The organism is Pseudacidovorax sp. NFM-22, from assembly GCF_021401245.1.
Taxonomy (GTDB): domain Bacteria; phylum Pseudomonadota; class Gammaproteobacteria; order Burkholderiales; family Burkholderiaceae_C; genus Xenophilus.
This window is the reverse complement of sequence record NZ_JACBFY010000005.1, coordinates 337,989-393,374: the sequence shown is the minus strand read 5'-3', so window position 1 is coordinate 393,374 and position 55,386 is coordinate 337,989. Positions and strand designations below refer to the sequence as shown.

The 55,386-nt window shown below is 69.4% G+C and carries 53 protein-coding genes and 1 pseudogene (2 of these 54 running past the window's edge); 21 read left to right on the top strand and 33 right to left on the bottom strand.

The annotated features are described in order from the left end of the window. Together L0984_RS19420 and L0984_RS19415 are read right to left on the bottom strand one after the other, a co-directional pair. Positions 1-164 carry the 5' end (the start) of an NAD(P)H-dependent flavin oxidoreductase gene (locus L0984_RS19420; RefSeq protein WP_234195519.1) on the bottom strand. It extends 847 nt beyond the left edge of the window, so only the first 164 of its 1,011 coding nucleotides appear in the window; the start codon lies at positions 162-164; its stop codon lies off the left edge, out of view. A 16-nt stretch (positions 165-180) separates the two neighbouring features. Continuing rightward, positions 181-1,383 (bottom strand): CaiB/BaiF CoA transferase family protein, encoded by a 1,203-nt coding sequence (locus L0984_RS19415; protein ID WP_234195517.1) that lies wholly within the window; start codon positions 1,381-1,383, stop codon positions 181-183. 335 nt (positions 1,384-1,718) lie between these two features. On the opposite strand from L0984_RS19415, the pseudogene L0984_RS19410 reads away from it, so the two are divergent. Further along, positions 1,719-2,090 (top strand): annotated as a pseudogene (locus tag L0984_RS19410) (leucine zipper domain-containing protein); the annotation flags it as partial. Positions 2,091-2,146: 56 nt separating this feature from the next. On the opposite strand, the gene L0984_RS19405 reads toward L0984_RS19410, so the two are convergent. Continuing rightward, entirely contained in the window at positions 2,147-2,830 is a 684-nt protein-coding gene (locus tag L0984_RS19405) for an FMN-binding negative transcriptional regulator (RefSeq protein WP_234195515.1), read from the bottom strand. 21 nt (positions 2,831-2,851) lie between these two features. Between L0984_RS19405 and L0984_RS19400 the strand changes: the two genes are divergently transcribed. After that, positions 2,852-3,829, top strand: coding sequence for an alpha/beta hydrolase (locus L0984_RS19400; protein WP_234195513.1), 978 nt, complete (start codon positions 2,852-2,854; stop codon positions 3,827-3,829). A gap of 45 nt (positions 3,830-3,874) precedes the next feature. Here the strand turns inward: L0984_RS19400 and L0984_RS19395 are convergent, their stop codons facing one another. The 7 genes from L0984_RS19395 to L0984_RS19365 form a co-directional block, all read right to left on the bottom strand. Next, positions 3,875-5,332, bottom strand: a complete 1,458-nt coding sequence (locus L0984_RS19395) for an NAD-dependent succinate-semialdehyde dehydrogenase (protein WP_234195511.1) — start codon at positions 5,330-5,332, stop codon at positions 3,875-3,877. Between the two features lie 42 nt (positions 5,333-5,374). Beyond that, complete coding sequence (locus L0984_RS19390) at positions 5,375-7,066, bottom strand: ABC transporter ATP-binding protein (protein ID WP_234195509.1); 1,692 nt, start codon at positions 7,064-7,066, stop codon at positions 5,375-5,377. Further along, positions 7,063-7,884, bottom strand: coding sequence for an ABC transporter permease (locus tag L0984_RS19385; RefSeq protein WP_234195507.1), 822 nt, complete (start codon positions 7,882-7,884; stop codon positions 7,063-7,065). The genes L0984_RS19390 and L0984_RS19385 overlap by 4 nt, the downstream gene beginning before the upstream one ends. Positions 7,885-7,895: 11 nt before the next feature. Then, the gene (locus L0984_RS19380; protein WP_234195506.1) at positions 7,896-8,840 is read right to left on the bottom strand and encodes an ABC transporter permease; all 945 of its coding nucleotides are present in this window, start codon (positions 8,838-8,840) and stop codon (positions 7,896-7,898) included. 76 nt (positions 8,841-8,916) lie between these two features. After that, the gene (locus L0984_RS19375; protein ID WP_234195504.1) at positions 8,917-10,071 is read right to left on the bottom strand and encodes a C45 family autoproteolytic acyltransferase/hydolase; all 1,155 of its coding nucleotides are present in this window, start codon (positions 10,069-10,071) and stop codon (positions 8,917-8,919) included. An 88-nt stretch (positions 10,072-10,159) separates the two neighbouring features. After that, positions 10,160-11,515: an aspartate aminotransferase family protein gene (locus L0984_RS19370; RefSeq protein ID WP_370646086.1), complete on the bottom strand. Its 1,356-nt coding sequence runs from the start codon at positions 11,513-11,515 to the stop codon at positions 10,160-10,162. Positions 11,516-11,578: 63 nt separating this feature from the next. Continuing rightward, the gene (locus tag L0984_RS19365) at positions 11,579-12,496 is read right to left on the bottom strand and encodes a GntR family transcriptional regulator (RefSeq protein ID WP_234195502.1); all 918 of its coding nucleotides are present in this window, start codon (positions 12,494-12,496) and stop codon (positions 11,579-11,581) included. Between the two features lie 49 nt (positions 12,497-12,545). Here L0984_RS19365 and L0984_RS19360 point away from each other — a divergent pair, with 49 nt between their 5' ends. The 3 genes from L0984_RS19360 (at position 12,546) to L0984_RS19350 (ending at position 16,578) form a co-directional block, all read left to right on the top strand. Then, on the top strand, positions 12,546-14,033 hold the full coding sequence (locus L0984_RS19360) for an amidase (RefSeq protein WP_255697498.1): 1,488 nt from the start codon (positions 12,546-12,548) through the stop codon (positions 14,031-14,033). Between the two features lie 24 nt (positions 14,034-14,057). After that, positions 14,058-14,918, top strand: coding sequence for a PHB depolymerase family esterase (locus L0984_RS19355; RefSeq protein ID WP_234195498.1), 861 nt, complete (start codon positions 14,058-14,060; stop codon positions 14,916-14,918). Between the two features lie 85 nt (positions 14,919-15,003). Beyond that, positions 15,004-16,578 carry an ABC transporter substrate-binding protein gene (locus L0984_RS19350; protein WP_234195497.1) on the top strand — a complete coding sequence of 525 codons (1,575 nt, stop codon included), beginning with the start codon at positions 15,004-15,006 and terminating at the stop codon, positions 16,576-16,578. 125 nt (positions 16,579-16,703) lie between these two features. On the opposite strand, the gene L0984_RS19345 is transcribed toward L0984_RS19350, so the two are convergent. Further along, entirely contained in the window at positions 16,704-17,621 is a 918-nt protein-coding gene (locus L0984_RS19345) for a LysR family transcriptional regulator (RefSeq protein ID WP_234195495.1), read from the bottom strand. 138 nt (positions 17,622-17,759) lie between these two features. Between L0984_RS19345 and L0984_RS19340 the strand changes: the two genes are divergently transcribed. The 9 genes from L0984_RS19340 to L0984_RS19300 all read left to right on the top strand — a co-directional run bounded on the left by L0984_RS19340 (position 17,760) and on the right by L0984_RS19300 (position 28,210). After that, positions 17,760-19,481 carry a GMC family oxidoreductase gene (locus L0984_RS19340; protein WP_234195493.1) on the top strand — a complete coding sequence of 574 codons (1,722 nt, stop codon included), beginning with the start codon at positions 17,760-17,762 and terminating at the stop codon, positions 19,479-19,481. Positions 19,482-19,666: 185 nt separating this feature from the next. After that, complete coding sequence (locus tag L0984_RS19335) at positions 19,667-20,812, top strand: transporter substrate-binding domain-containing protein (protein WP_234195492.1); 1,146 nt, start codon at positions 19,667-19,669, stop codon at positions 20,810-20,812. Between the two features lie 13 nt (positions 20,813-20,825). Beyond that, the gene (locus tag L0984_RS19330) at positions 20,826-21,425 is read left to right on the top strand and encodes an ANTAR domain-containing response regulator (RefSeq protein WP_234195490.1); all 600 of its coding nucleotides are present in this window, start codon (positions 20,826-20,828) and stop codon (positions 21,423-21,425) included. 269 nt (positions 21,426-21,694) lie between these two features. Beyond that, entirely contained in the window at positions 21,695-22,948 is a 1,254-nt protein-coding gene (locus tag L0984_RS19325; RefSeq protein ID WP_234195488.1) for a transporter substrate-binding domain-containing protein, read from the top strand. Positions 22,949-23,015: 67 nt separating this feature from the next. Beyond that, entirely contained in the window at positions 23,016-23,909 is an 894-nt protein-coding gene (gene urtB, locus L0984_RS19320; protein ID WP_234195486.1) for an urea ABC transporter permease subunit UrtB, read from the top strand. 3 nt (positions 23,910-23,912) lie between these two features. Beyond that, positions 23,913-25,034: an urea ABC transporter permease subunit UrtC gene (gene urtC, locus L0984_RS19315; protein ID WP_234195485.1), complete on the top strand. Its 1,122-nt coding sequence runs from the start codon at positions 23,913-23,915 to the stop codon at positions 25,032-25,034. After that, complete coding sequence (gene urtD, locus L0984_RS19310; protein ID WP_234195484.1) at positions 25,031-25,792, top strand: urea ABC transporter ATP-binding protein UrtD; 762 nt, start codon at positions 25,031-25,033, stop codon at positions 25,790-25,792. Before urtC ends, urtD begins: the two co-directional genes overlap by 4 nt. Further along, on the top strand, positions 25,786-26,478 hold the full coding sequence (urtE, locus tag L0984_RS19305) for an urea ABC transporter ATP-binding subunit UrtE (protein WP_234195483.1): 693 nt from the start codon (positions 25,786-25,788) through the stop codon (positions 26,476-26,478). Before urtD ends, urtE begins: the two co-directional genes overlap by 7 nt. 148 nt (positions 26,479-26,626) lie before the next feature. Next, positions 26,627-28,210, top strand: coding sequence for an amidase (locus tag L0984_RS19300; RefSeq protein ID WP_234195482.1), 1,584 nt, complete (start codon positions 26,627-26,629; stop codon positions 28,208-28,210). Positions 28,211-28,445: 235 nt separating this feature from the next. Here the strand turns inward: L0984_RS19300 and cyoD are convergent, their stop codons facing one another. The 5 genes from cyoD to L0984_RS30015 form a co-directional block, all read right to left on the bottom strand. Further along, a complete protein-coding gene (gene cyoD, locus L0984_RS19295; RefSeq protein WP_234195481.1) occupies positions 28,446-28,829 on the bottom strand; it encodes a cytochrome o ubiquinol oxidase subunit IV in 384 nt (127 codons plus the stop codon). Further along, positions 28,826-29,452, bottom strand: a complete 627-nt coding sequence (locus L0984_RS19290; RefSeq protein WP_234195479.1) for a cytochrome c oxidase subunit 3 — start codon at positions 29,450-29,452, stop codon at positions 28,826-28,828. The genes cyoD and L0984_RS19290 overlap by 4 nt, the downstream gene beginning before the upstream one ends. Beyond that, positions 29,449-31,485, bottom strand: coding sequence for a cbb3-type cytochrome c oxidase subunit I (locus L0984_RS19285; RefSeq protein WP_234195834.1), 2,037 nt, complete (start codon positions 31,483-31,485; stop codon positions 29,449-29,451). The genes L0984_RS19290 and L0984_RS19285 overlap by 4 nt, the downstream gene beginning before the upstream one ends. A 16-nt stretch (positions 31,486-31,501) precedes the next feature. Beyond that, positions 31,502-32,410, bottom strand: a complete 909-nt coding sequence (locus tag L0984_RS19280) for a ubiquinol oxidase subunit II (protein ID WP_234195477.1) — start codon at positions 32,408-32,410, stop codon at positions 31,502-31,504. A gap of 83 nt (positions 32,411-32,493) precedes the next feature. Next, positions 32,494-32,679, bottom strand: coding sequence for a hypothetical protein (locus tag L0984_RS30015; RefSeq protein WP_370646085.1), 186 nt, complete (start codon positions 32,677-32,679; stop codon positions 32,494-32,496). Between the two features lie 252 nt (positions 32,680-32,931). On the opposite strand from L0984_RS30015, the gene L0984_RS19270 reads away from it, so the two are divergent. Next, positions 32,932-33,381, top strand: a complete 450-nt coding sequence (locus tag L0984_RS19270) for a DUF6157 family protein (protein WP_234195475.1) — start codon at positions 32,932-32,934, stop codon at positions 33,379-33,381. A 362-nt stretch (positions 33,382-33,743) separates the two neighbouring features. On the opposite strand, the gene L0984_RS19265 is transcribed toward L0984_RS19270, so the two are convergent. Beyond that, positions 33,744-33,995 carry an SWIB/MDM2 domain-containing protein gene (locus tag L0984_RS19265; RefSeq protein WP_017759560.1) on the bottom strand — a complete coding sequence of 84 codons (252 nt, stop codon included), beginning with the start codon at positions 33,993-33,995 and terminating at the stop codon, positions 33,744-33,746. A gap of 214 nt (positions 33,996-34,209) precedes the next feature. On the opposite strand from L0984_RS19265, the gene L0984_RS19260 reads away from it, so the two are divergent. Beyond that, positions 34,210-34,956: a TetR/AcrR family transcriptional regulator gene (locus L0984_RS19260; RefSeq protein WP_234195473.1), complete on the top strand. Its 747-nt coding sequence runs from the start codon at positions 34,210-34,212 to the stop codon at positions 34,954-34,956. Positions 34,957-34,972: 16 nt separating this feature from the next. On the opposite strand, the gene L0984_RS19255 is transcribed toward L0984_RS19260, so the two are convergent. From L0984_RS19255 to L0984_RS19240, 4 genes are all read right to left on the bottom strand, one after another. Next, on the bottom strand, positions 34,973-35,842 hold the full coding sequence (locus L0984_RS19255) for an SDR family oxidoreductase (RefSeq protein WP_234195471.1): 870 nt from the start codon (positions 35,840-35,842) through the stop codon (positions 34,973-34,975). A 70-nt stretch (positions 35,843-35,912) separates the two neighbouring features. Continuing rightward, complete coding sequence (locus tag L0984_RS19250; protein ID WP_234195469.1) at positions 35,913-36,701, bottom strand: enoyl-CoA hydratase/isomerase family protein; 789 nt, start codon at positions 36,699-36,701, stop codon at positions 35,913-35,915. 70 nt (positions 36,702-36,771) lie between these two features. After that, positions 36,772-37,863 (bottom strand): acyl-CoA dehydrogenase family protein, encoded by a 1,092-nt coding sequence (locus L0984_RS19245; protein WP_234195467.1) that lies wholly within the window; start codon positions 37,861-37,863, stop codon positions 36,772-36,774. Beyond that, a complete protein-coding gene (locus L0984_RS19240) occupies positions 37,860-38,999 on the bottom strand; it encodes an acyl-CoA dehydrogenase family protein (protein ID WP_234195465.1) in 1,140 nt (379 codons plus the stop codon). Before L0984_RS19240 ends, L0984_RS19245 begins: the two co-directional genes overlap by 4 nt. A 172-nt stretch (positions 39,000-39,171) precedes the next feature. On the opposite strand from L0984_RS19240, the gene L0984_RS19235 reads away from it, so the two are divergent. Together L0984_RS19235 and L0984_RS19230 are read left to right on the top strand one after the other, a co-directional pair. Beyond that, positions 39,172-40,161, top strand: a complete 990-nt coding sequence (locus tag L0984_RS19235) for a Bug family tripartite tricarboxylate transporter substrate binding protein (RefSeq protein WP_234195463.1) — start codon at positions 39,172-39,174, stop codon at positions 40,159-40,161. A 55-nt stretch (positions 40,162-40,216) separates the two neighbouring features. Then, positions 40,217-41,443, top strand: coding sequence for a CaiB/BaiF CoA transferase family protein (locus L0984_RS19230; protein ID WP_234195461.1), 1,227 nt, complete (start codon positions 40,217-40,219; stop codon positions 41,441-41,443). A 53-nt stretch (positions 41,444-41,496) separates the two neighbouring features. Here L0984_RS19230 and L0984_RS19225 read toward each other — a convergent pair whose 3' ends face one another. The 7 genes from L0984_RS19225 to L0984_RS19195 form a co-directional block, all read right to left on the bottom strand. After that, on the bottom strand, positions 41,497-42,036 hold the full coding sequence (locus L0984_RS19225; protein ID WP_234195460.1) for a DUF305 domain-containing protein: 540 nt from the start codon (positions 42,034-42,036) through the stop codon (positions 41,497-41,499). A 223-nt stretch (positions 42,037-42,259) separates the two neighbouring features. After that, positions 42,260-42,793, bottom strand: coding sequence for a carboxymuconolactone decarboxylase family protein (locus L0984_RS19220; RefSeq protein WP_234195458.1), 534 nt, complete (start codon positions 42,791-42,793; stop codon positions 42,260-42,262). A 65-nt stretch (positions 42,794-42,858) separates the two neighbouring features. After that, positions 42,859-43,875 carry a Bug family tripartite tricarboxylate transporter substrate binding protein gene (locus L0984_RS19215; RefSeq protein ID WP_234195457.1) on the bottom strand — a complete coding sequence of 339 codons (1,017 nt, stop codon included), beginning with the start codon at positions 43,873-43,875 and terminating at the stop codon, positions 42,859-42,861. A gap of 51 nt (positions 43,876-43,926) precedes the next feature. Then, positions 43,927-44,508, bottom strand: coding sequence for a carboxymuconolactone decarboxylase family protein (locus L0984_RS19210; protein WP_234195455.1), 582 nt, complete (start codon positions 44,506-44,508; stop codon positions 43,927-43,929). Between the two features lie 2 nt (positions 44,509-44,510). After that, a complete protein-coding gene (locus tag L0984_RS19205; protein WP_234195453.1) occupies positions 44,511-45,380 on the bottom strand; it encodes an SDR family NAD(P)-dependent oxidoreductase in 870 nt (289 codons plus the stop codon). A gap of 144 nt (positions 45,381-45,524) precedes the next feature. After that, entirely contained in the window at positions 45,525-46,583 is a 1,059-nt protein-coding gene (locus L0984_RS19200) for a LacI family DNA-binding transcriptional regulator (RefSeq protein ID WP_234195452.1), read from the bottom strand. Positions 46,584-46,649: 66 nt separating this feature from the next. Beyond that, positions 46,650-47,387 carry an IclR family transcriptional regulator gene (locus tag L0984_RS19195; protein ID WP_255697515.1) on the bottom strand — a complete coding sequence of 246 codons (738 nt, stop codon included), beginning with the start codon at positions 47,385-47,387 and terminating at the stop codon, positions 46,650-46,652. A 185-nt stretch (positions 47,388-47,572) separates the two neighbouring features. Between L0984_RS19195 and L0984_RS19190 the strand changes: the two genes are divergently transcribed. Then, positions 47,573-48,565, top strand: a complete 993-nt coding sequence (locus tag L0984_RS19190) for a Bug family tripartite tricarboxylate transporter substrate binding protein (protein WP_234195448.1) — start codon at positions 47,573-47,575, stop codon at positions 48,563-48,565. Between the two features lie 71 nt (positions 48,566-48,636). After that, complete coding sequence (locus L0984_RS19185; RefSeq protein ID WP_234195446.1) at positions 48,637-49,824, top strand: iron-containing alcohol dehydrogenase; 1,188 nt, start codon at positions 48,637-48,639, stop codon at positions 49,822-49,824. Between the two features lie 28 nt (positions 49,825-49,852). Here the strand turns inward: L0984_RS19185 and L0984_RS19180 are convergent, their stop codons facing one another. Together L0984_RS19180 and L0984_RS19175 are read right to left on the bottom strand one after the other, a co-directional pair. Then, positions 49,853-50,806, bottom strand: a complete 954-nt coding sequence (locus L0984_RS19180; protein ID WP_234195444.1) for a DMT family transporter — start codon at positions 50,804-50,806, stop codon at positions 49,853-49,855. Positions 50,807-50,843: 37 nt separating this feature from the next. Further along, entirely contained in the window at positions 50,844-51,383 is a 540-nt protein-coding gene (locus L0984_RS19175; protein WP_234195442.1) for a carboxymuconolactone decarboxylase family protein, read from the bottom strand. A gap of 132 nt (positions 51,384-51,515) precedes the next feature. Here L0984_RS19175 and L0984_RS19170 point away from each other — a divergent pair, with 132 nt between their 5' ends. After that, entirely contained in the window at positions 51,516-52,430 is a 915-nt protein-coding gene (locus L0984_RS19170; RefSeq protein ID WP_234195441.1) for a LysR family transcriptional regulator, read from the top strand. Between the two features lie 11 nt (positions 52,431-52,441). Here L0984_RS19170 and L0984_RS19165 read toward each other — a convergent pair whose 3' ends face one another. From L0984_RS19165 to L0984_RS19155, 3 genes are all read right to left on the bottom strand, one after another. Beyond that, positions 52,442-52,879 (bottom strand): hypothetical protein, encoded by a 438-nt coding sequence (locus tag L0984_RS19165; RefSeq protein WP_234195439.1) that lies wholly within the window; start codon positions 52,877-52,879, stop codon positions 52,442-52,444. Positions 52,880-53,044: 165 nt separating this feature from the next. Next, positions 53,045-54,661, bottom strand: coding sequence for a GGDEF domain-containing protein (locus L0984_RS19160; RefSeq protein WP_234195437.1), 1,617 nt, complete (start codon positions 54,659-54,661; stop codon positions 53,045-53,047). A gap of 292 nt (positions 54,662-54,953) precedes the next feature. Next, on the bottom strand, positions 54,954-55,386 hold the end of the coding sequence (locus L0984_RS19155; protein WP_234195435.1) for an MFS transporter. Its footprint extends 815 nt past the window's final position; only the last 433 of its 1,248 coding nucleotides appear in the window; the start codon falls outside the window, past its right edge; its stop codon occupies positions 54,954-54,956.

Below are 55,386 nucleotides of genomic sequence, written 5' to 3'. Positions count from 1 at the left end.
ACGAGCCAATCGTCGAGCGCGTCCCGTGCGTTGGCGGTGGGGAAGGCGCCGATGACCCCGCTGAGGCAGGCGGCGATCACCAGTTCCGGGCCCGAAACCTTGAGCATAGGCGCGGCGATCAGCGGCAGGCGAAGGCGCCGCGCGATGTGCGAGGGGAGCGACATGGCCGGTTGCCGCGGGTTATCCCAGCGCGGCCTGGTGCCGCAGACGCTGGATCGCGTCGTCGTCCCAGCCGTACTCGCGCAGCACCTCGTCGCTATGCTGGCCCAGTTCAGGTGCGCAGGCGGGGCGCTGCTTGTGCTCGCCCGCCATGTGGAAGGGACTGTCGACCGTGAAGCGTGTTCCGCCGATGCCGTCGGCCTCGACCAGTGCGCCACATGCATAGGCCTGGGGGTCGCCGATGACGTCGGTGGTGCGGGCCACGACGCCGACGGTGTGGGCGCTGCCCTCGAAGCGGCGCAGCCAGTTCGCGCTGTCATCCCCTGCGAAGACCCGGTCCAGCTCAGCCACCAATGCGGCGGCGTTGGCGCGGCGCTGTGGCAGCTCGGCGAAACGCGCGTCGGTCAGCAGGTGTTCGATGCCGAGGATGCGGGTGAGCCCGGGCCACAGCTTTTCCTCCTCGACCATCGCCAGGGAGAACCAGCGGCCATCGCGGCAAAGATAGAAGTTGCTCAGCGCGCTGCGCGGCGCAGTGCGCGGTTCGCGGTAGCGCAGCTCGCCGCCGCACAGCGCGGCCTGCACCATCGGGCCGTTGGCCCAGATGCCGCTGGCCATCAGCGAAGTGGACACCTCACCCCCCAGGCCGGTGCGCTCGCGGCGGAACAGCGCCGTGACGATGGCCGCGTACAGCACGACGGATGTGGGTTGGTCGCCCATGCCCAGCGTGGGAGCGGCCGGAGGCGCATGGGCATCGGTGCGCACCATGTCGCACAGACCGGAGCGGGCCCAGAACGCGGTCGCGTCGAAGCCGCGGCGCCCGGCGTCGGGTCCTGTCTCGCCATAGCCCGAGAGCGACGCATAGATGAGGCGAGGATTCATCGCCATCAGCACGGGCGCGGTCAGGCCCAGCTGCGCCCTCACCTCGGCCGGGTAGTTGATGACCAGGACGTCCGCCTCGCGAACCAGGCGGTGGAGCACGGCGCGGGCCGCGTCTTTCTTCAGGTCCAGGACCAGCGATCGCTTGTTGCGCGACGCCAGCGCCCAGGCGTAGTTGTGGTCGCATCGGGGCAGGTTGGGCAGGCGGTGCATCCGGCGGTAGCCGTCCCCCTCGGGCGGCTCGATCTTGACCACGTCTGCCCCAAAGTCGGACAGGATGGTGGCGGCCATCGGCCCGGCCACGAAGCTGCCGATGTCGAGCACCTTGATGCCACTGAAAACACTCATGCGACGCCTTTTCCTCGGTGAAGTGACCCGACCTGCTCGGCACCGCTGACGCGCCGTTGCGCGTCCCATGAACGGCACCTCGGCTGCGCAGCCGCGTCCGTATGGCGAGGATGCTGGTCGTATCCCGCATCATATTAGTTATGGTTGAACCAATACGATGAGGGGAAGCCCCGATGCCGCCAGCTTCCTGGGGGCTACGAACTGCTGCATTTCCATTTCCATACCCCGAGCGAAGAAATGCTCCGGGGTCGCCGCGCCGCGATGGTGGCCCACTTCGTGCACAAGAGCGCCGCGGGCGAGCTGGGCGGGGTCGGGGTGCTGAGCTTGTCCAGCGCATTGCCACCCTGGGGCTGATACCCGAAGGCGAGGCTGCGGGCATCAGCGCGCGCACCGCACGCAAGTGGCTCCGGCGCTTCGAGCAACACGACGAGCACGGCCTGCTGGACCGCAGCTCACGCCCCCTGCGCACGCGCTCCTGCCTGGATGCCCGGCTGTGCGAGCGCATCGAACAGCTTCGCCGCTCGCGCATGCCCATGCAGCATATCGCTCGCATCGTCGGGCGCAGCGTGCCCACGGTGTGCCGGCTGATCGCCCGCCTGGGTCTTTCCAGCCTGAAGGCGCTCGAGCCCGTCAGCGCGTCGCTGCGCTACGAGCGCGAGGCACCGGGCGAGCTTCTGCACATCGACACCAAGAAGCTCGGGCGCATCGCCCTCGATTTCAGACGTCCCAATGATCTTTGAATGGTTCTATGAAGTCACAAAATTCATTTGGCGACTTCTTCCATCAGCTGGGCCACCAGCGGACCGAACCCAGGCGTGCCGGCCTGCAGTCGGCTTTGGATGACGGCGCGGTCCGTGGGTTTGTTCTGGCTCAGCTTCTCCATGCAATGCGCCACCTCGACGGTGAGCTCGAAGCCGACGACGCCCTCGATCAGCCGGTCCACATGGTCGGCGGGCGCCTTGCCCATGTGCCATCCGTCTTCGCCGTCGGGCTCGAAGGCGCGAACGGACCGCTGCATCAGATCGAGCAGGCCTTGCCTGTCGGCGATCACCCTCAGGACGCCTTCCCACTGCAGGCCGACGTAGTTCCAGGTGGGCACATTGGCCGCGCTTTCGTACCAGTGGGGCGAGATGTAGGCGCTGGGGCCGTTGACCACCACCAGTCCCCGCATGCCGCTCGCCAGCGAGGCGGCATGGGGATTGCGGCGGGCAAGATGGGAGACCAATCGGAGGGTTCCGGTCGCATCGGATTGCGCGAAGAACGGTAGCGAGGTGGCGACCGGTTCCCCCTCGGGCCCGCGGGTGATCAGCGTGCCGAAGGGATACCGCCTCAGCCAGGCGAGGGCGGCCGCGGGGTCGGCGTTGCGGTAATGGTCAGGCACATACATGGTGGGTCCGATCAGCCAGTCTGAAATGCATTGTATGATAATAAAATACATTTTATTCATCGACATTTGGAGAATGGCCGAATGAAAGACGACGCCCTCGACGCGGACCTCAAGGCGATGCTGCAAGCTGCCGCGGCAGCCACCGGCGGTCCCAGCATCCGCGAACTGCCCATTCCCATGGCGCGGGCCGCCTACCGGGAGCGCTACCTCGCCCGCGGCCTGCGGCCGCCGGAGCGTGAGGTGACCATGACAGAGCAGGTGCTGGCGCTGCCCGACCGCGAACTCCCGGCACGGCTCTACCGACCGGCGTCAATGCCCGAGGGCAAGCCGGCGCCCCTGGTGATCTATTTCCATGGGGGAGGCTTCGTCGTGGGAGACCCGGCGGCCTATGACCGTCAGTCCCGCTGGATCGCCGACCGGCTGGGCGTGGCCGTGCTGGTGCCGGACTATCGGCTGGCGCCGGAGCATCCGTTTCCTGCGGCCGTGGATGACGCCTGGGACGTCTTCCAGGCCGTGGCCGACGCGCCGGACAGGTGGGGCGCCGATCCCACGCGGATCGCGCTGGCGGGTGACAGTGCGGGTGGCTGCCTGACGCTCGTGACCGCACTGCGCGCGGCCGGGGAGCGCGCGGGCCCGCAGCCAGCCGCCTGCCTGTCGCTCTACCCCGTCACCGATTACACCGATCGCTGCGGCGAGGTCTGGCCATCGATCACCGCCTTCGGCAAGGGCTACTTCCTGGATCAGGTCATGCTGGACTGGTTCGCCGACCTCTACTTCCTGCGCAATGAGGATGCCTTGTCTCCGCAGGCCTCGCCCCTGCGCTGGCCGAGCGTGGCGGATCTGCCTCCGGTGGTCATCGTGACGGCGGGCTACGACCCGCTGCGCGACCAGGGCGATGCCATGGCGCAGCGGATGGCCGGCGCCGGCGGCGTGGTGGAGCATGTGCAGCTGCCGGACATGATCCACAACTTCCCGGGGTACGCCGGCCTTTCGGCGGGTGCGGCGACCGCTTTCGCGCAGGTGGTGGATCGCCTGGGCGTCCATCTGCAACGCCGCTGAATCCCGGCGGCCGGCGGGCTGCGCGAGCAGCCGGCCGTGCCTGTCTCAGAACGCGGTGTTGTGCGACGTCAGCTTGGTGACCAGCCAGGCTTCCATGGCTTCGGTGCCGCCTTCCGATCCGTGTCCCGAGTCCTTGATGCCACCGAAGGGCACTTCGGGCAGGCCCAGCGGCGCCTGGTTGATCGAGACCATGCCGGACTCGATATCGGCGGAGACGGCCGCCGCCGTGCCGGCCGAGGACGTATAGGCATAGGCGGCCAGGCCCCAGGGGAGGCGATTGGCCTCGGCGATCAGCGCGTCATAGTCGCGGAAGGTGCTGATCGGCACCACGGGGCCGAAGGGCTCTTCGTTCATCAGGCGGGCGGACAGCGGCACGTCGGTCAGCACGGTCGGTGCAAAGAAGAAGCCCGACGTGCCGATGCGGCTGCCGCCGGTCCGCACGCGTGCGCCCCGATCGACGGCGTCCGCCACCAGCGCCTGCATCGCCTCCACGCGGCGCGCGTGGGCCAACGGGCCCATCTGGACGCCGGCTTCCAGGCCATTGCCGACGCGGATGGCGGCCGCGGCGGCGACGAAGTGCTCGACGAAGGCGTCGGCCAGATCCTCATGCACGAGCAGGCGTGTGGGGGAGATGCAGACCTGGCCCGCATTGCGGAACTTCTGCGCCGCCAGCGCCCGGGCAGCCCGCGCAGGATCGGCGTCGCTGAAGACGATGGCGGGGGCGTGCCCGCCCAGTTCCATCGTGGCGCGCTTCATGTGCAGCCCAGCCAGCGCCGCCAGCTGCTTGCCGACGGCGGTCGAACCCGTGAACGAGATCTTGCGGATCAGCGGATGCGGCACCAGGTGCGCCGAGATGTCGGCAGGTCTCCCGTACACGAGCTGGATCACACCGGGCAGGATGCCTGCATCGGCAAAGGCCTTCACCAGGGCAGCGCAGCTCGCCGGCGTTTCCTCGGGACCCTTGACGATGATGGTGCAGCCTGCCGCCAGCGCCGGTGCGATCTTGCGGACCACCTGGTTGATCGGGAAATTCCACGGGCCGAACGCCGCGACCGGCCCGACCGGTTCGCGCGTCACCAGCTGCATGTGGCCAGGCGCCCGCGCAGGAACGATCCGGCCATAGGTGCGGCGCGCCTCCTCGGCGAACCAGTCGATGACGTCTGCCGAACCCAGGGCTTCTGCGCGCGCCTCTGCCAGCGGCTTGCCCTGTTCCTGGGTCAGCAGGCGGGCGGTGGCGTCGGCGCGCTCGCGCAGGAGCTGGGCGGCCTGCCGCATGAGCTTGGAGCGCTCGAAGGCCGCGACGCGGCGCCAGTGCTGGAAGGCGCGGTGGCTGACCTCCACGGCGCGGTCGAGATCGGCCGTCGTCGCGTGCGCAACCCGCCCGATCTCCGCCCCGGTGGCGGGGTTCAGGACCGGCGCGTCAAGACCGGCCGCGCCGGCGCTCCAGGCGCCATCGATGTGGAGGAGGGTGTCGGGATAGTCCGTCATGGGGGAAGAGGTCATGGCAGGTTCGTCGGTGCGCGAGGCGGCAAGAACGGGAGCGGGTCAGTCCGCAGGGCGGCACGCGCCGCCGGATGCGGCCGGCGCGGGCGTGTCATCGGCGTGCCGCCAGCGCAGGCGCACGCCTCCGTCGGGCGTGGGCTCCAGGGCCGGAATGGCCTGCAGCAGACGGCGGGTGTAGGGGTGGGCGGGCCGGTCGAAGATCTGATCGCGCGGTCCCTCTTCCACGATCCGGCCCTGGTTCATCACCACCACCCGGTTGGCCAGTTGCTCGACCACGGCCAGGTCGTGGCTGATGAACAGGCAGGCGAAACCGTGGCGGTGCTGCAGCTCGGCGAACAGGTCCAGGATCTGCGCACGCACCGTCGTGTCGAGGGCCGAGACCGGTTCGTCGGCGACCACCAGCCGCGGCCGCCGCACGACCGCGCGGGCGATGGCGACGCGCTGCCGCTGTCCGCCCGACAGTTCATGGGGATAGCGCGAGGCGTGGCCTGCGTCCAGTCCCACTTCCTCGATCGCCTCGCGCACGCGTGCGGCAGCCGTCTCGTGGTCCAGGCCGGTGCCGCGCAGCGCTTCGCCGATGCTCTGCGCGACGGTCATCCGCGGGTCCAGCGAGGCATAGGGATCCTGGAACACCATCTGGCAATCGCGGCGGTAGGCGGCCCAGGTGGCGCCAGAGCTGCCGCGCACGGCTTGGCCATCGAACAGCAGCTCGCCGCTGCTGGGCTTCTGCAGATGGGCGATGACGCGTCCGAGCGTGGTCTTGCCGGAGCCCGAGCCGCCCACCACCGCCACCACCTCGCGCGGGCGCAGAGCCAGGTCGATGCCGTGGAGCGCCCGCTGCGGCTGGCCCCTTCGCAGCAGTCCACCCCGCGCCGGGAAATCGACCACCAGCTGGCGGACTTCGACCAGCGGCGCATCCTGGGGATCGACGGCGGGCACGTCGCGGCGCCGTGGCATCGCGCCGAGCAGCTGACGTGTGTAGGGATGCGCCGGCGCCCGCAGGATCTGCTCGGTCGGCCCCTGTTCGACGATCTCGCCCCGACACATCACGATGACACGGTGCGAGTAGCGCGCCACCATCGCCAGGTCATGGCTGATCATGAGCACGGCCGTGCCACTCTCTGCGGTCAGCGAGACCATCAGCTCCAGAACGTCCCGCTGCACCACCGCATCGAGCGCCGTGGTGGGCTCGTCCGCCACCAGCAGGGCTGGGCGCGGCAGCATCACCGAGGCCAGCATGATGCGTTGGCGCATGCCGCCGGAGAACTCGTGCGGCCAGGCGCGCAGTACCCGGTCCGGGTCGGCCAGGCCCACCCGCTGCAGCATCGCGATGATGGCGGCCCGGCGCTCCTGGGCGTCGAGCGGCGTGTGCAGGGCCAGCGCCTCCTCCAGTTGGCGGCCGACGCTGAGCGCCGGGTTCAGCGACGTCATGGGCTCCTGGAACACCATGCCGATGCGGCGGCCTCGAAGGGCCCGCAGCTCTGCCGGCTTGAGCGCGGCCAGATCGCGGCCCTCGATGTGGATGGCGCCGCCGCGCACGCGGATGGCGGGCGGCGTGAGTCCGAGAACGGCGCGCGCCGCGAGCGTCTTGCCGCTGCCGCTCTCGCCGACCACGGCCACGATCTCGCCGGTGCGGACCTGGAAGCTCGCGCGATCGACCACCAGCCGGCCGGCGTCGCCGACGCCCAGGCAGAGTCCGCGCACGTCGAGCAGAGGAGGGGGGACGGTCGTCATGCCATGTTCCTCATGCGCGGATCGAGCCGATCGCGCAAGGCGTCGCCCAGGAGGTTGATGCCCAGCAAGGTGAGCGAGATGCACAGTCCAGGCAGGATGCCGAGCCAGGGGGCCTGTGCCATGAACGCGCGGCCGCCGGCCAGCATGTTGCCCCAGCTGGGCGCCGGGGGCGGCGGGCCCAGCCCCAGGAAGGAGAGGGCGCTTTCGGACAGCAGCACCCAGCCGAACATCGAGGTCGCAAGCACGGTCAGTGGTGCGACGCAGTTGGGCAGCACGTGGCGTCCCATGATGTAGAGCTCGCTGTGGCCCATGACGCGCGAGGCTTCGATGAACGCGTTCTCACGCAGCGACAGGGTGGCGCCGCGCACCACGCGCACCACCGACGGCACATAGGCCAGGCCCAGCGCCAGCACGATGCCGCTGCGGCCGCTGCCCAGCACCACCAGCAGTCCCAGCGCTAGCAGAATGCCCGGGAACGCCAGCAGCGCATCATTGAAGGTCATCACGACACGGTCGATCCAGCCGCGGAAGTAGCCGGACACGATGCCGACCCCACCGCCGATGAGCACGGCGAACACCACCGTCATCAGTGCGATGCCCATGCTGGAGGCCGCCCCTGCCATCAGGCGGCTGAGCACATCGCGTCCGAATTCGTCGGTGCCGAGCGGAAAGGCGGGGCTTCCCGGGGCGGTGAATCGGTGCAGCAGGTCGAGCGCGAGCGGGCTGCGCGGTGTCCACACCTGGGCCACGACGGCGATCAGCGCCATGGCGCCGGTGAGCAGCAGGCCGATCAGCCCGCGCGTTGAACGGAAGGTCATCGGCGAGCTCCTCAGTCCAGCGTGACGCGCGGGTCGAACGCGGGGTAGCACAGGTCGATGACCATGTTGACCAGCACATAGACCGCCGCGATGAACAGCATGCAGCCCTGCACCACGGGATAGTCGCGGGCAAAGATGGCGTCCACCAGCAGGCGGCCCAGGCCGGGAATGGTGAACACGGTCTCGACCACGGCGATGCCGCCCAGCAGATTGCCCAGGATCAGGCCGATCAGTGTCCAGGTGGGAGCGAACGCGTTCTTGAAGGCATGGCGCCACAGCACGGCGCTTTCCGACAGGCCCTTGGCACGCGCGTGGACGATGTAGTCCAGGCGCTGCACCTCCAGCATGCTCGAACGCGCCATCCGGATGATGACCCCGATCTCGTGCAGGACCAGGGTCATGACGGGCAGCGCCAGGTAGAGCAGGCCCGCGCGCAGGTTTTCGGACAGGCCCACATAGCCGACCACTGGCAGCCATCCCAGGTGCAGGCCGAACAGCATCAGCAGCAGCAGGCCCAGCCAGAAGGTGGGGACCGACAGCAGCAAGGTGGCGACGGCGACGAGTCCCAGGTCCAGCGCGCTGTTCTGGTGCCAGGCCGCCACCATGCCGGCCGGAACGGCGATCAGCGTCGCAAGCGCCACCGCCACCGCGACGATGGTGCCGCTGACGGCAAAGCGCTCGATCACCAGTGGTGCCACGGCCTGGCCGGTCGAGATCGAGCGGCCCAGATCGCCGCTGAGCACTTGGCCCAGCCACCGCACGAACTGCACGGGCAGGGGGCGATCCAGCCCCAGGTCGCGGTGCACCGCCGCCACCATGTCGGGGGTGGCCATGTCGCCGAGCATCAGGGTGGCGGGATCGCCCGGAATGAGCCGGATCAGGAAGAACACCGTGGCTGCGACGATCAGCAGCGTGGGCACTCCCATGGTGATGCGTGTGAGGATGAAGCGTCCCATCGGGGTCCCGTGCTGCCTGTGGTCGGTGGCTGGAATGGATCGGTCGTGAAGCGCGGACGGCGCGGCGTGCGACGGCTCAGGCGGGTTCCGCCACGGGCCGCGGCTGCTCGGTCAGCGAATAGCGGGTGAAGCCTCGCTGCAGGGCCGGCAGGGGCAGCACGTCCATGAAGCCGCCGGCCGGTTCCATCGCGATCATGGCGACTGTGGCCGAGAGGTTGCCCGCGAGGGACGACGGCCGGGGCGGCCGGCATACGGCGAAGGGCGTGGCGAAGTCGTCGAAGAAGGCCTGCTTGAGGTCGGCCAGGTCGAGGGTGGGGCCCGCCTCGCGCAGCAGACGCTTCACGCGCCAGTCCCGGTAGTAGCTGTCGGGCATGTTGGCGACGCCCGTGTCCCTGAGCTTGCTGCGTGCCGCCGTGCTGACCCAGTGGTTGGCGTGCACCAGCAGGTCGTCCTCGGGCAGCACGCTGAAGACCTCGTCGGGTGCGCATTCGAAGTCGATGGCGAAGCCTTCCGCGGTGCTCATCATCAGATTGTTGGCGCAGGACTTCGGCGTGTTCACCACCGCGCCCATCGCCTCGGCGAAGTGCTGCTGTTCCAGGATCTTGCGGCGCAGCAGCGAGAGCGGCACGCCGGTCGTGCGGAAGTCCCGTTCGCACTCCAGGTAGTTGGCCGTCAAGGCGATGCCTGCGCTGTTGAGCCCGGAGCGGGCCAGCCCGCCGGCCTCCACGAAGGTCAGGATGTCGGGCCCGTCTTCCCGCTGGACGCGCAGCACGATGCCGGTCTCGATGCATTCCGAGCGCCAGTCCCAGTTCTGGCCGTGAAGCAAGCGCCCGTTGCTGCTGCGCCCGGCCAGGACCACGGCACCCGTGCAGCCCTCCTCGGGTTCGGGCGGCGTGGCGGCCGCGCCACCGGCTCCCGCCTGCCGCCGCGCCTGGGCCACCACTTCGGTGCGGGCGTTGATCATCACCACGTCTCCGAGCGAAACGCCCGCGCCGTCGGCGATGCCGCTCATCTCCTCGAGATAGTGGCTGCCGTAGGCTTCGATGCGCGCGGCGAACTCGGTGGTCAGCTGCCGGCGGAAGGCCTCACCGGCGCCGAGTCCGTCCAGCGCCCGGCCATAAATCTGGGCACTGCGCGCCACCCGATTGGGCACGGCAGCGCCATAGGCGCGTCCGCGCTCGTAGGCCGTGCCGCTGACCGACACGAAGGGAAAGGGGGCAAGGTTGTCCATGGATGAATGTCGCCGGCAGGCGTTGAATGCAGGAGCAGGCCGCACGCCGCCCGGGGCGGGCGGCGCGCGGTTGGGGGCACACGGGGTGTCAGGCGACCTTTCGCAGCGCAGCGTCGATGGTCTCGACGACCTGGGTCATCTGCTCGGGCGAGATGGTCAGCGGCGGAGACAGCACGAGGTTGTCGCCCGCCACCCGGACCAGCACGCCGGCAGCGAAGCAGTGCTCCACGGCTTCTGCCGCGCGGGCGCCCGGCGCCCCCTCCCGGGGGGTGAGCTCGATGGCGGCCAGCACGCCGATATTGCGGATGTCGCGCACGTGCGGCGCGCCCTTGAGCTGGTGCACGGCGGCTTCCCAGGTCGCGCTGATCTGCGGTCCACGGGCGAAGAGGCCTTCCTGTTCGTAGGTGTCGATCGCCGCCAGGCCCGCAGCGCAGGCCAGGGGATGGCCGGAATAGGTGTAGCCGTGCATCAGCTCGACGGCCGCCTCCGGGGCTGCCATGAAAGCGTCGTACACCGCGCTGGAGGCGATCACGCCGCCCATGGGGACGGCGCCGTTGGTCATGCCCTTGGCGCAGGTGATCAGGTCGGGCGTGACACCCAGCGCCGTCGAACCGAAAGGTGCCCCCAGGCGGCCGAAGCCGGAGATGACCTCGTCGAAGATCAGCAGGATGCCGTAGCGGGTGCACAGCTCGCGCAGCCGCTCCAGGTAGCCCACCGGCGGCGGCAGGACGCCGCCCGATCCCGTGACGGGCTCGACGATGACTGCGGCGATGGTCGACGCGTCGTGGATCTGCACGATGGCCTCCAGCTCGTCGGCCAGATGGGCGCCCCATGCGGGCTGCCCACGCGAGAAGGCGTTGTGCGTGAGGTCGTGCGTATGGGGCAGGTGGTCCACATCGCCAAGCAGCGGGCCGAAATCGCGACGGTGGCGCGGAATGCCGGCCACGGACAGTCCGCCGAAGCCCATCCCGTGATACGCCTTGGCGCGGCCGATCAGCTTGATGCGGTTCGCGTCGCCTCGAACCTTGTGGTAGGCCCGGGCAATCTTGAGCGCGGTGTCCACGGCCTCGGAGCCCGAGTTGGTAAAGAACACCCGATCAAGCCCCGGAGGCGCCAGTTCGGCGATGCGCTCGGCCAGCTGGAAGGCCAGCGGGTGGCCCATCTGGAACGACGACACGAAATCCAGGCGCGCCGCCTGTTCCTGGATCGCGCGCACGATCCGCGGCGGGTTGTGGCCGGCATTCACGCACCACAGGCCGGCCATGGCATCCAGGATGCGGCGCCCGTCGTCGGTGACGTAATGCATGCCTTCGGCGGCCACGAACATGCGTGGCTTCGACTTGAACAGCCGGTTGGCGGTAAACGGCATCCAGTAGGGTTGGAGGCTGTCGTTCGCAGAACCGGCGAGGTCAGCGTTGTCGGGGTTCAGGGGGTCAGGGCGCATCCGTTTGCTCCATAGTGCTCAAATGAATTTTGATGCAATATAAAACAATGCGCAAGACCTGATTCACGGGTCCTGCTGAGCGCGCGTCAGGACCGACGCCTGCTCCAGATGTCGACGGATAAGTGCGGCGGCCACTTCGCGCTGATCGAGCTCCAGCCGGTCCAGGATTTCCAGGTGTTCGAGGCAGGAAACACGCACGCGGTCCTGGCCGTAGGCCCAGTCGTAGTTCGAGAAACGGCGCATGCGGCTCTGCTGCCGGATGGCATTCAGGATGAAGCGGTTGCCGGAGGCCTGGGCCAGGCCTTCATGGAAGGCGGCATTCATCTCGAACAGGGCAATGCTGGACGTCTCGCTCCATGGCGCCTCCAGGAAGGTCTTGTGCTGCCGACGCATTTCCTCGACCCAGCCCGCGTCGAGCCGGAAGCCGGCGGCGATGACGCAGGCCGGTTCGATCAGCAGGCGGAACTCGTAGCTTTCCCGGCGGGCCTCTCCGTCCAGGATGGGAAGAAAGGCCCAGCCGTGGCCCGGTTTGCGCTCGGCCATGCCGATTTCCGACAGCTGGCCGAGCACGCGCAGCAGCAGCGGCCTGCTCACGCCGTACCGGCGCATCAGGTCGGCTTCTGAGACCTCGGCCGGCAGGCGTCCACCATGGCGGTCACCGGCGATGCGCAGACAAAGCTGGTCGATCTCGTTCGGCGGGGTGGCGGAGGGTGCGTCGAGTTCGGGCAGCGTGCGCACACTGAAGCCGCGCCGGGGCTCGTTGTCGAGCACGCCCCTGCGCGCAAGCTCCTCGAGCACGGCGCGCACCGGGGTGCGCGAAACCTGCAGGTGGCTGGCCAGCGCCATTTCGGTCAGGCGGTCGCCCACGCGCAGTCCGGAGGTGCGGATGTACTCCAGCGTGCGAGGCAGCAGATCGCGCTGAAGGCGCGAGGGGCCAGCGGAATCGGCAACGATTTCTTGCATATCCTTATGCTGCATCATATAGTCTCAAAAAACAATCCAGTCTTCGCTGACTACCCGGAACCGCACCATGTCCGATCGGCCCCTTGCCCGCTCTGCCTCCTCATCGCCTGCCCATCGATCGGAGGCGGCCCCGTCGGAGGCGCTTCACAGGCTCGATGCTGCCACCATGGCAGCCCGGGTGGCCAAACGGGAGCTGACCGCTGCGGCGCTGGTGGAGGCCGCGTTGGCGCGCATCGAAGAGGTAAATCCGGCGGTGAACGCCGTGGTCCGGCGGATGGACGACGAGGCGCGACGGGCGGCCGAACTCGCCGACCGCGCAGCGGCCGACGGGCAGCCATTGGGGGCCCTGCATGGGGTGCCGGTGACGGTGAAGATCAACATCGATCAGCGGGGGCATCCCACCGACAACGGCACGGCGCTCTATCAGGACCTGGTCGCTGCCGCCGACAACCCCGTGGTTGCCAACCTGCGCGCAGCGGGGGCCATTGTCGTGGGCCGCACCAATGCGCCGGTGTACTCGATGCGCTGGTTCACCGACAACACACTGCATGGCGCCACCTACAACCCCTGGCACCGCGAATACACGGTGGGCGGCTCCTCGGGTGGCGCCGCGGCGTCCGTGTCGAGCGGCATGGTTCCCATCGCCCATGGCAACGACATCGGCGGCTCGGTGCGCTACCCCGCCTTCTGCAATGGCCTGGTGGGCCTGCGGCCCTCGTACGGGCGCGTGCCTTCGTTCAACGCCACGGCCAAGGGAGCGGGTTCGGTGGCATCTCAACTGATGGCGGTGCAGGGGCCCATCGCGCGGACCGTGCGGGACGTGGAGCTGGCATTCGCCGCGATGGCGGTGCCGCATATCGACGATCCCCGCACAGGCACGATGCCTGCGCCGCTCCAGCCCGCACCACGCCGGGCCGCGGTGCTCGCGCGCAGCGCCTGGCCCGACTGCCATCCCACCGCGGCTCGCGCGGTGGAACAGGCGGCGCAGGCGCTGGCCGCCGCCGGCTGGGACGTGGTGGAGGCGGTGCCGCCCGGCCTGGACGAGCTCCACCGGATGTGGGCGGCCATCACCATCCCGGACCTCATGGGTGCACTGGAGCCCGTGCTTCCCGCGGCGGGCGATCCGAACATCGTGACGGCGGTCGCGTACTGGCGCCAGGCGCTCGGAGAGTTCACGGCCGCCGATGGGCTTGCCGCGGTCGCTCGACGGCATGGCTTGCTGCGGCAATGGCAGCGCCTTCTGGCCGAATGGCCGGTGATCGTGATGCCGACTTCGCTGCAGCCGCCCTTTGCCCGACTGGCGGATGTGGAGTCGCCCGCCATGGCGGCACAGGTCATGCGTGCACAAGCTCCGCTGCTGGCGATCTCGGTGCTGGGCCTGCCCGCGCTGTCGGTGCCCACCGGCCTGGCGGGTGTCGATACCGTGCACGGCCGCATCGACCTGCCCACCGGTGTGCAGCTGGTGGCCGCCCCGGGGCGAGAAGACCTGTGCTTTGCCGCCGGCTTCGTGGTCGAAGCGGCCATGCCGCGGCTGTGCCCCATCGATCCGCGCTGACCTGCCCCAGAGAGGCCTTGCACCATGCACAAGCGAACCGGCCACGGCGCCCAGCTGTCCTACTACGACATCGGCCGCACGGCCGTCCAGGTCTGCGCCGCCGACCTGCGCTTCTCGTACTGCGCCTACGTGCCCGAAAGCTATGACGAGCGCGGCACGGAGCGCCTTCGCCTGCTGGTGGTGGTGCATGGCACCCGCCGCGACAACGGCGCCTGCAGGGACGACTTCATCGACCTGGCCGAACGCCACCGGCTCCTGGTGCTGGCGCCGCTTTTTCCTGCCGGCATCACCTCGCCGCGCGAGTTGTCGAGCTACAAGCGGCTGCGCGGCGCGAACGGTGAAGGGCCTGCGTACGACCTGGTCCTGCTGTCGATGATCGAGGAGGTGTCCCGCATCTACCGGCTCGACGCGCAGCGCTTCCACCTCTTCGGCTTTTCGGGCGGCGGGCACTTTGCCCATCGCTTTCTCTATGCCCATCCGCAGCGGCTGGCGGCGGTGTCCATCGGTGCGCCGGGCATCGTGACGCTTCTGGATGCGCAGACGCCCTGGCTGGCGGGCGTGGGCGACTTCGAGCGAATCTTCGGCAGACCCCTCGATCTGGACGCCATCCGCAAAGTCGCGGTCCATATGGTCGTCGGCGGCGAGGACACCGACACCTGGGAGATCGCGCTCTCGCCGCGCCACCCGTGGTGGCAGCCGGCGTTCGAGACGCACGGCCACAACCGACTCGAACGCATGGTGGCTCTGAAGACGAGTCTGCAGATGCATGGCGTCGAGGTCCGCCACGACATCGTGGCCGGTGCGGATCACCAGCAGAAGCCATTGCTGCCGTCGGTGAAGGCCTTCTTCGCCAGCTGTCTCGGATCGCCCCCGTCGGCCGGATGACTGTCCGGCTGACGCCTCCTGTCGCTCTCTTCCACAGGTGCATCGCCTGTGCCCACCCCCACCCCACCATAGGAACACGGACACCATGAAATCACCCATCTCGATCGGGCTTCGCTGCGTGCTGCTCGCCGCCAGCGTGGGGGCCGCGCTCGCGCCCGCTGCGGGCCGGGCGGCGGATGCCCCGAAGCGGGGCGGTACCTTGGTCATCGCCGTCAATGCCGATCCGCGCAGTCTGGAGCCCGGTATCAATCGCGACTCCAATTCGGACATCGTGGTGAATCACCTCTTCGAAGGTCTGGTCGGCTATCGGACCGATCTGAGCGTGGGGCCGGCGCTGGCCAACAGCTGGTCGATCTCGCCCGACGGCCTGAGCTACACCTTCAAGCTGCGCGAAGGCGTGAGCTTCCACAACGGCGAGAAGCTGAGCTCGGCGGCCGTGAAGTGGAGCTGGGAGCGCAAGATGTCCCAGGCGAACTGGCTGTGCGCCCGCTTCTTCAATGGCCAGGCGGGCCTCAAGGTCGAGGCGGTCGAGACCCCCGATCCATCGACCGTCGTCTTCAGACTGGCGAAGCCTTCCGGGCTGTTCCTCACGCAACTGGCCAATGTGCAGTGCGGCGTGCTGGTTGCCAGCCCGGCGAGTGCGGGTGCCGATGGCAGCTGGACGCCGATCGGGACCGGGCCATTCAAGATGGGCACGTGGAAGCGCGGCGATGCCTTGAGCCTGAGCCGTTATGAAGGCTATGTTCCCTCCAAGGAGCCGGCCAGCGGCTATTCGGGGGCACGCATCGCCTATGTGGATGCCGTGCGCTTCCAGGTGATCCCCGATGCCGATGCGGCTTCGGCAGCGGTGAAGACCGGTGCCGTGGACATCATTCCCGATCTCGACTCGAGCAAGATGGCGGAACTCAAGGCCGCTGGTGTCAAGGTGATGACGGCGCCTGGCCTGACCTGGTCGGCGCTGCTGATCCAGACCGACGACCCGCTGCTGAAGAACCAGAGCCTTCGGCAGGCCATTGCCCATGGCATCGACCTGGCGCAGCTCACGGCGGTGCGCAGCAACGGCCTGGCGAAGCCCAATCCTTCGGGCGTGGCGGAAAGCATGCGGGCCTTCTCGCCGGAATTCCTCGAATGGCCCAAGTACGACCCCGCCGCCGCCGCGGCATTGATCCGCAAGGCGGGCTACAAGGGCGAGGTGATCAAGCTGCAGACCAACAAGCGCACGGTGGGCATGTACGACAGCGCCGTGATGATCCAGGCGATGCTCAGCGCCGTCGGGCTCAATGTGCAGCTCGAGGTGCTGGACTGGTCTGCGCAGCTCGACAACTACGTCAACGGCCGCTTCCAGCTGTCCTCCTTTGCGTTCTCGCCGCGTTTCGATCCGAGTCTGATGTATGCGGCGTTCGTTGCGGACAAGGCCACGGCCAAGTGGGCGCAGTGGGGCAGCCAGAGCGCGCGCGAGCTGCTGGAGGAGAGCTCATCGATCACCGACCAGGATGCCCGGGCTGCCATCTTTCGACGCATGCATGCGCAGATGCGCGTCGAGGTGCCGATCATCGGCCTGTTCTACGCACCGACGGTCGAAGCGGTGGGGCGGTCCGTTCGCGGTTATCAGCCATGGGCTTCTGGCCGCCCGCTGGCCTGGGGGGCGTGGAAGGAATAAGGGCGCCGGTTGCTCGCCGGGCCCGCCGCTTACGAAAGGGGCTGCCGGCGATGTCCGCCTCGCTGCGGACGCGAAGGACGCCGTTCGGGGATCAAGGCGCTGGTGGTGCGTCCCGATCGGTGTCCTCAGCTCAATGACCAGGCGCGCTTGATCGCGCCCCATGCTGACATCAGGACCGGCTCGCTCAATCGCCGACGCAGTGCAACCACGCGAAGCGTGCAGGGCAACTGCACCTGCCGTGCAAGCGTCAGGCCATGCGCATGGCTTTCGCGGATGGCGATGGAGTCGCGCACCAGGCTGAGGCCCACACCTGACTTCAGCAGGTCCAGCATCGACGCCTCCTGGTCGACCATCGCCACCCAGAGTGGCGTGAGGCCCAGCGGCCCCAGAACGCCTTGCAGCAGCCGATGGTGGACCGACTGCTTCGGCGTTGCGAGCCAGGGCAGCGCGGCGAGCGCACGCCAGTCCCGATTGGCGACGTCCCAGCCCGCCGGTGCGACCACGCGATAGGCGAAGCGCGTGAGGGCCAGTGACGCGACCGGGCCCGGCCGACCTGCCGCTTCGTGCGCGTCCTCGTCATCGGTCGACAGGTAGAAGCCCATGTCCAGCTCGCGGCTGCGAACCTGGGCGCGTACGTTGCCGCTCATCGCCTGACGGAGTTCGGTCTCCACGTGCGGCGCCGCTTCCACGAGTTCGCGCAGGAAGACGCCCAGTCGCGTGAACTCCGGATCCAGGATGGTGCCGATTCGCAGCCGTCCGCGGACGACGGCACGCAGGCCGAGGGCCGCCTGTTGCAGGTCGCTCGCGGCCATCAACACCTTCTCCGCCCGGGGCAGCAGCGCCGCGCCTTCGGCCGTGAGCGTGACACCGCGCGCGGCCCGCACGAACAGTTCGACGCCGGCCTCCTCGGCCAGCCGTTTCAGCTGAAGGCTCACGGCGGGCTGGGTGAGATGCAGCAGCGCTGCCGCACGCGACACATTGCCTTCGCGGGCGGTATAGACGAATGCGCGAAGCAGCTGCGGGTCCTGGAAGGCTTGCCTCATATACGTGGAATTTATATCAGCGCCGCGAGTACTCATTGGACGTCCGGGGCGACGCCAGGCTCCAATCCGCAATGTCTCGGTCGCACCGACCCCCTGGCGACCCATCCCCTGCAGCACCATCCCGATCCCTTCGTCGACATGCCTTCGTCCACCGCAGCCGCTTCGCCGTTCCGAGGTACCGCGTCCAACACCACCTTCGACTACATCGTCATCGGCGCCGGCACCGCCGGCGCATTGATGGCCAACCGCCTGAGCGCCGACCGCGGCAAGCGCGTGCTGCTGCTGGAGGCCGGCCGCAAGGACGACTACCACTGGATCCACATCCCGGTGGGCTACCTCTATTGCATCGGCAACCCCCGCACCGACTGGCTCTACCAGACCGAGCCCGACGCCGGCCTCAACGGCCGCGTGCTGCGCTATCCGCGCGGCAAGACGCTGGGCGGCTGCTCCAGCATCAACGGCATGATCTACATGCGCGGCCAGGCCCGCGACTACGACGGCTGGGCCCAGATCACCGGCGACGACGCCTGGCGTTGGGACAGCGTCCTGCCCGCCTTCAAGCGCCACGAGGACCACTACCTCGGCGACGCCGGCCAGCCCGGCGCGGATGACCCCGAGTTCGCCCGCTTCCACGGCCACGGCGGCGAATGGCGGGTGGAGAAGCAGCGCCTGCGCTGGGACATCCTCGACGCCTTCGCGCAGGCCGCGCAGGAGGCTGGCATCCCGCACTCCACCGACTTCAACCGCGGCAGCAACGAAGGCGTGGGCTACTTCCAGGTCAACCAGAAGGCCGGCTGGCGCTGGAACACGGCCAAGGCCTTCCTGCGACCGACCTGCTTCGGGCGGCCCAACTTCGAGCTGTGGACCGGCGCCCAGGTGGCCCGCCTGCTGATCGAGCCCACGCCCGAAGGCGGCCGGCGCTGCACCGGCGCACGGGTGTGGAACGGCCGCGAGATGGTGGAGGTGCACGCCACGCGCGAGGTGATCCTGTGCGCAGGCGCCATCGGCTCGCCACAGATCCTGCAGCTGTCGGGCATCGGCCCGGCCGAGCTGCTGCGCGCGCAGGGCATCGAGGTGCAGGCGGACCTGCCCGGCGTCGGCGCCAACCTGCAGGACCACCTGCAGATCCGCGCCGTGTTCAAGATCAACGGCGCGCCGACGCTGAACGTGCTCGCTTCCAGCCTGGTGGGCAAGGCGCGAATCGGCCTCGAATACGTGCTGCGCCGCAGCGGCCCCATGAGCATGGCGCCCTCGCAGCTGGGCGCCTTCACCCGCAGCACGCCCGACCGGCCCTGGCCCAACATCCAGTACCACGTGCAGCCGCTGTCGCTGGACGCCTTCGGCGATCCGCTGCACAGCTTTCCGGCCTTCACGGCCAGCGTGTGCAACCTCAACCCGACCAGCCGCGGCACGGTGCGGCTGAAGACGCCGCGCTTCGAGGATGCGCCGGCCATCGCGCCCAATTACCTCTCCACCGACGAGGACCGCCAGGTGGCGGCCGACTCGCTGCGCGTGACGCGCCGCATCGCGGCACAGCCGGCGCTGGCCCGCTACCAGCCGCAGGAATGGAAGCCGGGCACGCAGTACGAGAGCGACGAAGACCTGGCCCGCCTGGCCGGCGACATCGCGACGACCATCTTCCACCCGGTGGGCACCGCGCGCATGGGCGCGAACGGGGATGCGCAGGCCGTGCTGGATTCACGGCTGCGCGTGCGGGATGGCCGGGGCGGCCTCATTGCGGGCCTGCGGGTGGTCGACGCGAGCGCGATGCCCACCATCACCAGCGGCAACACCAACAGCCCGACGCTGATGATCGCGGAGAAGGCGGCGGGCTGGGTGCGGGCGGATGCCGGTGGTTGAAGCGGCTGCGCATGGTGGTTCGCCGCTTTCTGTGTCGCAGAGTCGTGCGGGTAATCCCGTACGCTGATAGAGTGTTGCCAATCGCGGCGCGGCATGCCCCGCCGCAACCATCAACCCCGGAGCAGGGAAGCTCCCAACGACTCGCAGGCAGTCGTTGGGAGCTTTTTTTTTGGAGATTGGCAAGCGTGAGCACATCCCAGGCGCGAACATGGCAGGTCGGAGTTCTGTTCTCCACCACAGGCGTGACGGCTGCCGTCGAGCGGACGCAGCAGGCGGCCACCTTGCTGGCCATCGAGGAAATCAACCAGGCCGGCGGCGTCCTTGGACGACCGATCGAGCCGGTTGTGCGCGACCCCGAGTCGCGCCCCAAGCGCTACGAGGAACTGGCCCGGGAAATGTGCGATGACCAGGGCGTGCGCGTGATTTTCGGCTGCCACATGTCCAGCACCCGCAAGGCCGTCCTGCCGGTGGTGGAGGCCCACCGCGCATTGCTGTTCTACCCCACGCTCTACGAGGGTTTCGAATACTCCCCGCACTGTGTGTACACGGGTGCGGCGCCCAACCAGAACTCGGTGCAGCTCGTGCGGTACCTTTCACGGAACTTTGGCAAGCGCCTGTTCCTCATCGGCTCCGACTACGTGTATCCCTACGAATCGAACCGCATCGTCGGCGACCTCTTCCGGCAGTCGGGCGGGCAACTGATCGACGAGATGTATGTGCCACTGCGCGTGGCGGACATCGACATGGCGAAGGTCATACGGCGCGTCAAGGCTGCACGGCCGGACGTCATCTATTCGACTGTGGTGGGCGACGGCATCGCGCGCTTCTATCAGGCCTATCGCGAGGCAGGATTCGACCAGCGCACCCATCCCATCGCCAGCCAGTCGACGCAGGAGGCCGAGATTGCCCAGATGCCGGTCGAGGTGGCCGAGGGCAGCATCACGGCTGCACCGTATTTCTCGACCATCGACACCCCGGCCAACCATGAGTTCGTGCGTGCCTACCGCGCGCGCTTCGGCGCCGAGCTGCCGATCACGGCCTGTGCCGAAGCCGCCTATTTCCAGGTGAAGCTCTATGCGCAGACGCTGGCCCGCGCCGGAGACGACAGGCTGGATTCGCTGCTGCTCCACCTGCACGAGCATGAATTCGATGCGCCACAGGGCCGTGTGCGGATCGACAAGGAGAACCACCACACCTACCTCTGGCCACGTGTGGCGCGCATCGATGCCCAGGGCATGTTCCGGGTCGTCGACGACCCTGGCATCCGGGTCAAGCCCGATCCTTATATGTACGAGAGCCGCTTCGATCCGCTCTACGAGCGGACGGCCTGAGGAGACTGATCGCATGGCCATATCGCTGCTGCGCGAGCTGCCCGAACTCAAGGTGGTCGTCGTCCATCCGCCCGACAGCGAGGGCGACGCACTCGTGGCCCACTTGCGGCGCGTGGGCTGCATGGTCAGCGTGGCATGGCCGGTCCCGGCCGTGCTCGCCGCCAACACCGACGTGCTCTTCCTGTTGACCGAAGGCGAGAGCCGGCACGCCATCGAAGTCCTGCTCAAGTCGCTGCCGAAGCCGGGCCCCACGGTGATCGCGGTGCTCAACTACGAGGACCCGACGACGCTGCAATTGGTGCTGGAAAGCGGCGCCTGCGCCGTGGTCCAGAAGCCCATCAAGCCCTTCGGCCTGCTGGCCAGCCTCATCGCCGCGCGCAGCATGTGGGCCGAGCGCCAGGCCCTGCTCAAGGAGAACCGGAAGCTGCGGCGCAAGATCGCCAGCGACCAGGCGATGAGCCGCGCCAAGACGATCCTCATGGCGTCGCGCAACATCAGCGAGGAGGAAGCCTACGAAGCCATCCGTGGGCAGGCCATGTCCAAGCGACTGTCCATGGAGCAGGTGGCTACATCGATCATCAACATGGAAAGTTTGTTGCACGTCGCAAAGTGACCGTATAAGATCGTTGCACCTTGCAGGCAGACCTTTCTGCCGCATGGTGGCCTCACCCCCCTTGAGCAATCAGGCCTGGTGAGGTCGATCCAGGCGACGATGTCCGTCCCCCTGGAACTTGGCAAGGAAGCCCACACTGCAGCAAGCGCTGCGCTGTGGGTTTTTTTTCGCCCGCCCTCGACAGTGCCGTCGACTGGTTTGCTTGACTCAGGTTCATCAACTTCTGGCGTTCGTCAGAGCACGACGCCGCACGTCTTGAGGGTTCAGCCATGTTGACCATTTCCCGCCGCCGCCTGCTCGCCGCTTCGGCAGCATCCACCGCTGCCGCCGCAGTGACCGCCCCTGCCTGGATCCGTCCGGCCTTCGCCGCGGACACCATCAAGGTGGGCGCGCTCTATTCCCAGACGGGTGGCCTGTCCATCGTCGAGAAGATGCTGGCCAACGCCGTGCGGCTGGCCGTCTCCGAGATCAACGCCACCGGTGGCGTCATGGGCCGTCCGGTCGAGGTCGTCTTGGAGGACGGTGCGTCCGACCCCAAGACCTTCAACGAGAAGGCCTCCAAGCTGGTGACGCGCGACCGCATCGAGACGGTGTTCGGCTGCCACACCTCGGCCAGCCGCAAGGCGGTGCTGCCAGTCTTCGAGCGGCGCAATGCCATGCTGTTCTACCAGACCCACTACGAAGGCTTCGAATGCTCGAAGAACGTGGTCTACAGCGGCGCGGTCGCCAATCAGCAGCTGGGCAACTACATCCCCTGGATCGTGCAGAAGCTGGGCAAGAAGAAGTTCTTCATCGTCGGCTCCAACTACGTCTATCCGCGGGAGATGGCGAAGGTCAGCAAGAAGCTGATCGAGCAGGCCGGCGCGACCTGGGTCGCCGATGAGTACCTCGAGCTTGGCCATTCCGAGTGGGCCAGCATGGTCCGCAAGATCAAGGAATCGGGTGCCGACGTGGTGCTGTCGAACGTGGTCGGCGACTCGCTCGTGGCCTTCTACCGCGAGTACAAGAATCAGGGCATGTCGCAGGCCGTCGTGCCGATCTGCGCCACCGTCACCAGCGAGATCGAGATTGCAGCCATGGGCCCCGAATATGCGGCCGGCAGCTACACCTCGGTGCCGTACTTCATGTCCATCGACACGCCCGCCAACAAGTCCTTCATCGAGCGCTACCGCAAGTTCGTGAATGACCCGAAGGCCGTCACGTACCACTCGCTGGAGGCGGCCTACTTCCAGGTCTTCCTGTGGAAGCAGGCGGTGGAGGCGGGCAAGTCCACCAGCGCGGATTCGATCCGTGCCCGCATCGGCGGCCAGAGCTTCGATGCACCCGGCGGCAAGGTCCGGATCGACCCCGACAGCCTGCATGCCTGGGTCACGCCGCGCATCGGCCAGTGGCAGGCCGACGGCCAGAGCAAGGTGGTCGACGCTGCGCCGGGGCCGGTGCGTCCGCTACCGTACTTCGCCTATGGCGAGACCAATGACAACCTGATGTGCACGCCCAAGGGCGCGGCCCAGGTCAAGGCCTGACCCCATTGCCGCCACCGCCCGCGCACGGGGTGCGGGCGGCGCGGCATCGTCCTTCGGAACTCGCGAGATGCTCGACGTCCTCCTGATCGGCCTGAGCGTGGGCTCGATCCTTCTACTGGCCGCCCTGGGCCTGGTCATCATCTACGGCGCCATGGGCGTGGTGAACATGGCCCATGGGGAAATGGTCATGATCGGCGCGTACTGTGCCGTGCTGGCGCAGATCTGGCTCGGCTGGAGCCTGTACGCCGCGATCCCGCTGGCCTTCGTGGCGGCGGGTCTGCTGGGCTTCCTGATCGAACGCTGCGTGGTGCGCCGCCTCTACGGGCGGCTGGGCGACACGCTGCTGGCGACCTGGGGCGTGGCCATCCTGGTGCAGCAGGCGGTCCGGCTGGAGGGCGGCCTTGCCTTCTTCGGCATCCACATCCAGGGCCTGGGCCCGGGGCTGCAGAACATGCCCGTGCCGGCGGAACTGCAGGGCGCCATCGAGCTGGGCGGCGTGTCGATCAACGCCTACCGCGCCTTCATCGTGGCCTGCACCGTGGTCCTGACCCTCGCCACCTGGCTGCTGATGTACCGCACGCGCATCGGCATGCAGGTGCGCGCCATCATCCGCAATCCGCGCATGGCGGCTGCCTGTGGCATCGACGTGGAGCGCGTCAACGCCTGGACCTTCGCCTTCGGCGCGGGGCTGGCCGGCATCACCGGCGTGCTGGTGGCTGGCTTCAAGACGGTGTCGCCCGACATGGGGACGTCCCTGGTGGTCGACAGCTTCCTGGTCGTCGTGGCCGGCGGTGTCGGCAGCCTGCTCGGCGCCGTGCTGATGTCGCTGGGCTTGGGCGAGATCAACGGCGTCGTGGCCGCCCTGTCCAACGACATCGTCGCGCGGGCTGCCATGTTCGGCCTGGTGATCGTGCTCATCATCGCGCGCCCCAACGGGCTGTTCTCGTTCAAGGGCCGCTGATCCATGCATTCGACACTCGATCGGCGCGCGACCTTCGCCGCCTATGCCGTCTTCGTGCTGTGCGTGCTCGCGGCACCGCTGCTGCTGGATGGTTTCTGGCTCAACCGTCTCGCCAAGTACCTGGTCTACGGCATGCTCGGCATCGCCATCGCCATGTGCTGGGGCTATGCCGGCATCCTCAACCTCGGGCAGGGGCTGTTCTTCGGCCTCGGTGCCTACATGCTGGCCATGTCACTCAAGATGGCCAGCCCCGCCAGCCTCCAGCACGGGGGCAACGGGCCGGTGCCGGACTTCATGCTGTCCAACGCCGAGCCCGGCGCTGCCATCGACCTGTGCTGCATCAACCCGATGGCCTTCCTGTGGTCACCGTTCAGATACCAGTCCTTCGGGCTGTTGATGGGGCTGGTGCTGCCGGTCATCGTGGCCTTCCTGCTCGGGTTGGTCATGTTCCGCAAACGCATCGCGGGCGTTTTCGTGTCGATCATCACGCTGGCGCTCGTGCTGCTGGTGCGGCTGCTGCTGGTCGATGCCCAGCCGCTGACGAACGGCTTCAACGGCCTGTCGGACCTGGCCTGGCTGAAGTTCGGCGGCTTCGAGTTCGACCCCTACAGCCCGGCCACCTACTACCTGGTCGCGTTCGCGCTGCTCGCGGTGCTGATTGGCGCCCGGTTGCTGCTGGCCACCCGTGCCGGCTTGATCCTGCGCGCCACGGCCGCCGATCCGCAGCGCGCGCGCTACCTGGGCTTCGACGTGGCGCACTACCAGGTGTTCTTCTTCAGCCTGTCGGCCGGCATCGCGGCCCTGGCCGGGATGTTGTACGTGGTCGTGGCCGAATTCGCGTCGCCCACCTTCATGGACCTGGCCTTCTCCATCACCATGGTTGTCTGGGCGGCGGTGGGTGGCCGCGGTTCGCTGCTGGGGGCCTGCCTCGGCGCCATCCTGATCAACATGCTGGAGTCGACGGCGAGCGAGACCCAGTCGCTGGTGGAGGCCTGGCGCGTCATCGTCGGGCTGGCCTTCGTGCTGGTGGTGCTGTATTTGCCGATGGGCTTCGGCGGCTGGGCCCACGACCTGTTGGCGCGCTGGAACGCGCCGGCGCGGCCCAAGGCGGGAGGCCCGGCATGACGGCGACCCCCGCACTCGAACTCCGATCGCTGGGCGTGAGCTTCGGTGGCTTCAAGGCCGTCGACGGTGTTTCGCTGCAGGTGGCCGAAGGCGAACTGCGCGTGCTGCTGGGCGCCAATGGCGCCGGCAAGACCACGCTGATGGACCTGATCTCCGGCAAGACGCGCAGCTCGCAAGGGCAGGTGCTGCTGTACGGCACTGACATCACCAACCGCCCTGAGTACCGCGTGGCGCGCGCCGGCATCGGACGCAAGTTCCAGATCCCGAGCGTGTTCCGTGAACTCACGGTGCGCCAGAACCTCGGCGTGGCCGCGACGCGCGAGCCCTCGATCCTGCGCAACCTGCGCTGGGGCTTCGGCCGCGCGGCCGAGTCGGGCATCGACGAGATCCTGGCGCTGACCGGGCTGGAGGCGCTGCAGCAACGGCAGGCCGCGGACCTGAGCCACGGCCAGACGCAATGGCTCGAGCTGGGCCTGCTCATCGCGCAGAAGCCCAAGGTGATCCTGCTCGACGAGCCGACGGCGGGCATGACCCATGCCGAGACCAGCCGGACGGCCCAGATCCTCAATGCCCTGCGCGGCCGCCAGACGATCCTGGTGGTCGAGCACGACATGGCCTTCGTGCGCGACATCGCCGAGAAGATCACCGTCCTGCACCTGGGCAAGGTGCTGGCCGAAGGCAGCGTCGCGCAGATCGAACGCGACCCCCGGGTCCGCCAGGCCTATCTCGGCTCCCACGGAATCGCCGCATCATGCTGAAGCTCACCGCCGTCAACAGCTACTACGGCCGCAGCCACGCGCTGCAGGACGTCAGCCTGGACATCCCGGCCGGCCAGGTCACCGCCATACTCGGGCGCAACGGCATGGGCAAGACCACGCTGCTGCGCACGCTCATGGGCAGCATGGTGCGCTCCACCGGCGCCATCGAACTCGAAGGCCGCGCCATCGGCGGCCTGGCCACGCATCTGCGTGCGCGCAGCGGCATCGCCTACGTGCCGCAGGGCCGCGAGATCATCGCGGACTTCAGCGTCCGGCAGAACATCCTCATGGGCTGCTTCGCCGGACGCGGGCCGGTGGCCATTCCACCGTTGGCGCTGGAACTCTTTCCCTACCTCGCGGCCAACCTGGACCGGCCCGGCGGCGTGCTCTCCGGCGGCCAGCAGCAGCAGCTCGCCATCGCGCGGGCACTGGCCGCGCATCCGCGCGTGATGCTGCTGGACGAGCCGAACGAAGGCATCCAGCCCTCGGTCGTCGAGGAGATCGAGGCCGCCATCGTCCGGCTCAACCGGGAGTTCGGCATGACGATGGTGCTGGTCGAGCAGAACATCGACTTCGCCCGGCGCGTGGCCAGCCGCTTCGCGATGTTCGAGAAGGGCGCGGTCGTCGAAAGCGGCGCCATCGACCGGCTGACCGACGAGGTGGTGGACAGGCACATGACCTTCTGACCGCACGCCGGCGCGGCTTCGCCCGCGCCGTTCCACGCCCATCCTGCGCCTTGCGCGCAGCCACGCGGTGCCCTTCGGCGCTGTCGTCCTTCCCCCGTGCCGTCCGCGGTGCGGAGCCCTGTCGCAACCTTCACAAAGGAACGCTTCCGTGAGTACCCTCGAATCCGCACAGAATCCGCCGGCCGCAGGCCTCGCCGGCATCGACCTCGGCGCACTGACCGTCGATGCCGTGCAAGCCGGTTTCCGCAGCGGCGCCTTCACCGCCGAAAGCCTGGCGCGCGCCTGCCTCGCGCAGATCGACACCTACAACGCGCACTACAACGCCATCATCTTCCTCAACCCCCTGGCCATCGACGACGCGCGCGCCATCGATGCACGCCGCGAGGCGGGCGAGGCGCTCGGCCCACTGGCTGGCGTGCCGGTCGTGGTCAAGGATCCGATGGACATGGTGGGCTTCCCCACCACGGCGGGCTGGTCGCTGCTGCACAGCAAGACCGGCGGCGTGGACCTGTTCCCGGCCACCGACTCGCCGGTGGTCGCACGCATGCGTGCCGCCGGCGCCGTCATCCTCGGCAAGACCAACGTGCCAGTGCTCAGCCACACGGGCACCCACGCCGACGACAGTTGGGCGGGCCCGACGCTGAATGTGGCCATCGATGGCCGTGTGCCCGGTGGCAGCAGCGCGGGCACGGCCGCGGCCGTCGCCGCCAACATGGTGGTGCTGGGCTTGGCCGAGGAGACGGGCGGCTCGATCCAGAATCCCGCGTCCGCGCAGGACCTGGTCGGCATCAAGCCCACCATCGGCCTGGTGCCCAATGCCGGTGTCATGCCGCTCTCCGGCAACCGCGACGTGGTGGGACCGATCGCGCGCAACGTGCGGGATGCGGCGCTCTGCCTGGATGTGCTGGCCGGCTACAGCGCCGAAGACCCCAAGACGCTGGCCGGCGTGGGCAAGAAGCCCGTCGGCGGCTACACGTCGCTGCTGTCCACCGACGCCCTGCGCGGCGTGCGCCTCGGCCTTTACGGTCCGGGCTGGCGCGACCAGCCGCTGTCGCCCGAGGCCAGTGAGCTCTATGCCCGCGCCGCCGACGAGTTGCGCAGCCTGGGCGCCGTGCTCGTGGAGGACCCTTTCGCCGGCACCGACTTCGCGTCGCTGCGCCAGCCGACCGCGCCGCTGCCGAACTTCGATGCCCGCGGCATGGAGTCGGTGCCCTACGACCTGCACCGGTACCTGCAGCGGCTGGGCCCCGATGCGGCGCTGAAGACCTTCGACGAATTCGCCCGCGCCACGGCGGCCCAGGGCGCGTTCGAGCCGGGCGGCGTGCTGCATTTCATGCACAGCTTGCCGCAGTTCGTGGCCTGCCTGCGCGATCCTTCGGCACCGCCGGACCTGTCGGACTTCATCGCGCTCAAGGCGCGCTACCTTCAGATCGTCGATGAGGTGTTTGCCCGCGAGCGGCTGGACGGGCTGGTGTTTCCGCAGATGCGGGAGGAGTTGCCGCAGGTGCGTACCGGCACGATCCAGGAGACGACGGTGGGCGAGCTCAACATCGCCGGCCTGCCCGCCGTCACGATGCCGGCGGGCTACTACCGGTCGGGTGCGCCGTTCGGGCTGCTGTTCCTGGGTCGGCAGTGGAGCGAGCCGCAGCTGCTTGCGCAGGCCTATGCCTACGAGGTTGGCACGCGCCATCGCCGCTCACCGTCGCTCAAGGCCCAGGCAGCGCGATCCTGAGTGGCGCCGGGCGGCGGTGGGCAGCCTGGCATGCGTCCTAGGCCTGATTGAGAGAACCGATGATCGACCCGTCGGTGAAGCTGCTCTCCTTCATGTCCGTCTTTTCACCGAAAGCGGACTCTACTCAACCTTCAATTGCAACTCCCTGCGGGGGGAGGGTAAGGGGGACCCGCTGTGGGTGCTGGCGCTGGTGGAAGAGCCAGCGGACTCACGGCGGCCCACGCCGCCCGTCCGGCTACATCATCCGCGCATGCAGATTCCCCAGGATCCACAGCGTGCCGCCCACCATCAGCACGATGATCAGCGCGGTGAACAGGATCAGCTGCAGGTCGTCGCGCGTGGAGCGGCCCAGGCCGATGTGCAGGAAGAAGCGGAAGTGCATGGCCACCTGCACCAGCGCGGCTGCGCCGATGACGGCATAGGCGCTCAGGCCGGTGGCCCAGCCGCCGGCCACCAGCGCGAAGGGCAGGGCGGTCAGCAGCACCGAGAGGGCGAAGCCGATGAGGTAGGCGCGCAGCTCGCGGCGCTTCTCCTGCCGGACGTCCTCGCCGTGCGCGAATGCCCGCCCGGCCTGACCGGCGTCGCGCGGGGCGTCCGAATCGGACGGGTGTCCGCTCATGCCAGGCCCCCCAGGTAGACGACCGAGAACAGGAAGATCCACACCACGTCCAGCATGTGCCAGAAAAGGCCCAGCCGCAGCAGGCGCAGCTTGACGGGCCGCTGCACGCCGAACACGCGCACCTGCACCATCATCACGCCGATCCAGAAGCACCCCAGGGCCACGTGCAGGCCATGGGTGCCCACGAGCGCGAAGAAGGACGACAGCCAGCCGCTGTGCTGCGGCACGGCGCCCTCTGCCGCCAGGTGCGCGAACTCGCGCAGCGCCAGGCCCAGGAAGGCCAGCCCGAGCAGCAGCGTGAGCCCCAGCCACAGCTGCAGGCGGCGCACCGGTGCGCCGTACTTCATGGCGATGGAGGCCATGCCGAAGCTCAGGCTCGACAGCAGCAGCAGCGCGGTCTGCGCGCCCACGCTGCGCAGCTCCAGCACGTCGCGCGGGCCGGGGCCGCCGTTCGTCGCGCCGAGCATGGCGGCGTAGGTCGCGAAGAGCAGGGCGAACAGCACCAGGTCGCTCATCAGGAAGATCCAGAAGCCGAAGACCGTCTCTTCCGCCTCGCGATGGGCCGGTGCGTCGGTCTGGCCAAGGTTGATGCCGGGATGCCGGCTGGGGGGCGCGGCGCTCATACGCCGGCCGCCTCGGCCATGCCGCGGTTGGCGGGGCTCGCCTCGGCCTCGCGGCCCGTGCGCGGCAATGCGCGGGCGAAGGCGAGCCAGGCCTGGTCCTGCCGGCGCACCTCGGCGGCGGGGATGCGGTGCAGGGTGTCGGTGGCAAAGCTGCGCGCGACCACGGCACCGGCTGCCACCACCAGGCCCGCCACAGCCAGCCACCACATCCACCAGACCAGGCCGAAGCAGGCCGCCGCCAGCCCCACGCCCATCACCACGCCGGTGCCTGTGTTGCGGGGCATCTCGATGTCTTCGTAATCGCGCGTGAGCGGGTAGGCGGTGTCCGCGGCCTTGGCGGCATGGAAGGCGTCACGGGCGTGCACCACGGGCAGCACCGCGTAGTTGTAGTGCGGCGCCGGACAGGGAATGGACCACTCCAGCGTGCGCGCATTCCAGGGGTCGCCGCCCGGCACGGCCAGCGCGGCGCGCTGGCGGACGGAGACGATCAGCTGCACGCCCAGCGACACCAGCGCCGCCAGCAGGAACACCGCGCCGATGGCCGCGACGATGGTGTAGGGCAGGTACTGGGGCTCGAAGAAGGCCTGGCTGCGGCGCGGCATGCCCATGAGGCCGAGCGGGTACAGCGGCAGGAAGGCCAGGCAGAAGCCCGTCACCCAGCAGCCGCAGGCGATGCGGCCCCAGCCCTCGTGCAGCCGGAAGCCGAAGGCCTTGGGGAACCAGTAGGTGTAGGCAGCCAGCAGGCCGTAGAGCAGGCCGGGGATCAGCATGTTGTGGAAGTGCGCGACCAGGAACACCGAGTTGTGCACCTGGTAGTCGATGGCCGGGTTGGCCAGCAGCACGCCGGTGAGGCCGCCCACGACGAACAGCACCATGAAGGCCAGGGCATAGAGCATGGGCACCGACAGGCGCACCCGGCCGCGGAACATGGTGAGGATCCAGTCGAACACCTTCACGCCGGTGGGAATGCCGATGGCCATGGTGGCGATGCCGAACACGGCGTTGAGCTTGGCGCTCTGGCCCATGGTGAAGAAGTGGTGCACCCACACGGTGAACGAGAGCACGGCGATGCACATGGTGGCCGCGATCAGCGAGTCGTAGCCGTAGAGCACCTTGGACGAGAAGTTGGAGATGACCTGCGAATACACGCCGAAGGCCGGCAGGATGAGGATGTAGACCTCCGGATGCCCGAACAGCCAGAACAGGTTGGCGAAGTTCATCATGTTGCCGCCGGCATCGTTGGTGAAGAAGTGCATGCCGGCGTAGCGGTCCAGCGCCAGCAGCCCGGTGGCCACGGTGAGCGGCGGCATGGCGAAGATCATCAGGATGGCGGTGCACAGCGCCGTCCAGCAGAACAGCGGCATGCGCATCAGCGTCATGCCCGGGCAGCGCCGCTTGTAGACCGTGACCGCCACGTTGATGCCCGTCATGGTGGAGGCGATGGAGCCGAGCGTGACGGCCCAGATCCAGTAGTCCGGCCCCACGCCCGGGTTGAAGGCGGCCTCGGTGTACGGCGGATAGCCGCTCCAGCCGCCGGTGGAGAACTTGCCGAGGACCAGCGACACCATCATCAGCCCGGCGCCGCCCGCCGTGAGCCACAGCGACATCGAATTGAGCAGCGGAAAGGACACGTCCCGCGCGCCCAGCTGCAGCGGCAGCACGAAGTTGATGAGGCCCGTCAGGAAGGGCATGGCCATGAAGAAGACCATGATCGAGCCGTGCGTGGAGAAGAGCTGGGCGAAATGCTCCGGCGGCAGAAAGCCGGGGCTGTCCAGGGCCACCGCCTGCTGCGCCCGCATCAGCGCGCCCTCGATCACGCCGCGCGACAGCATGACCAGCGACAGCACCACGTACATGATGCCGATCTTCTTGTGGTCCAGGCTGGTGAGCCATTCGCGCCAGAGCCAGCCCCAGCGGCCCAGCCAGGTGAGCAGGCCGGCGACGCCCAGGGCACTGAGCACGACGAGCGAGGCCGCGGCCGTGGCGATGGCACTGTAGAAAGGCAGGGCGTCGAAGGACAGGCGTCCCAGCACGACGCCCCACCAGCCGTCATGGATGGGCATGGGCCGCTCCGGTGTGAGGATGGGGAAGGGCCGGCCGCGATTGCGCGACCACGCCGTCGAAGAGGCCCGGCGGAACGGCCGAAAAGACGAGGCCCTGCTCCGGGTCGACGCCGAAGTGCCGTTGAAGGTCGGCGAGCTGGCCGGGCCGGGCCACGCGGGCATAGGCCGCGGCGTCGAGGGGTCGGCGTGCGGCGCGGGCCCGCACGATCCAGCGGGCGAAGTCCGCCGGCGGCATGGCGCGGGCCTGGAACTTCTGCGCCTGGAAGCCGCTGCCGTTGAACTGGGTGTTCTGGCCCAGCAGCACGCCGGGTCGGTCGGCCAGCAGGTTCAGCTCGGTCACCATGCCGGCCATGGCGTAGATCTGGCTGCCCAGCGCGGGAATGGCGAAGGACTGCATCACGGTGCCACTGGTGAGGCGGAAGTGCACCGGCCGCCCCACCGGCAGCGGCAACACGCCGATGGCGGCCACCTGCTCCTGTGGATAGACGAACAGCCACTTGTAGTCGAGGCCGATCACCTCGACCTCCAGCGGCGGCTGGTCCGACGCGATGGGCGCATAGGGGTCGAGCGCGACGGCCTTGCGGACGATGAGCGTCGCCAGGATGACGACCAGCAGCACCGGCACGCCCCACAGCGCGATCTCGATCGGCCACGAGAACTTCCAGTCCGGTTGGTAGGCGGAGCGGCGCGCACTGCGCCGGTAGCGCCAAGCCATGAAGGGCACGAGCAGGATGGCAGGCAGCACCACCACCATCATCCAGCCCGTGACCTCGAAGAAGAGATCGCGCTGCGTGGCGGCCACCGGCCCGTGCGGATGCAGGAAGCCGATGCTGCCGCAGCCCGCCAGCAGCAGCGCCAGGGCAGCCAGCACCGCGCGTCGAAGCGTGGCAGGCACGGCCAGTCGATGGCACCCAGGGCGTAGCCCCGCGCGACCCTCTCGCCGTCGTCGATCAGCGCATCGTCTTCCAGGGGCGGTGGTCACGCGAGGGGCTGCCGGTGGGTGGAAGGTCGGCTCAGCGGCGGCGCAACCCGCCGAGTGCCGGTGCGCGTCAGCCGGTCGGGGTCGCGCGAAAGCAGGGCCGCGTCGTAGCCGGAACGGGCTCGTACGTCGGCCGTCGCCCGGCCCACGCCGGTGTCTGCGCCGGTGATCACTGCAGTCTTCATCGCTGGCGGCATCCTTGTCGTCCATTGTGTTGGGCGGTTTGGGGCCCGACGGCGCGGTCGCGCCGCTGGCCGACGTGCCCCCCGGCGACTGTCTGACCTGAACACGCGCGTCGCGCGCTTGACTGTGGCGCACATTCCACTGGCATGTGGTTCCCGAGTCCATCGCCCGCAACGCTCAGTGCGGATGCGCAGCACGACAGCGCGGTCGGCTGTGTATCCTCGGCTGGGGACGTCCAGGAGCCAGGAAGCGCCATGACCACGAACTACATCGAAACCTTCATCGCCGTGTCTTCCGACTGCACCGCATCCAGAGGCGAAGTGCCATCGAAGGCTGGCTCCATCGCGCAGCTTCAGCACCAGCTCCTGACCGCGCAGCCCTACCACTTCACCAGCGACGACCTGCTGTTCGAAGTCCACGCCATCCGCCACGCCGTTGCCCCGGAAGATCGCGCGCAGGCACGCGCAGCGTTCTTTTCCAAGCCCCAGGCCTGCCTGCGCGCTTCGCCCCTGGTCAAGCAGTTCGGCTGGGGTCTTCACCATGACGCCGAATCGAAGGTCGCTGCCTACGACGTGGCCACCGAGGCCTACCGCGAACTGATCACGCGCAAGAACCTGAAGATCGTGGCCGGAATGCGCAATCACCGGGCCGCCGGGCTTCCTCGCCAGGCGGGACCCTCGGGACGTGAGGGCACGGACTCGTGACCTGCGGGCGATAGCTCCCCGCCACGGCCAGGTTGAATCTTGCGCAGCACGCGCCGACGGCATGTTCGCCTCGGCCGGCTTGTAGGCAAACGTTTCCATGGACGCAGCAATGTCGGGCGGGGCGCATGAACACGCGGCGCCTGCCGGGTCAGGTTCAGAAAGCACCGGCCTGTGTCAGTCGCCCAGTGCATCGATTGACCGGCTGTCCTGGCTCCGGGCGGTCCAGCGAAGTACCGGGCTGGAGCCAGCGTGACACAAAAAAAAGACCTGCGAGCGCAGGTCTTCATGAAGCTTGGAGTACCTCGCCCGGCTTACCAAAGGGAGGTGAGGTGGGGGTCACCCTGCAGCCGGGCAATGAGGCATCAGCTCAAGTGTTTCCCGACAAGGCCGGTCATCTCGAACATCGTGACCTCGTCCTTCCCCATCACAGCCTTGAGCTTGGCGTCGCACAGGATGTTCCGCTTGTTGGCGGGGTTCTGGAGGTTGTTCGCCTTGATGTAGTCCCAGATCAACTTGGTGACTTGCGTGCGCGGCTGCGGCTGCGAGCCGATGATGGCCGCCAGTTCTGCGCTGGGGGTCATGGGACGTGCGAAGCCGCTCTTGGGTTCTGCCATTGGATTCCTTTGTAAAGGTCCAGAGTCTACGAAAGCCTGGCATGCCGACCTTGCGGGCATCGCCTGTGCGGCTGCAACTCGCGCGGCGTACCGGCCGGCTGCCGCTCTGCCAGGTCGCGGCCGACGGCTGCGCACCGCCCAGCCTGCGGCCTGCGACGGGTGAGGGAGGTGCTATCGTTTCCGGCCCTTCCCCATCGCGCCTCCACGACCGACCATGCCTGTCGATGCCTCATCCCGTCCCGCCGCGCCCGCGCCGCGCAAGCGGCCTGTCCGCAAGGCCACCGTGCCTGCGCCGTCGGTGGATGCGGAGACGGAGAACATGGACGCCGAAATGGACGAGGGCGCTGGCGGCGGCGGGGCGCGGATGACGCAGGCCGAGCGCCGCGCACTGGCCGAGCGGCGCATCCTGGACGCGGCGCTGGAGCTGGTCGCACGCCGCGGCTCGGTGCGCATGACGCTGGCCGAAGTGGGAGAGGCCGCCGGCTACAGCCGCGGCCTGCCGGCGCATCGCTTCGGCAGCAAGACGGGGCTGTTGCAGAGAGTGGTGCTCAACATCGGCGCGCGCTTCGAGGCACGGCGCCTCGCGCTGCCGCAGCACCGCCCGGGGCTGGATGCGGTGCGCAGCCTGGTCTCCACCTATTTCGTCCGCGACGACACCCGCTGGATCGAGACCCGCGCCCTGCTGGTGATGATGACCGAGGGCTTCATGGAGGACTCGGAACTCAACCCCTACATCGGCGAATACATCCGCAGCAGCATCTCGCGGCTGGAGCAGCACATCCGCGACGGCATCGCGCTGGGCGAGATCCGCGCCGACATCGATCCGACCACCGCCGCCACGCTGCTGCTGGGTGCCCTGCGCGGCGTGCTGCACCAGCGGCTGGTGCTGGGCGACCTGCGGCTGGACAAGGTGCGGGACCTGGCCCTACAGATGGTCGACAGGACCTTGGCGCCGCATTGACGGCGGCCCGTCGGGCTCAGCCGCCGCGGCCTGCCCGCGCGCGGGCCCAGTCGTCCGGTCCCCAGGCCAGCAGGTCTTCGGCGCCGGAGGTACGCAGGTGCTGGCCGCCGTCGATGGCGATCATCTCGCCGTTGATGTAGGCCGCGCTGTCGCTCACCAGGAAGGCGGCCAGTTCGGCCAGCTCCGGCGGCCGGCCGACGCGGCCAAGCGGGTTGGCGGGATAGGGGGCGGCTGCCTCCGCACCCGGTGCCGCACTGGCAAATGCCCGCCCAGCCGTCGGGTCTAGCGCCTGGCCCGCGCCCGTCGTCGGGAAGGGCCCGGGCGCGATGGCCACGCTGCGGATGCCGTGAAGGCCCCACTCCACGGCCAGGCTGCGTGTCATGGCCAGCAGTGCCGACTTGGCCATGGCCGAGGGCACGGTGAAGGCGCGTCCGGTGCGGGTGGAGGTCGACAGGATGCTCAGCACCACGCCTGGCCGGCCGCTGTCGATCCAGCGTCGGCCTGCCTGCAGCGTGCAATACAGCGCGCCGTGCAGCGTGGGGCCCAGGATGGCGTCGGCCGCGCGGGCACTCAGGCGTTCGGTCTGCGCGATGAAGGTGGCCGCCGCGTTGTTGACCAGCACATCGAGCGGGCCTTGCAGCCAGGCTGCATCGAACATGGCTTCGACGGCGGCAGGATCGCGCACATCGCAGGTCAGTGTCTGCACGCTGGCGTCATGGCGTGCCACGAGGCCGTCGCGTGCGGCCGCCAGCAGCTCGGCCCGGCGGCCGCACAGCACCAGCTGTGCGCCCAGCGCCGCGAAGCGCTCGGCCATGGCGAGCCCGAGGCCGCTGCCGCCGCCGGTGATGAGGATGCGCCGTCCGCGCAGCAGTCCGTCTCGAAGCATGGTGTGGCCCGGGGCCCGCGATGCGGGCGTTGTTGCGAAAGAGAAGGCGCGAGCGAGGCGCGCCGCCGGCTCACCGGCCGCTGAACTTCGGCGGCCGGCGCTCGGACATGGCCTGCACGCCCTCGCGGAAGTCCTCGCTGCGGAAGTGCGCGAACTGCATCTCGCTTTCGCGCGCGACCGCTTCGCGCAGCTGCGGCATCAGTTCGCGCCGCAGCGTGGCGCGGGTGGCCTGCACGGCGATGGGGGCCGAGAGCGCGATCTCGTGGGCCAGGGCCAGGGCCGCGCCGCGCACGGCCTCGGGCGCATCGACCAGCTCGTCGACCAGCCCTAGCGCCTGCGCCCGGGTGCCGTCGATGCGCTGGCCGGTGTAGAAGAGCAGGGCGGCCTGCTGCGGGCCGACCAGCCGCGGCAGCGTGACCGACAGGCCGAAGCCGGGATGGAAGCCCAGCCGGTTGAAGTTGGCGCTGAAGCGCGCCTGCGGACAGCTCACGCGGAAGTCCGCGGCCAGCGCCAGGCCCAGTCCGCCGCCGATGGCCGGCCCGTGCACCGCGGCCACGATGGGCTTGCCGGTGGCGTAGATGCGCAGTGCCTCGGCATAGATCGGGTTGAGCGCGCGCGGGCTGGTGGCCGCGGTGGCATCGGTGTCGCCGCCGAAGTTGGCGCCGGCGCAGAAGGCCGTGCCCTGCGCGGCCAGCACCACGGCGCGGCAGTCGGCATGGGTTTCGAGGTCTTCGAGCGCATCGGCGATGGCGCGGATCAGCGGCACGTCGAAGAAGTTGTGCGGTGGGCGGCGGATCTCGAGGACGGCGACGTGGCCGTCCATGTCGACGCCGAGGTCGGTGTGGCTGCGTGGGGGCATGAAAGTCTCCAGGATATGAAGGGGAGGGCCGGGCGCCGCACGCTGAAGCGCGAGACGCCCTGGGCGCAGCTCACTCGGCCGCGGTCGCGGAGAACTGCCGTTGCGTCATCGCCGGCCAGAAGCCGGCCGCGCGGGCGCGGATGGCCGCGGCGCCCAGTCGCTGCGCCCACCAGGCGTCGGCACCATAGGCGGCGCGCCAGGCCCACAGCCGGCGCGTGGCGAAGTGCAGCGCATGCTCGTGCGTGAAGCCGATGGCGCCCAGCACCTGGTGCGCCGTGGCGGCCACGCGCGTGGCGGCCTCGCCGCAGCGCACCTTGGCCGCGGCCACGCCGAAGTCCACGCGCGCGGCACGCTGTGCATCGCCGAGCCGGAAGTCCAGCCCCGCCGCGCGCACCGCCATGCGGGCCGAGGCCACATCGCCCGCGGCCTGCGCCAGCATCTGCTGAAGTGCCTGGTTCTTGCCGATGGGCCGGCCGAACTGCACGCGGTCGTTGGCGTACTGGATGGCCTCGGCCAGCGCCCATTCCATGGCGCCGACCATCATGGCCGCATGCAGCAGGGCGGCCGTGCTGCGCAGTGGCAGCGCGATGCCGAAGGCTTCGGCCGGCAGCACGGCACGCACCGCGACGCCCGCCAGGCGCAGGCGGTCGGCGGGCAGACCGGCGAGGTCCAGGCCCGGCTCGCAGCTGAGGCCGGCGGCATCCTTCAGGTCCACCACGGCGATGTCGCCCTGCGGCAGTTGCACGAGTGCCCAGGCGGCTTGGCGGCCCCAGGGCACGGCAGGCGCTTCGCCGCTCAAGTGGCGACCGTCCCCCGTCAGTGCCAGCGTCTGGCCCGGCCCGGCGTCGATCAGCGTGCCCGGCCCCGCCAGCGGCGCATGTCCCGCGCAGGCGAGCAGGGCCAGGCCGGCGGCCGTCTCGGCCAGCGGCAGCGGCACGCGGTGGCGGCCCAACTCCTCGAAGATCGGCAGCGCCTGATCGGGCGTGAGGCCGAAGCCCTGATCGCCCGCCGCCAGCGCCGCCGCAAAGCCGGCCTCTTCCACCTGCAGCCACAGCGCCTGCGGAAAGCCGCCGGCCTCTACCTGCGTGTTGAGCGCGGCCGCGGCCGCATCGGCGAACAGGCGCGCGGCGCTGTCCTGGATCATCTGTTGGTCGTCGTTCATCGCAGCCCCATTCCTTTTGCCAGCATGCCCCTCAGGATCTCCCGCGTGCCGCCGCGCAGGGAGAAGGACGGCGTGGCCAGCACCAGGTGCCGCTGCACGCGCGCCAGGTCGCTCTCGGGCGGCATGCGGCCGCCGAAGAGTTCGTGTGCCAGGTCGGGCAGGCCCTGCTCCAGCAGGGCGCCCTGGTCCTTGACGGCCGCCGCGGCCAGGCCCGGGTTCTGGCCCGCGGCCAGCATGCCGGCCACGCCCAGCGACATCTGCCGCAGCGTGGCGTACTGCGCCGCCAGGCGGCCCAGCACCAGCTGGTGGTGCGGGTTCTCGGCATCGGCGGCGTCCAGCATCTCCAGCATGAGCTGCGTGCTGCTCATGTAGCGCTCGGGGCCGGAGCGCTCGAAGGTCAGCTCGGTCGTCACCTGGTGCCAGCCTTCGCCCTCGGCGCCGATCAGGTGGTGCCCGGGCACGGGCACCTCGTCGAAGGTGACCTCGTTGAACTCGTGATCGCCCAGCTGGTTGACGATGGGCCGGATGGTCAGGCCGGGGCTGCGCATGTCCACGAGGAACTGCGACATGCCCGCATGCCGGTCGGCGCTGGCCGGCGCGGTGCGCACGAGGGCGATCATGTAGTGCGCCTTGTGCGCGGCCGAGGTCCACACCTTGCGGCCGCTGATGCGCCACCCGTCGCCATCGCGCACGGCCCGGGTGCGGATGGAGGCCAGGTCCGAGCCCGAATCGGGCTCGCTCATGCCGATGCAGAAATGGCATTCGCCCCGCGCGATGCGTGGCAGCAGCTCGGGCGCCAGCACCTCGGGCGAGTAGCGCATGAGCAGCGGACCGCTCTGGCGGTCGGCCACCCAGTGGGCCGACACGGGGGCGCCGGCGGCCAGCAGCTCTTCGAGCACGACGTAGCGCTCGAGCATCGAGCGCTCGCCGCCGCCGTAGCGCCGCGGCCAGGTCATGCCGATCCAGCCGCGTTGGCCAAGGGCGCGGCTGAACTCGGGGCTGTAGCCCGACCAGTTGCGCGCCCGCTCGTGGGGCGGCAGGTCGCCGAGCGTCTGCGCGAGAAAGTCGCGCACCTCGGCGCGCAGCTGCTCGCAATCGGGCGGCAGTTCGGCCGGACGGATGTCCAGGGCTTGCATGGCTTGTCTCCTTCGAAGGGGCGTGCCGGGCAGGAGCGTCCGGGTCAACACCTAAAGCAACTTGCTTGTTGGTCAACAAATATAAGTGCTAGAGTCCGGCCAAGCAAGCGAGGTCCCCCTCGGGCCTTCCCGGACTTGCGTGAACCCACAGCTACTCAGACGGAGACAACCCATGACCCTTGAACGTCGCGCCTTCCTGGCCGCGGTGGGCGCCATCGGCGCCAGCGCCGCGCTGCTGGCGGCCAGCCCGGCCGCGCTGGCCCAGCCCGGCTTTCCCACCAAGCCGCTGCGCATCGTGGTGCCCTTCACCGCGGGCAGCGGCTCCGACTCGGACTCGCGCTTCTACGGCGACCTGCTGGGCAAGAAGCTGGGGCAGCCGGTGATCGTGGAGAACCGGCCGGGCGGCAGCGGCCTGGTCGCGGTGCAGTCGGTCAAGTCGGCCCCAGCCGACGGCTACAGCATCCTTTTGGCCAGCAACTCGCCCATGTCGGTCAACCCGGCCGTGATGAAGAACCTGCCCTACGACCCCTTCAAGGACTTCAAGCCGCTGGTGGGCTCGGCCGTCGGCCCGGCCGGCTTCGTGGTGAAGGGCGACTCGCCCGCGCACAGCATCCAGGACGTGGTGGCCGCGGCCAAGCGCGAGAAGCGGCCCGTCGCGGTGGGCAACTACTCGGCCGGTTACCAGCTGGTGGCGGCCTGGCTGGGCACGGCCTCGGGCGCGCAGATCAACCACATCAACTACAAGGGCGGCTCGCAGATGGTCACCGACGTGATCGGCGGCCAGCTGGAGCTGGCCATCGTCGACCCCTCGGCCTTCATCGAGATGCAGAAGGAAGGCCGGGTGCGCATCCTGGCCGTCACCGGCGCCAAGCGCATGAGCACGCTGCCCACGGTGCCCACCATGATCGAGAGCGGCTTCGCCGACTTCGAGACCTATGTGTGGAGCTCCTTCTTCGTGCGCAGCGACACGCCCGCCGACATCACCCAGAAGCTGATCGGCGCGATGGCCGAGGTGATGATCCAGCCCGAGGCGGTGGCCTATCGCCAGCAGCGCGGGGGCGAATTTCTGGACCTCAAGGGCGACGAGATGCGCAAGTTCCAGCAGCGCGAGTACGAGCGCTTCAAGCGCGTGGCCGAAACGGCCGGCCTGGTCCAGCAATGACGATGACCCGGCCGGTGGACGCCTCGGGCGCGCCGGCCCTTTTCCTTTCGATGCCATGAAGCCTTCCGAGCAACCCTCTCCCGCCGCCAGCGGCCCGCTGGCGGGCCTGCGCGTCCTCGACCTCACCGCCGTCGTGCTGGGCCCATTGGCCACGCAGATCCTGGGCGACCAGGGCGCGGACGTGATCAAGGTCGAAAGCCTGGAAGGCGATCTGATGCGCGCCAACGGCGTGTCGCGCCATCGCGGCATGAGCTCGATCTACCTCAGCATCAACCGCAACAAGCGATCGCTGGCGCTGGACCTCAAGCGGCCCGAAGGGGTGGAGGCCCTGTTGCGCCTGGCGGCCACGGCCGACGTGTTCATCCACAACATGCGCGTGCCGGCCATCGAGCGCCTTGGCCTGGGCTACGAGGCACTGCGCCGCGTGCGGCCCGACATCGTGTACTGCGTGGCCACCGGCTACCAGGAAGGCGGCGCCTTCGCCGGCAAGCCGGTGTTCGACGACATCGTGCAGTCGGGCTGCGGCCTCGTGGACCTGAACCTGCGCGACGGCGCCCAGCCGCGCTACATGCCCACGCTGGTGGCCGACAAGGCCGCAGGGCTGATGGTGGCGCAGGCCGTCACCGCCGCGCTGCTGCACCGTGCGCGCAGCGGCCAGGGCCAGTACGTGGAAGTGCCCATGTTCGAGGCCATGACCGCCTTCACCCTGGTCGAGCACCAGGGCGGTCATGCCTTCGAGCCTGCCGCCGCGGAGCCCGGCTATGCGCGTGTGCTCAATGGCGGCCGGCGGCCCCTCGCCGTGCGCGACGGCCATATGACGGTGCTGCCGTACTCGCCCGCGCACTGGCAGGCGCTGTTCGAGCGCACCGGCCAGGCGGCCCTGCTGCAGAAGTACGGCCCCATGGACCGCAGCCAGCTCAATGCCCGCGTGCGCGAGCTGTATGCCGACCTGGCCGCCGTGGTGGCCGACATGGACTGCACCACCTGCCTGGCGCTGTGCGAGGAGCTGGACATTCCAGCCACGCGCATCTATGCGCTCGACGAGCTGCGGGAGCATCCGCAGCTGGCCAGCGTGGGCCTCTTCGAGACCCATGAGCATCCCACCGAAGGCCCCACCGTGCAGGTGCGGCCGCCGGTGCGCTTCGGCAGCACGCCAGCACGCATCGCGCGGCTGGCGCCCGGGCTGGGCGAGCATTCGGCCGAGGTGCTGCGCGAGGCGGGGCTGTCGGACGAGGAGATCGAGGCGCTGGCCGCTGCCGGTGCCGTGAAGCAGGCCGCCTGAGTGCCCTGGGGAGGCGGGGCCCACGTCCGTGGCGCCCCATTGGGCCCGCAGACCTACTGCACTGCTGCTTCGGCGCGCCGCTTCATCTCGGGCGTCAACGCCGTCGTTCGGGACGGCAAGGGTTCGGCGCCACGCGGTCCGCTGCGCTCGATGTCGGCAATGAGCATCTTCATCTCGGCAATCTCCCGCACCTGCGCCTCGATGATCCCGTCGGCCAGCTTGCGAACCCGAGGGTCCGCGATGTGGGCACGGCTGCTGGTCAGCACCGCGATGGAGTGATGCGGAACCATGGCGCGCATGTAGGCCAGATCGTTGACGGTGGCCTGGGACCTGACCAGGCCCAACCCCGCAACGAACAACACTACGGCGATGCCCATGACCGCCAGGTTCATCCGCTTGTTCGGGTACATGCTCCACATGAACCCCATCATCACGGCGGTCATGAGGCCGCCCATGATCAGCGCCATGAACACCCGGGTCCAGCTGAACAGCACGTGGTCGAGCTGATAGGTGTTGAGATACATCGCGCCCCAGCCCAGGACGGTCGATGTGGCGACCATCGCCCAGAAGCGCCCGTAGCGGCTCGACTTCATCGCGTGGCTTGGGTGCTCGGGGCTCGGAGCTTGCTCAGCGGCTCGGCGCTCAGGGATGGGGGGTGTTGGGATATCCATAACGGCCTCCAGAGGGGATGCGACATGGGGACCCAGGGTACGCCGCCCCATCGCCAGCCCTCGTAGTCCCGCTTCCAATGCGAGGACGGGGTGGCGCGGATGAGGGATGGGGCAGGCGCAGCGGCGAAAAGCCCTGAGGCCGCGGTCAGCCCGCGGCCGGCGGGGCTGAGGCGTCCTCGATGTCGATCTCGAAGTTCTCCAGGAAGCGGCTCACCATCATGTAGAAGCCGATCACCAGCGTCAGCTCGGCCACCAGGGCCGGCGACAGTTGCTTGCACAGGGCCTCGAACATCGCATCGGGCGCCTTGACGTGCTCGACCACCTGGTCGACGTAGTCCAGCACCATGCGTTCGGTGGCGTCGAGCGCACCCGTGTCGGCACCCAGCTCCAGGGCCGCCACCTTGTCGTCGGCCAAGCCCACGCTGCGCGCCACGCGCCGGTGCTGGTGCACTTCGTAGCTCGAACCGCACAGCAGGCCCACGCGCAGGATGGCGATCTCGCGCAGGCGCGAGTCCAGCCGGTTCTCGCGCAGGATGGCGCCGCCCAGCGCCAGGAAGCCCTCGGCCACCTTGCCGGCGTGGGGCAGCATGCGGTAGAGGTTGAGCGGTGGACGCGAGCCGATCAGCTGCCGATAGGTGTCGGAGGCTTGGGCGAGGTCGAAGTAGGGAACGCGGGCCATGGGGTGCAGTAGGTCGGGCGCATCGGCGGACAGGCTGCCGACGCAATGGAGAGTAGGAAAGGCGCTCAGCGGCTTTCGGCGCTGGTGCTGGCGATGAGCGACTTGTAGAGCGTGACCTCGTCGACCATCATCTTCTGGATGGCGGGCATGTCGTCGAGCATCGGCTCGGACCCATTCGCCCGCAGGAAGGCCGGATAGTCGGGGCCGTGCAGCACGCGCTGGATGGCGGCCATGAGTTTCTCGGTGACCGGAGCCGGCGTCTCGCTGCGCACCAGGAAGACGTCCCAGCTGTAGTACGAGAAGTCCGGCAGCCCGCTTTCGGCCACGGTGGGCACGTCCGGGTAGTTGGGATGGCGCGTGGTACCCGTCACCGCCAGCGCGCGGATCTTGCCGGCCTTGATCAGCTCCTGCGTGGCCGTGGCGTCGCCATAGCCGATGTCGATGCGGCCGGCCGCCAGGTCGGGCAGCGAGGCCGGGTAGCCCTTGTACGGCACGTTGCGCAGCTTGATGCCGGCCAGATTGGCCAGGCGCTGCGAGGTGAGGTAGTAGCCGTCGGAGTACGTGCCGATGGTCAGCGCCTCGGGCTTGGCCTTGCCCACCTCGATCATCTGGCGGATCGTCGTGAACTTGGAGTCCGGCGGCACCGTCAGGATGGCTGGCGCGCGCAGCATGCCGCCGGCCAGCTTGAAGTCCTTGAACGGGTCGTAGGGCAGGCTCTTGCCGTAGGCGACCGGAATGGTGATGCCCGACGAGCTGCCCACCAGCAGCGTGTAGCCATCGGCCGGCGCCATGCGCACGGCCGAGAAGGCGATGACGCCATTGGCGCCGGGCCGGTTGTCCACCACCACCGGCTGGCCCAGCTCCTTGCCCAGCGCGTCGGCGAAGTTGCGGGTGCTGGTGTCCAGGCCATTGCCGGCGGGGAACATCAGGATGATCTTGAGCGGCCGGTCGGGGAAGGCGCCGCCGCCCTGCGGCTGGCCTTGCGCCCGCACCGGCGCTGCGGCCAGAAGGCCTGCGCCCATGAGCAGGCCCATGACGGCGCCGAGCGCGCGGCGGCGGGGCGTTCGAGGAAGGTGCGTCATCGCGGAGTCCTTTCTTGGGTTCGGTTCACGGGGCAGGGAAGAGGCGCGCGCTCACGGGGCCGAGCGCGCCGTCATGCGGGACAGGGGCGCGTCGTAGCCGGGCTCGAGTTCGATGTCCATGGACTGCAGGAAGCGCCCCACGCACACATAGAAGCTCGCCGTGAGCACCAGCTCCACCACGGCGGCATCGTCGAAGCCGCAGTGCTTGAGCTGCATCAGCGTGGCGTGCGAGGCGGCCGGACCGCGCGTGACCTCGTCGGCCAGTTGCAGCGCGGCGCGCTCGGCTTCGTCGAACAGGTCCGACGTCTGCCAGTGGGCCAGGGCGTCGATCTGTGCCTCGGTCACGCCGGCCTCCAGGGCCATGGGCACATGGTGGGCCCATTCGTAGGCCGTGCCGGAGATCTGCGCGCCGCGCAGGATCAGCAGCTCGCGCAGCGGGCGGGGCGTTTGGGCGTTCTGCCGCAGGGGCCAGGCGAAGTCGAGCCAGCCGCGGAACATGGCCGGTGCCGTGGCGAGCACGCGGTAGAGATGCGGCATCTCGAAGTCCGGGCCGCGGGCCTGGCGCACTTCGTCGAAGAGGGCGGCGGCCTGCGGGTCGGCCGGATGCTGGGGGAGCAGGGGAATGCGGGCCATGTTCAGCCACCCTTGCTCTCGCGCTTGTCGGGAGCCAGTCCGGGCGACGGCGCCTTGCCGGCCGTGGCGCCCGCATCCACCGGCAGGATCACGCCCGTGACCCAGCGGGCCTCGTCGCTCGCCAGGTAGGCCACCGCCTGGCCCACGTCCCAGCCCGAGCCCTCGGTCTGCAGCAGCGAGCGCATGCGCCGCTCCTCGCGCACCTCGGGCGTCATGCGGCCCGCGACCATGGGCGTGTAGACCATGCCGGGCGCCACGCAGTTGACGCGGATGCCTTCGGTGCCGTGGTGCGCGGCCATGGCCCGCGTCATGTTGACCACCGCGCCCTTCGATGTCGGATAGAGCAGCGCAGGCGTGCCGCCCATGAGCCCCGCCACCGAGGCGATGTTGACGATGGCGCCATGGCCCAGCTTGCGCATCTCGGGGATGGCGTAGCGGGCCATCAGCATCATCGAGGTCACGTTGATGCGCAGCGCGCGGTCCCACTCCTCCAGGTCCAGGTCCACGGCGCTGCCGCCGGGGCCGCCGATGCCGACGTTGTTGACCAGGATGTCGACGCGGCCCCAGGCCTCCACGGCTGTGGCGACCGCTTGTCGGCAGGCCTCGGCCTGCGACACGTCGCAGGCCAGCGTGATCGCCTGCCCGCCCTCGGCCGCGATGGTGCGCTCGGTTTCGCGCGCGGCCTCGGGCTCCAGGTCGAGCAGCAGCACGCGGGCGCCGCGGCGCGACAGCAGGATGGCGGCGGCACGGCCGTTGCCCACGTCGGCCGTGCGGGAGCCGGCGCCGGTCACGATGGCAACGCGGCCGTCCAGGCGGCTGCTGGCGGGCTGGGAATGGTCGGCGGCGCCGAAAGGGGTCGGGATGGTGTTCACGCGGGGCCTCGGGGCCGATGGCCCATGGAGTGGATGGCCCCAGCGTAGGTCTGCACGCCGCCGCTTCAGAAGAGCGTTTTCCCCAGGGTGAAACGTTTCACCGCGAGGTGTATTTAGTGCCTTGGCCCCGCCGCGGGCCGCCCGTCAGGTGCGCGGGTTGCGCGCGCGGCGCAGGGGGAGGGTGGGCGCGGGCCCGGTCGATGCACGGGCCACGAAGCGTGCCGGCGCCAGCACCTCGCGCGGCTGCGCGGGCGGCTCACCGCGCATGCGCCGCAGCAGCATGTCGACGCCGGCTTCGGCCGCGACCTCGTGGTCGATGGCGATGCTGGTGATCGCCGGTTGGTGGTGGCGCGCGAAGTCCGGATCGCCCAGGCTCACGATGGAGACGTCGCGCGGCACCTGCAGCCCCAGCGCCTCGATGGCGTTGAGCGCATCGGCCAGCACGCTGGTGCCGGGCACGATCAGCGCCGTTGGCCGGTCGGCCGGCCGCAGCAGCTGCAGCACTTCGTCATACGCCGGGCTGGTGGAGGCGCCCAGCCGCACCACCCGGTCCGCGCGGAAGCCGATGCCTGCCGCCTCCAGCCCCGCCTGGAAGCCTTCGAGGCGCCGGCGCATAGGGCGGTTGGGCACGTCGGCAATCAGCAGCGCCACATCGCGGTGCTGCAATTCCGCCAGGTGCTGTACGGCGTCGTGCAGGCCGCGCAGGTGGTCGAACAGCACGCGGTCGTGCGCGACGTCCATGTCGCGGTCGAGGATCACCACGGGCAGGCCCAGCCTGTCCATGGTCTCCAGCAGCGCGGGGTCGCGCTCGTTGCCGGGCGCGATGATGGCGCCGTCCATGCGCCGGCTCTGGAACATCGACAGGATCTCGCGCTCGCGCTGCACGTCGTTCAGGCTGTTGGCCAGCAGCACCATGTAGCCGGCCTTGTGCAGCTTGGTCTCGAAGGTCTGGTAGAGCCGCGCATAGAGCGGGTTGGCCACGTCGGTGAACATGCAGCCCACCGTGCGAGAGCTGCGCGAGCGCAGGGCCTGCGCCGTCTGGTCGGGCGAATAGTCCAGCTCGCGCATGGCGCGCTCCACCCGGGCCCGCACTTCGTCGCCGACGTTGCCGGCCTTGTTGATGACCCGCGACACGCTGCCGAGCGAAACGCCTGCGAACGCCGCCACGTCCTTGATGCTGGCGCGTTTGGCGTGGTGTTTCATGGGCGGGTGAGGGGCGCTGAAGGGGGCGGATTCTAGGGGCGCCTCTGTTGCCAGCGCCTGTTGCCGTCAGCGCGTCGTCTCGTCGGCCGCCGTGGCCAGCTCGGTCAGCTCGAACAGCAGCGGCACCACCTTGCGCTCGATCTTCGACGCGCTCATCTGTGCCGACGACCCCGCGCAGTTGAAGCTGAGGATGCCTTGCGCAGGCAGGTGCACGGCCCGCGCCACGCCCACCACATCGGCCACCCACGAGGCCTGGCACCAGCCCTGCTCCTGATGGTGCTGAACGCCCTGGGCGATCTGCGCGCGCAACGCGGCCCGGTCCCCCGTGTGGCGTGCCACCAGGTGGGCGATGTGCGCCGCGCGGGCGTCCGCCGGCATGCAGGCCAGTGCCGCCGTGCCCAGCGCGGTGTAGGTCATGGGAATGCGCACGCCAGGCGCGATGCGCATCAGCGTCTCGCGGCGGGCGCGGCGGAAGGTGTCGACATAGACCATGTCGTCGCCGTCGGGGGCGGCCAGGCTCACGCTCACGTTGTGGCGCTCGGCCGCCTCTTCCATGCGGGCCAGCACCTTCTGCCGTGGGGAGGCAAGGGCCTGGAAGGCCGCAAAGCCCAGGCTGATGCAGGCCGCCGTCGGCGCATAGCCGCGCGAACCCGGCAACTGGCGCAGCAGCCCCGCCTCGACCAGGGCGCCGGTCATGCGGCTGACGGTGGACGGCGCCAGGCCGCTCAGCTCGGCTAGCGCGCCATTGGTCAGCACCGAAAAGCCCGGCCTGAAGGCCTTCAGCAGCGACAGGCCGCGGCGCAGGGTCTGGTTGGTGCCGGTGTCGGCGCGTGCGATGGGCTTGCGTGGGCGCAGGGCAAATCTCCTGGGTGGAGGGCGAAGACGGGGGCATTTTCCATTGGGCGGAAATGAACGCCGCGCAGCCGTTGAGAAAGCCTGCGCTGCCGCCCATGATCGACGGCGGTTTGCACAACAACGGAGACAGCGTCATGACCCCGCATTCCTTCACTCGCCGTCGGTGGCTCGCGCGGCTTGGCGGCGCAGGCCTCGTGGCCTCTTTGGCGCCGCATGCCCTGGCAGCGCCCGAGCCCTTTCCCTCCCGGCCGATCAAGCTCGTGGTGCCCTTCCCGCCCGGCAGCGGCACGGACATTGCCGCCCGGCATTTCGCACGCCTCATCGGCGAGCTGTCGGGCCAGCCGGCCATCGTCGAGAACAAGCCCGGTGGCAATGGCTTCATCGCCGTGCAGCTGGTGCTGAACGCGCCGGCCGACGGCTACACGGTGCTGCTGGGCAGCAATTCGACGCTGGCGACCAATGCCGCGGCCTTCCGCAAGCCGCCCTACGACCCGGTGGTCGACCTGGCGCCGATCTCGCTGTTGGTCGGCGCGCCGGTGATGCTCGTGGTGCCGCCCAACTCGCGCTACCGCGCCGTGGCCGATCTGGTGGCGGATGCGAAGCAGCGGCCGGGCGCACTCAACTACGGTTCGGGCTCGATCTCGTACACGCTGTATGCGGAATGGATGGACCAGCTCGCCGGCATCAAGGCGACGCCCATCAACTACAAGGGTTCGGGCGACGCCGGTGCCGCCGTCATGGCGGGCAATGTGGACTTCGCCATCGTCGATGCGAGCAGCACCGTCGAGCTGGTCAAGTCGGGCCGCCTGCGTGGGCTGATGCTCGCGGCGCCCCAGCGTTCGCCCCTGATGCCCGATGTGCCCAGTGCGCCCGAGGCCGGCCTGACCGCCTTCGACGCCTTCACCTGGGTGGGCGCGGCCGTGGCCGCCAGGACGCCACCCGAGGCGACGCGGCGGCTCGCCGAACTGTTCACCCAGGCTGGGCGCAGCGACGAAACCCGCAAGTTCTACGAAGGCCAGCTGGTGAGCATGCGGCTTTCCACGCCCGAGGAAATGCGCCGCTACCAGGTCGAGGAGATCGCGCGCTGGAAGTCGCTGGTCAGGCTCACCGGCCTGGAGCTGCAGTAGGCAGCCGCGATGCAGACCCCTTTCTCCATCCCATCACGGCGGCGCAGGGCGCGGCCAGGAGTCGAACCGACATGAATGACGAGCTGTACCGCGGCATCTACACCCTGCCGCGCATCGAACGCGTGGTCTTTGGCGAGCCTGCGGCCGATGTGGTGGCGAAGGAGGCCACGCGGCTGGGGGCCAAGCGCGTCTTCGTGCTCAGCGCCGCGCTGCTGGCCGAGCAGACCGACGTGCCGGCACGTCTGGCTGCGGCGCTGGGTACACACCATGCCGCCACCTGGTGCGGCATTTCGGCGCACACGCCGCGCGACGATGTCATCGCCGCGGTGGACGCTGCCCGGCGCACGGGGGCGGACCTGCTGGTGGCGCTGGGCGGGGGATCGGTGATCGATGCCGCCAAGGTGGTCGCGACCTGCCTGGCCAACGAGGTCCGCACGGTCGACCAGATGGATGCGCTGCGCAAGGCGCCCGCGCAGTCCATGACCGCGGCCGGCGCTGGTGTGCGCGCGCCGCAGTTGCCGCTGTTGGCCGTGCCCACCACGCTGGCCGGCGCCGAGTTCACGGCCTATGCGGGCGTCACGCATCCGCAAACGCGCCTGAAGGAGGTGTTCACGCATCCGCAGCAGGTGCCGCGGGTCGTCGTGCTGGACCCGGCCGTGACGCTGCACACGCCAGAAACGCTGTGGCTGTCGACCGGCGTGCGGGCGCTGGACCATGCGGTGGAGGACATCTGCTCCATCGACGCGCAGCCCTATTCGCAGGGCACGGCCTTGCAGGCCATCCGCCTGCTGACACGCGCGCTGCCCGCCTCGCATCGCGATGCGGTCAACCTGCGCGCGCGGCTCGACGCGCAGGTGGCGGGCTGGCTGTCCACCGTGGGCTCGCAGGCCGGCGTCAACAAGGGTGCGAGCCATGGCATCGGCCATGCCCTCGGCGGTACGGGCGGCGTACCGCATGGGCTCACGTCGTGCATCCTCATGCCGCATGTGATGCGCTTCAACGAGCCGGTGGTGCCTGATCAGCACGCGATGATCAGTGAAGCCATGGGGCAGCCCGGCGTGCCTGCCTGGCAGGCGGTGGCGGCACTGATCGACGGGCTGGGCCTGCCGCGCACGCTGCGCGAGGTGGGCCTGGACGACGATGAGGCCATCGAGGCCGTGGCGCAGGCCGCCATGCTCGACCCATGGATCCGCACCAATCCTCGGCCGATCGAGGGGGTGGAGACGGTGCGCATGCTGCTGGAAGCAGCGCGGGGTTAGGCCTGCCACGGCCCGACAGGGAGCGCAGTCAGCGGCGCATGCCGGGCGCAGCGGCGGCGCGGGCCGTCACCGCCACGATCAGCCCGACCATGACGACCACCAGGCCCGCCGCTTCCGAGGCCGTCGGCACGTGCCCGAGCACGGGCCAAGCTATCAGCGCGGCCAGCCCTGGCGCCAGCGCAGGAAAGACGGCGGCGCGGCCCGGGCCCAGCAGCGACACCATCTTGGCGTAGGTGAAGAGGGTGCCCGCCCCCGCGATGACGCCCTGCACCAGCACCTCGGTCCAGAAGACCTGCGACGCGACGCCCATCAGCCGTGCCGAGCCCACCCACCAGAAGTAGGCCGGCACATAGGTCGCGAGCGCCGACAGCGACACCACGGCCGTGGCCAACAGCGGATCGAGCCGGTGCCGGCGCAGCAGGATGCCGAAGGCCGCCCACAGGCTGCCCGCGGCCACGAACATCGCATCGCCCAACGCTGCGCGCGCGCTGAGGCTGGCGGCGTCCAGGCCGGACACCAGCACCAGGCCCACCAGCACCACGGCGATGCCGGCCACCTTGCGTCGGCCCAGGGCTTCGCCCAGCACCAGCGCGCCGAGCGCCATTCCCATCACGCTCATGGCCGTGAAGGGAAAGACCGCCGCATGGCTGACGGGCGCGAACTGCAGCGCCCCGAACATCAGCAGCCCGAAGGGCGTGCCGGCCAGCAGCGCGACCGCCGCCCATACCTGCCAGCGCTGGGTGAACTGGGTGGCGTCCCGGCGCCAGGCGCCGATCAGCACGGGCAGCATCAGCACACCGGCCACGCCGAAGCGCAGCACGGTGAGGTCCGGCGACTGCAGGCCGCGGGCGATGCCCCAGCGTGCGAACACGGTGTAGAGCGCGCCGATGCCGGCGGCCAGCAGGCCCACCGCGATGCCGGCCACCAGTCGGGTCGGCGCGCCCGCGGCGGGCATCGGAAGAACAGGGCTGACGGCATTCATGGCGGGGCTCCTGGCGAAGTCTTGCGGCCAATGCCGCTCAGTCCGCAAGTGCCGGCGCGGCCGGAAAGTCGACCGGCACTTGCGTCGTGGCATGCAGGTAGTTGGTGACCGTCTTGTCGCCGATCGCGACGATGACATCGACGAGGTTCTCCTGCGTCCAGCCGGCGTCCAGGAAGTGCTGCACGCGGGCCGGGTCGGCATGGCCGCGCTCGATGGCGATGGCCTTCACCAGCTGTGCAAGCGCGTCGAGCCTGGCGTCGAAGCTGGCGCGACCGCGTCGGACTTCCAGGATCTGCTCGGGCGTGAAGCCCACCATGCCGCCGATGAGGGTGTGGGCCGCCAGGCAGTAGTCGCAGCGGTTGACCTGGCTGACGACCAGGTTGACCACCTCGCGGGCCTTGCCGGTAATGCTGCTGGGCGCGTTCTGGAAGGCCAGGTAGCTGCCCAGCGCATGCTCGGACAGGGCCAGGGTGGCATACAGGTTGGGCACCTTGCCCAGGCGCTTCTGAAGCGTGTCGAACAGGGCCTGATTGGGCGCAGAGACTTGATCGCGGGTGGGAGCGGTGATGAAGGTCATGATGGTTGTGCCGGTGAAGGGTTTGAGACGTCGTGAAGCGCGACGGACGAACTTTGATTGATGCCGCGCTTTCGCACTAGACGAAGCGCGGCACTAAGATCCAGTCCCCTCAGGAATGAATGGGAGATCACCGTGGACCGTCTTGCCGCCATGCAGACCTTCATCCGCGTCGTCGAGACGGGCAGCTTCTCGGCGGTGGCGCGCGAGCTGCAGGCGACGCAGAGCGCCGTGAGCAAGCAGGTGGCCGCGCTGGAGCGCAGCCTGGGCGCGCGGCTGCTGAGCCGCACCACGCGTTCATTGGCGCTGACCGAGGACGGCGAGCGCTACTTCGAGCAGGTACGCCGCCTGGTGGCCGAACTTGCCGAGGCCGAAGGCAGCCTGCGACAGGGCGAGCAGCAGCTCAGCGGCTGGCTGCGCGTGGCGGCCTCTGTGGGCTTCGGGCGCCTGAAGCTGCTGCCGCTGGTCAACAGCTTTCTGGCTGCCAATCCGGCCGTGAAGATCGACCTGCGCCTCAACGACGGCTTCGTCGACCTGGTCGAGCAGGGCATCGACGTGGCGGTGCGCATCGGCGAACTGGCCGACAGCAGCCTGGTGGCCCGGCGCATCGGCACCAGCCGGCGCGCGCTGGTGGCCAGCCGCCAGTACCTGCGCTCCCTGCCCAAGGCGCTGCGCCAGCCGCGCGTGCCGGAAGACCTGCTGCAGCTCAACTGCATCGTCTACACGGAACTGGCCGCGCAGAACGCCTGGACCTTCCATGCCGGCCCGGGCGCGCCGGTGCCGGCCGGCACGGCCGTGACCATCCGCGCCCAGGGCAGTCTTCAGACCAACAGCAGCGAGGTCATCCGGGCAGCGGTGCTGTCAGGCATGGGCGTCGGCTTCTCGCCCACCTGGCTGTTCGAGGACGAGATGGCGCGCGGCGACCTGCAAGTGCTGCTGCCCGACTGGCCGGCACCCGAGATCCCCGTGCATCTGGTCAGCCCGAGCCAGCGGCGGCAGTCGGCGAAGGTGAGGGCGTTTGCGGAGCATCTGGTGGCGGGTGGGGTGTGAGCGCTGCTGGCTCAGCGGTACCAGGTGCCACGTACCCAGGCCCACCCGCCGGCCTCCGGCCGCCAGACCCAGTGGCCCGGCACCCACACATGCTGCGGTGAAGGCGGCAGGCCGATCTGCTCGATGATGACCGGTGGCATGGGTGGCACCGGTTGGCGCACCCACTGGCCGTGTTGCCACAGCCAGTCGTTGCCCGCCCAGCGCCAGTGGCCCGGCACCCAGTTGAAGCCCGGCCCGGGCGGGTTGCCCCGGTCCTCATGCACCGGCGCGGGCATGGCGCGTACGACCACATGGGGGGCGGGTGGGGGCGGCGGCGGCCGCACGATCACGGGCCGCTCTTCGACGACGGGGGTGACGCAGGCGCTGAGGCCTGCAGCCACGGCGGCCAGTGCAAGGCCGCCTGCAAGGGCGCGGCGCGCGGCCGGGGGGAATCGGTCGGTGAACGTCATGGCGAGGCTGTGTTTCTTCTTCGAGTCACCTTTGGAGGAGGAAGAAGCAGCATCGTCAGGGCGGCCTTGCATCGGCCTGACCGAGCGGGTACATGGGGCCGGGACTTTGTATCGATGTCCATCCATGTAACCGCGGCCTGGCGCGCGCATCCGTGAAGCGCATCCCTAGGCACCGGAGCGCGGCTTGACCCGGTACATCGACGTGTCGCTGCGATGCAGAAGGGATGCGGCGGTGTCCCCATGGATGGCCTCGGCCAGGCCGATGCTCACCGACACACGCAGCCCTGCAGCGATCGACTCCCAATCGAAGGACGTGATGGCGAACCGGACGCGCTCGCACACCTGCGCCGCCGTGTCGACCGTGGCGTTGCCGAACACGATGACAAACTCATCGCCCGCCCATCGAGCCGCCAGGTCGCATTCGCGCAGTTGCGATGACATGATGCCGGCCACCGTCTTCAGCACACGATCACCCACCTGATGGGTGAAGCGGTCGTTGATCGACTTGAACTGGTCGATGTCGAGCAGCGCCACGGACAGCGGTTGCCCGGAGGAGGCGTGCAGGCGAAGCTCCTCGCCCAGGACGTGCTCGAGATGCCGCCGATTGGCGATGCCCGTCAGCGCATCCTCCAGCGACCAGCGCTCGAACTGCCTGGAGGCCATCAGCGCCTGCTGCAGGTGCCGCTCGCTCTGCCGTGCACCGAGGCGCCAGGACACCAGCGCTTCCCGGTGGCTCAGGCTGTCCGCGATGACGCCCTGCTCGCGGCGCCGGAGGGTGCGGCTCTCGCGCAGCGCATCGGCGTGGCGACCCTGGCGTTCGAAGACCTGGATCAGCAGCAGATGCGCACGGCAGGCCAGTTGTTCATGCTCGACGCTCAAGGCCAGGTCCCGCATCGCTTCCAGTTCGTGCTGCGTGGCCGCCCAGTCCTGCCATGCCCAGGCCATTTCGGCGGCACACCATCGCACGAAGGCATCGAGCCAGGTGACCGTCTTGCCCAGCGCACGCCGGGCGGCCTCGAACTCGGACTGGGCCAGGCGCGTGTCCCCTTGCCACGTCGCGAGAAGGGCGCACGAAGCCGGCGCAATCACCGCCCTGAAGGGCTGCAGCCCCGGCAACAGTGCGGACCCACTGCCGGCGCGCTCCAGCGCGCGGCATTCCGCCACCAAGGCCGCCAGGCGCGCCAGGCTGTTCATCGTGCCCGTATGGAAGCGCTCATCGATCAGGCGAGACGCCTCGACCCACACCTGATTGATGCGTGGCTGGAAGGTGCTGACGGCGGGCTCGCAGCGTCGCGCGGTTTCGACGGCCAGTTCCAGCGCGGCACCGCCGCGCCGGTGGTCGCCGCCCCAGGAGTAGGCCAGGCCCAGGCAGTTCAACGCCAGCACGGCAGGCGGCTGCGGCTGCTTGGTCTTGCACAAGGCCACGCTCAGCAGCGCCGCCTCGACCGCTTCGTCGTTGCGACCGAGCAGCATGCAGACATGCGCGAGCGTGGTCAGCGCGTTGGCCTCGCCCTGCGCGTCGGCCAGCTGTTCGAAAAGCTGCGCCGCCCTGCGGCTGGTGCCGCTCGCGCGGCGCAGGCGCGAATGGATGCGGTCGCAATGCGCGAGGCAGGCCAGCGCGCGGGCCTCGAGCCGGAGGTTGTCGCCGTTCGCCACGGACAGCGCGGCCGCGGCGAGGTCGTAGGCCTCATGGACTTGGCCCTTGTCCAGGGCGGCGTACGCAGCCGCCAGGGCGCCGTCCGGGGTGTCGTCGGAGTCGCCGAGGATGGTGTGGCGGGTCATGGCGCGCGGCCTTGTCGAAGCGGGGCGCGTGGCAAGCCGCGGGGCCGAGCCTGGAGGGACGGGCGTGGCTGATCGGACGGGAAGTCCAGCTTCAAGGCGTGCACCCTCTGGTAGCGGGTCCGGACGGTATGGTATCGGGCGGTCCGCGGAACATGCAGGGCAGGGCGGCGGGCTTGACAGGTGTGACCACACCGTGTGGAAGTCCGGTGAGCGCTCTGCCGGCGCCAGCAGGAGCCGGTCTTTGATCGCAGCGCCGGTACCCACGTGGGTACCGGCTGGCAAGAAGAGCGCCTCAGAGCAGTTCGAGGTCCAGGATCCGAGTAGGCCGGCGGGACTCGCGTAGAACGCCCAGGAACAACAGCAGTCCGGCCAGCGTGAGCCCGAAGCCAGCCCATGCGGCCGACAGCAGGCCGTGGCCCTGAGCGATGGCCTGGCTGCCCGCCCACGCGCCGATGGCATTGGCAACGTTGAGCGCTGCCAGGTTCATCGCGCCCATCAGGGTCGGCGCGTTCGGTGCGGCCTGGGTAAGTCGGACCTGGATGGCGGGGATGGCCATCATCATCGTCGCGCCGACAGCAAACAGGCCGGCCATGAGGACGCCTGCGCTCTGGCCTCCGGTGGCCAGCAAGGCCAGGGCCACGAGCGCGCTGCCGAAACCAGCCACCAGACCGCGCGAGGGATGCCGATCCGCCAGCCACCCGCCCAGCGCGTTGCCTGCAGTCATG

What these genes read in the sequence shown, in the direction of transcription:
- L0984_RS19415 (WP_234195517.1), bottom strand. Translation starts at nt 1,383, where the DNA reads ATGAGTGTTTTCAGTGGCATCAAGGTGCTCGACATCGGCAGCTTCGTG.
- L0984_RS19405 (WP_234195515.1), bottom strand. Translation starts at nt 2,830, where the DNA reads ATGAATAAAATGTATTTTATTATCATACAATGCATTTCAGACTGGCTG.
- L0984_RS19400 (WP_234195513.1), top strand. Translation starts at nt 2,852, where the DNA reads ATGAAAGACGACGCCCTCGACGCGGACCTCAAGGCGATGCTGCAAGCT.
- L0984_RS19395 (WP_234195511.1), bottom strand. Translation starts at nt 5,332, where the DNA reads ATGACCTCTTCCCCCATGACGGACTATCCCGACACCCTCCTCCACATC.
- L0984_RS19390 (WP_234195509.1), bottom strand. Translation starts at nt 7,066, where the DNA reads ATGACGACCGTCCCCCCTCCTCTGCTCGACGTGCGCGGACTCTGCCTG.
- L0984_RS19385 (WP_234195507.1), bottom strand. Translation starts at nt 7,884, where the DNA reads ATGACCTTCCGTTCAACGCGCGGGCTGATCGGCCTGCTGCTCACCGGC.
- L0984_RS19380 (WP_234195506.1), bottom strand. Translation starts at nt 8,840, where the DNA reads ATGGGACGCTTCATCCTCACACGCATCACCATGGGAGTGCCCACGCTG.
- L0984_RS19375 (WP_234195504.1), bottom strand. Translation starts at nt 10,071, where the DNA reads ATGGACAACCTTGCCCCCTTTCCCTTCGTGTCGGTCAGCGGCACGGCC.
- L0984_RS19370 (WP_370646086.1), bottom strand. Translation starts at nt 11,515, where the DNA reads ATGCGCCCTGACCCCCTGAACCCCGACAACGCTGACCTCGCCGGTTCT.
- L0984_RS19365 (WP_234195502.1), bottom strand. Translation starts at nt 12,496, where the DNA reads ATGATGCAGCATAAGGATATGCAAGAAATCGTTGCCGATTCCGCTGGC.
- L0984_RS19360 (WP_255697498.1), top strand. Translation starts at nt 12,546, where the DNA reads ATGTCCGATCGGCCCCTTGCCCGCTCTGCCTCCTCATCGCCTGCCCAT.
- L0984_RS19355 (WP_234195498.1), top strand. Translation starts at nt 14,058, where the DNA reads ATGCACAAGCGAACCGGCCACGGCGCCCAGCTGTCCTACTACGACATC.
- L0984_RS19350 (WP_234195497.1), top strand. Translation starts at nt 15,004, where the DNA reads ATGAAATCACCCATCTCGATCGGGCTTCGCTGCGTGCTGCTCGCCGCC.
- L0984_RS19345 (WP_234195495.1), bottom strand. Translation starts at nt 17,621, where the DNA reads ATGAGGCAAGCCTTCCAGGACCCGCAGCTGCTTCGCGCATTCGTCTAT.
- L0984_RS19340 (WP_234195493.1), top strand. Translation starts at nt 17,760, where the DNA reads ATGCCTTCGTCCACCGCAGCCGCTTCGCCGTTCCGAGGTACCGCGTCC.
- L0984_RS19330 (WP_234195490.1), top strand. Translation starts at nt 20,826, where the DNA reads ATGGCCATATCGCTGCTGCGCGAGCTGCCCGAACTCAAGGTGGTCGTC.
- L0984_RS19325 (WP_234195488.1), top strand. Translation starts at nt 21,695, where the DNA reads ATGTTGACCATTTCCCGCCGCCGCCTGCTCGCCGCTTCGGCAGCATCC.
- urtB (WP_234195486.1), top strand. Translation starts at nt 23,016, where the DNA reads ATGCTCGACGTCCTCCTGATCGGCCTGAGCGTGGGCTCGATCCTTCTA.
- urtC (WP_234195485.1), top strand. Translation starts at nt 23,913, where the DNA reads ATGCATTCGACACTCGATCGGCGCGCGACCTTCGCCGCCTATGCCGTC.
- urtD (WP_234195484.1), top strand. Translation starts at nt 25,031, where the DNA reads ATGACGGCGACCCCCGCACTCGAACTCCGATCGCTGGGCGTGAGCTTC.
- urtE (WP_234195483.1), top strand. Translation starts at nt 25,786, where the DNA reads ATGCTGAAGCTCACCGCCGTCAACAGCTACTACGGCCGCAGCCACGCG.
- cyoD (WP_234195481.1), bottom strand. Translation starts at nt 28,829, where the DNA reads ATGAGCGGACACCCGTCCGATTCGGACGCCCCGCGCGACGCCGGTCAG.
- L0984_RS19290 (WP_234195479.1), bottom strand. Translation starts at nt 29,452, where the DNA reads ATGAGCGCCGCGCCCCCCAGCCGGCATCCCGGCATCAACCTTGGCCAG.
- L0984_RS30015 (WP_370646085.1), bottom strand. Translation starts at nt 32,679, where the DNA reads ATGAAGACTGCAGTGATCACCGGCGCAGACACCGGCGTGGGCCGGGCG.
- L0984_RS19270 (WP_234195475.1), top strand. Translation starts at nt 32,932, where the DNA reads ATGACCACGAACTACATCGAAACCTTCATCGCCGTGTCTTCCGACTGC.
- L0984_RS19265 (WP_017759560.1), bottom strand. Translation starts at nt 33,995, where the DNA reads ATGGCAGAACCCAAGAGCGGCTTCGCACGTCCCATGACCCCCAGCGCA.
- L0984_RS19260 (WP_234195473.1), top strand. Translation starts at nt 34,210, where the DNA reads ATGCCTGTCGATGCCTCATCCCGTCCCGCCGCGCCCGCGCCGCGCAAG.
- L0984_RS19255 (WP_234195471.1), bottom strand. Translation starts at nt 35,842, where the DNA reads ATGCTTCGAGACGGACTGCTGCGCGGACGGCGCATCCTCATCACCGGC.
- L0984_RS19250 (WP_234195469.1), bottom strand. Translation starts at nt 36,701, where the DNA reads ATGCCCCCACGCAGCCACACCGACCTCGGCGTCGACATGGACGGCCAC.
- L0984_RS19245 (WP_234195467.1), bottom strand. Translation starts at nt 37,863, where the DNA reads ATGAACGACGACCAACAGATGATCCAGGACAGCGCCGCGCGCCTGTTC.
- L0984_RS19240 (WP_234195465.1), bottom strand. Translation starts at nt 38,999, where the DNA reads ATGCAAGCCCTGGACATCCGTCCGGCCGAACTGCCGCCCGATTGCGAG.
- L0984_RS19235 (WP_234195463.1), top strand. Translation starts at nt 39,172, where the DNA reads ATGACCCTTGAACGTCGCGCCTTCCTGGCCGCGGTGGGCGCCATCGGC.
- L0984_RS19230 (WP_234195461.1), top strand. Translation starts at nt 40,217, where the DNA reads ATGAAGCCTTCCGAGCAACCCTCTCCCGCCGCCAGCGGCCCGCTGGCG.
- L0984_RS19225 (WP_234195460.1), bottom strand. Translation starts at nt 42,036, where the DNA reads ATGAAGTCGAGCCGCTACGGGCGCTTCTGGGCGATGGTCGCCACATCG.
- L0984_RS19220 (WP_234195458.1), bottom strand. Translation starts at nt 42,793, where the DNA reads ATGGCCCGCGTTCCCTACTTCGACCTCGCCCAAGCCTCCGACACCTAT.
- L0984_RS19215 (WP_234195457.1), bottom strand. Translation starts at nt 43,875, where the DNA reads ATGACGCACCTTCCTCGAACGCCCCGCCGCCGCGCGCTCGGCGCCGTC.
- L0984_RS19210 (WP_234195455.1), bottom strand. Translation starts at nt 44,508, where the DNA reads ATGGCCCGCATTCCCCTGCTCCCCCAGCATCCGGCCGACCCGCAGGCC.
- L0984_RS19200 (WP_234195452.1), bottom strand. Translation starts at nt 46,583, where the DNA reads ATGAAACACCACGCCAAACGCGCCAGCATCAAGGACGTGGCGGCGTTC.
- L0984_RS19190 (WP_234195448.1), top strand. Translation starts at nt 47,573, where the DNA reads ATGACCCCGCATTCCTTCACTCGCCGTCGGTGGCTCGCGCGGCTTGGC.
- L0984_RS19185 (WP_234195446.1), top strand. Translation starts at nt 48,637, where the DNA reads ATGAATGACGAGCTGTACCGCGGCATCTACACCCTGCCGCGCATCGAA.
- L0984_RS19180 (WP_234195444.1), bottom strand. Translation starts at nt 50,806, where the DNA reads ATGAATGCCGTCAGCCCTGTTCTTCCGATGCCCGCCGCGGGCGCGCCG.
- L0984_RS19175 (WP_234195442.1), bottom strand. Translation starts at nt 51,383, where the DNA reads ATGACCTTCATCACCGCTCCCACCCGCGATCAAGTCTCTGCGCCCAAT.
- L0984_RS19165 (WP_234195439.1), bottom strand. Translation starts at nt 52,879, where the DNA reads ATGACGTTCACCGACCGATTCCCCCCGGCCGCGCGCCGCGCCCTTGCA.
- L0984_RS19160 (WP_234195437.1), bottom strand. Translation starts at nt 54,661, where the DNA reads ATGACCCGCCACACCATCCTCGGCGACTCCGACGACACCCCGGACGGC.